The 55,251-nt window shown below is 70.2% G+C and carries 57 protein-coding genes, 2 tRNA genes and 2 pseudogenes (2 of these 61 cut by a window edge); 30 read left to right on the top strand and 31 right to left on the bottom strand.

Annotated features, from left to right (window positions below):
* On the bottom strand, positions 1-399 hold the beginning of the coding sequence (locus tag BM288_RS07180) for a metal ABC transporter substrate-binding protein (RefSeq protein WP_177220291.1). It extends 717 nt beyond the left edge of the window; only the first 399 of its 1,116 coding nucleotides appear in the window; the start codon lies at positions 397-399; the stop codon falls past the left edge of the window.
* A gap of 118 nt (positions 400-517) precedes the next feature.
* On the opposite strand from BM288_RS07180, the gene nadE reads away from it, so the two are divergent.
* Positions 518-1,375: an ammonia-dependent NAD(+) synthetase gene (gene nadE, locus BM288_RS07175; RefSeq protein WP_092917280.1), complete on the top strand. Its 858-nt coding sequence runs from the start codon at positions 518-520 to the stop codon at positions 1,373-1,375.
* Positions 1,376-1,449: 74 nt separating this feature from the next.
* Here nadE and BM288_RS07170 read toward each other — a convergent pair whose 3' ends face one another.
* Genes BM288_RS07170 through BM288_RS07155 form a run of 4 tightly spaced genes read right to left on the bottom strand, consistent with a single transcriptional unit; the run spans position 1,450 to position 6,051 of the window.
* Positions 1,450-2,808, bottom strand: coding sequence for a dihydrolipoamide acetyltransferase family protein (locus tag BM288_RS07170; RefSeq protein WP_092917278.1), 1,359 nt, complete (start codon positions 2,806-2,808; stop codon positions 1,450-1,452).
* Positions 2,809-2,822: 14 nt separating this feature from the next.
* Positions 2,823-3,863 (bottom strand): alpha-ketoacid dehydrogenase subunit beta, encoded by a 1,041-nt coding sequence (locus BM288_RS07165; protein ID WP_318255391.1) that lies wholly within the window; start codon positions 3,861-3,863, stop codon positions 2,823-2,825.
* A complete protein-coding gene (locus tag BM288_RS07160; RefSeq protein WP_318255390.1) occupies positions 3,860-4,996 on the bottom strand; it encodes a thiamine pyrophosphate-dependent enzyme in 1,137 nt (378 codons plus the stop codon). Before BM288_RS07160 ends, BM288_RS07165 begins: the two co-directional genes overlap by 4 nt.
* Positions 4,993-6,051 (bottom strand): histidinol-phosphate transaminase, encoded by a 1,059-nt coding sequence (locus tag BM288_RS07155; protein ID WP_092917276.1) that lies wholly within the window; start codon positions 6,049-6,051, stop codon positions 4,993-4,995. The genes BM288_RS07160 and BM288_RS07155 overlap by 4 nt, the downstream gene beginning before the upstream one ends.
* Positions 6,052-6,110: 59 nt before the next feature.
* Here BM288_RS07155 and BM288_RS07150 point away from each other — a divergent pair, with 59 nt between their 5' ends.
* Positions 6,111-6,515 (top strand): phage holin family protein, encoded by a 405-nt coding sequence (locus BM288_RS07150; RefSeq protein WP_092917274.1) that lies wholly within the window; start codon positions 6,111-6,113, stop codon positions 6,513-6,515.
* A 42-nt stretch (positions 6,516-6,557) separates the two neighbouring features.
* Here the strand turns inward: BM288_RS07150 and BM288_RS07145 are convergent, their stop codons facing one another.
* From BM288_RS07145 to BM288_RS07130, 4 genes are read right to left on the bottom strand one after another with little or no spacing between them, the layout of a single operon-like run.
* Positions 6,558-6,965 (bottom strand): hypothetical protein, encoded by a 408-nt coding sequence (locus BM288_RS07145; protein WP_092917272.1) that lies wholly within the window; start codon positions 6,963-6,965, stop codon positions 6,558-6,560.
* Positions 6,966-6,977: 12 nt separating this feature from the next.
* Entirely contained in the window at positions 6,978-7,187 is a 210-nt protein-coding gene (locus BM288_RS07140) for a type II toxin-antitoxin system HicA family toxin (protein WP_092917270.1), read from the bottom strand.
* 57 nt (positions 7,188-7,244) lie between these two features.
* Positions 7,245-8,699: a hypothetical protein gene (locus BM288_RS07135; RefSeq protein ID WP_092917268.1), complete on the bottom strand. Its 1,455-nt coding sequence runs from the start codon at positions 8,697-8,699 to the stop codon at positions 7,245-7,247.
* Complete coding sequence (locus tag BM288_RS07130; RefSeq protein ID WP_092917266.1) at positions 8,696-9,004, bottom strand: hypothetical protein; 309 nt, start codon at positions 9,002-9,004, stop codon at positions 8,696-8,698. The genes BM288_RS07135 and BM288_RS07130 overlap by 4 nt, the downstream gene beginning before the upstream one ends.
* Positions 9,005-9,145: 141 nt before the next feature.
* Between BM288_RS07130 and BM288_RS07125 the strand changes: the two genes are divergently transcribed.
* The 4 genes from BM288_RS07125 to BM288_RS07110 all read left to right on the top strand — a co-directional run bounded on the left by BM288_RS07125 (position 9,146) and on the right by BM288_RS07110 (position 12,770).
* Positions 9,146-9,658, top strand: coding sequence for a low molecular weight protein-tyrosine-phosphatase (locus tag BM288_RS07125; RefSeq protein WP_318255389.1), 513 nt, complete (start codon positions 9,146-9,148; stop codon positions 9,656-9,658).
* A 9-nt stretch (positions 9,659-9,667) separates the two neighbouring features.
* Positions 9,668-11,047: an adenylosuccinate lyase gene (gene purB / locus BM288_RS07120; protein WP_092917262.1), complete on the top strand. Its 1,380-nt coding sequence runs from the start codon at positions 9,668-9,670 to the stop codon at positions 11,045-11,047.
* Between the two features lie 66 nt (positions 11,048-11,113).
* Complete coding sequence (locus tag BM288_RS07115) at positions 11,114-11,674, top strand: GAD-like domain-containing protein (protein ID WP_177220290.1); 561 nt, start codon at positions 11,114-11,116, stop codon at positions 11,672-11,674.
* A gap of 73 nt (positions 11,675-11,747) precedes the next feature.
* On the top strand, positions 11,748-12,770 hold the full coding sequence (locus tag BM288_RS07110) for a zinc-binding dehydrogenase (RefSeq protein ID WP_092917258.1): 1,023 nt from the start codon (positions 11,748-11,750) through the stop codon (positions 12,768-12,770).
* Between the two features lie 148 nt (positions 12,771-12,918).
* Here BM288_RS07110 and BM288_RS07105 read toward each other — a convergent pair whose 3' ends face one another.
* The 6 genes from BM288_RS07105 to BM288_RS07080 all read right to left on the bottom strand — a co-directional run bounded on the left by BM288_RS07105 (position 12,919) and on the right by BM288_RS07080 (position 17,496).
* A complete protein-coding gene (locus BM288_RS07105; RefSeq protein WP_092917256.1) occupies positions 12,919-14,424 on the bottom strand; it encodes a catalase in 1,506 nt (501 codons plus the stop codon).
* 161 nt (positions 14,425-14,585) lie between these two features.
* Positions 14,586-15,041 (bottom strand): Fur family transcriptional regulator, encoded by a 456-nt coding sequence (locus tag BM288_RS07100; protein ID WP_092917254.1) that lies wholly within the window; start codon positions 15,039-15,041, stop codon positions 14,586-14,588.
* A gap of 60 nt (positions 15,042-15,101) precedes the next feature.
* Positions 15,102-15,941, bottom strand: a complete 840-nt coding sequence (locus BM288_RS07095) for a sulfurtransferase (protein WP_092917252.1) — start codon at positions 15,939-15,941, stop codon at positions 15,102-15,104.
* Between the two features lie 120 nt (positions 15,942-16,061).
* A complete protein-coding gene (locus BM288_RS07090) occupies positions 16,062-16,658 on the bottom strand; it encodes a hypothetical protein (RefSeq protein ID WP_092917250.1) in 597 nt (198 codons plus the stop codon).
* Entirely contained in the window at positions 16,655-16,915 is a 261-nt protein-coding gene (locus BM288_RS07085; RefSeq protein WP_092917248.1) for a hypothetical protein, read from the bottom strand. Before BM288_RS07085 ends, BM288_RS07090 begins: the two co-directional genes overlap by 4 nt.
* Positions 16,912-17,496: a hypothetical protein gene (locus BM288_RS07080; RefSeq protein WP_092917247.1), complete on the bottom strand. Its 585-nt coding sequence runs from the start codon at positions 17,494-17,496 to the stop codon at positions 16,912-16,914. The genes BM288_RS07085 and BM288_RS07080 overlap by 4 nt, the downstream gene beginning before the upstream one ends.
* Before the next feature lie 56 nt (positions 17,497-17,552).
* On the opposite strand from BM288_RS07080, the gene BM288_RS07075 reads away from it, so the two are divergent.
* The 3 genes from BM288_RS07075 (at position 17,553) to BM288_RS07065 (ending at position 19,852) form a co-directional block, all read left to right on the top strand.
* The gene (locus BM288_RS07075) at positions 17,553-18,773 is read left to right on the top strand and encodes an amidohydrolase (RefSeq protein ID WP_092917246.1); all 1,221 of its coding nucleotides are present in this window, start codon (positions 17,553-17,555) and stop codon (positions 18,771-18,773) included.
* Between the two features lie 125 nt (positions 18,774-18,898).
* Positions 18,899-19,474, top strand: coding sequence for an NADPH-dependent FMN reductase (locus tag BM288_RS07070; RefSeq protein WP_177220289.1), 576 nt, complete (start codon positions 18,899-18,901; stop codon positions 19,472-19,474).
* A 99-nt stretch (positions 19,475-19,573) separates the two neighbouring features.
* Positions 19,574-19,852, top strand: a complete 279-nt coding sequence (locus tag BM288_RS07065; protein WP_092917244.1) for a YciI family protein — start codon at positions 19,574-19,576, stop codon at positions 19,850-19,852.
* A gap of 70 nt (positions 19,853-19,922) precedes the next feature.
* On the opposite strand, the gene BM288_RS07060 is transcribed toward BM288_RS07065, so the two are convergent.
* Entirely contained in the window at positions 19,923-20,828 is a 906-nt protein-coding gene (locus BM288_RS07060; protein ID WP_092917818.1) for an Fpg/Nei family DNA glycosylase, read from the bottom strand.
* A gap of 134 nt (positions 20,829-20,962) precedes the next feature.
* Between BM288_RS07060 and BM288_RS14470 the strand changes: the two genes are divergently transcribed.
* Positions 20,963-21,337, top strand: coding sequence for a hypothetical protein (locus tag BM288_RS14470; RefSeq protein ID WP_092917243.1), 375 nt, complete (start codon positions 20,963-20,965; stop codon positions 21,335-21,337).
* Positions 21,338-21,444: 107 nt separating this feature from the next.
* Here the strand turns inward: BM288_RS14470 and BM288_RS07050 are convergent, their stop codons facing one another.
* Positions 21,445-22,521, bottom strand: coding sequence for an NYN domain-containing protein (locus BM288_RS07050; RefSeq protein WP_092917242.1), 1,077 nt, complete (start codon positions 22,519-22,521; stop codon positions 21,445-21,447).
* Positions 22,522-22,662: 141 nt separating this feature from the next.
* Here BM288_RS07050 and BM288_RS07045 point away from each other — a divergent pair, with 141 nt between their 5' ends.
* Positions 22,663-22,944 (top strand): Fe-S cluster assembly protein HesB, encoded by a 282-nt coding sequence (locus tag BM288_RS07045; protein WP_092917241.1) that lies wholly within the window; start codon positions 22,663-22,665, stop codon positions 22,942-22,944.
* 118 nt (positions 22,945-23,062) lie between these two features.
* Entirely contained in the window at positions 23,063-23,476 is a 414-nt protein-coding gene (locus BM288_RS07040; protein WP_092917240.1) for a DUF2255 family protein, read from the top strand.
* Positions 23,477-23,594: 118 nt separating this feature from the next.
* Here the strand turns inward: BM288_RS07040 and dnaB are convergent.
* From dnaB to BM288_RS07010, 6 genes and pseudogenes are all read right to left on the bottom strand, one after another.
* Positions 23,595-24,944: pseudogene (gene dnaB, locus BM288_RS07035) on the bottom strand (replicative DNA helicase); the annotation flags it as partial.
* Positions 24,945-25,344: 400 nt separating this feature from the next.
* Positions 25,345-25,797, bottom strand: a complete 453-nt coding sequence (gene rplI / locus BM288_RS07030) for a 50S ribosomal protein L9 (RefSeq protein WP_092917238.1) — start codon at positions 25,795-25,797, stop codon at positions 25,345-25,347.
* 13 nt (positions 25,798-25,810) lie between these two features.
* Positions 25,811-26,065, bottom strand: a complete 255-nt coding sequence (rpsR, locus tag BM288_RS07025; RefSeq protein WP_092917237.1) for a 30S ribosomal protein S18 — start codon at positions 26,063-26,065, stop codon at positions 25,811-25,813.
* 60 nt (positions 26,066-26,125) lie between these two features.
* Positions 26,126-26,668 (bottom strand): single-stranded DNA-binding protein, encoded by a 543-nt coding sequence (locus BM288_RS07020; protein WP_092917236.1) that lies wholly within the window; start codon positions 26,666-26,668, stop codon positions 26,126-26,128.
* Between the two features lie 125 nt (positions 26,669-26,793).
* Positions 26,794-27,153 (bottom strand): annotated as a pseudogene (rpsF, locus tag BM288_RS07015) (30S ribosomal protein S6); the annotation flags it as partial.
* Positions 27,154-27,288: 135 nt separating this feature from the next.
* Positions 27,289-28,758 (bottom strand): CCA tRNA nucleotidyltransferase, encoded by a 1,470-nt coding sequence (locus tag BM288_RS07010; protein ID WP_404799686.1) that lies wholly within the window; start codon positions 28,756-28,758, stop codon positions 27,289-27,291.
* Positions 28,759-28,901: 143 nt separating this feature from the next.
* Here BM288_RS07010 and BM288_RS07005 point away from each other — a divergent pair, with 143 nt between their 5' ends.
* From BM288_RS07005 to trxA, 5 genes are all read left to right on the top strand, one after another.
* Entirely contained in the window at positions 28,902-30,929 is a 2,028-nt protein-coding gene (locus BM288_RS07005; RefSeq protein WP_092917234.1) for a DUF6049 family protein, read from the top strand.
* Positions 30,926-32,632 carry a murein biosynthesis integral membrane protein MurJ gene (gene murJ, locus BM288_RS07000; protein WP_092917233.1) on the top strand — a complete coding sequence of 569 codons (1,707 nt, stop codon included), beginning with the start codon at positions 30,926-30,928 and terminating at the stop codon, positions 32,630-32,632. The genes BM288_RS07005 and murJ overlap by 4 nt, the downstream gene beginning before the upstream one ends.
* Before the next feature lie 110 nt (positions 32,633-32,742).
* On the top strand, positions 32,743-33,204 hold the full coding sequence (locus BM288_RS06995; protein ID WP_092917232.1) for a hypothetical protein: 462 nt from the start codon (positions 32,743-32,745) through the stop codon (positions 33,202-33,204).
* A 42-nt stretch (positions 33,205-33,246) separates the two neighbouring features.
* Entirely contained in the window at positions 33,247-34,221 is a 975-nt protein-coding gene (gene trxB, locus BM288_RS06990) for a thioredoxin-disulfide reductase (protein ID WP_092917231.1), read from the top strand.
* Positions 34,218-34,529, top strand: a complete 312-nt coding sequence (gene trxA / locus BM288_RS06985) for a thioredoxin (RefSeq protein ID WP_092917230.1) — start codon at positions 34,218-34,220, stop codon at positions 34,527-34,529. Before trxB ends, trxA begins: the two co-directional genes overlap by 4 nt.
* 120 nt (positions 34,530-34,649) lie before the next feature.
* Here trxA and BM288_RS06980 read toward each other — a convergent pair whose 3' ends face one another.
* The 8 genes from BM288_RS06980 to rpmH form a co-directional block, all read right to left on the bottom strand.
* On the bottom strand, positions 34,650-35,693 hold the full coding sequence (locus BM288_RS06980) for a ParB/RepB/Spo0J family partition protein (protein WP_092917229.1): 1,044 nt from the start codon (positions 35,691-35,693) through the stop codon (positions 34,650-34,652).
* Positions 35,690-36,523, bottom strand: a complete 834-nt coding sequence (locus BM288_RS06975; protein ID WP_092917814.1) for a ParA family protein — start codon at positions 36,521-36,523, stop codon at positions 35,690-35,692. Before BM288_RS06975 ends, BM288_RS06980 begins: the two co-directional genes overlap by 4 nt.
* Positions 36,524-37,949: 1,426 nt before the next feature.
* Complete coding sequence (gene rsmG / locus BM288_RS06970; protein ID WP_092917227.1) at positions 37,950-38,600, bottom strand: 16S rRNA (guanine(527)-N(7))-methyltransferase RsmG; 651 nt, start codon at positions 38,598-38,600, stop codon at positions 37,950-37,952.
* Positions 38,601-38,604: 4 nt separating this feature from the next.
* Positions 38,605-39,090 carry a Jag family protein gene (locus BM288_RS06965; protein WP_092917225.1) on the bottom strand — a complete coding sequence of 162 codons (486 nt, stop codon included), beginning with the start codon at positions 39,088-39,090 and terminating at the stop codon, positions 38,605-38,607.
* Between the two features lie 5 nt (positions 39,091-39,095).
* Positions 39,096-40,058 (bottom strand): membrane protein insertase YidC, encoded by a 963-nt coding sequence (gene yidC / locus BM288_RS06960; RefSeq protein ID WP_092917223.1) that lies wholly within the window; start codon positions 40,056-40,058, stop codon positions 39,096-39,098.
* 4 nt (positions 40,059-40,062) lie between these two features.
* Complete coding sequence (yidD, locus tag BM288_RS06955) at positions 40,063-40,350, bottom strand: membrane protein insertion efficiency factor YidD (protein WP_092917221.1); 288 nt, start codon at positions 40,348-40,350, stop codon at positions 40,063-40,065.
* Positions 40,347-40,673, bottom strand: a complete 327-nt coding sequence (rnpA, locus tag BM288_RS06950) for a ribonuclease P protein component (protein ID WP_092917219.1) — start codon at positions 40,671-40,673, stop codon at positions 40,347-40,349. The genes yidD and rnpA overlap by 4 nt, the downstream gene beginning before the upstream one ends.
* Positions 40,674-40,693: 20 nt before the next feature.
* Positions 40,694-40,831: a 50S ribosomal protein L34 gene (gene rpmH / locus BM288_RS06945; protein WP_092917217.1), complete on the bottom strand. Its 138-nt coding sequence runs from the start codon at positions 40,829-40,831 to the stop codon at positions 40,694-40,696.
* 336 nt (positions 40,832-41,167) lie between these two features.
* Here rpmH and dnaA point away from each other — a divergent pair, with 336 nt between their 5' ends.
* The 13 genes from dnaA to BM288_RS06880 all read left to right on the top strand — a co-directional run.
* Entirely contained in the window at positions 41,168-42,577 is a 1,410-nt protein-coding gene (gene dnaA, locus BM288_RS06940) for a chromosomal replication initiator protein DnaA (protein WP_092917215.1), read from the top strand.
* Between the two features lie 605 nt (positions 42,578-43,182).
* Entirely contained in the window at positions 43,183-44,325 is a 1,143-nt protein-coding gene (gene dnaN / locus BM288_RS06935; protein WP_092917213.1) for a DNA polymerase III subunit beta, read from the top strand.
* Between the two features lie 29 nt (positions 44,326-44,354).
* Positions 44,355-45,242, top strand: coding sequence for a phosphogluconate dehydrogenase (NAD(+)-dependent, decarboxylating) (gene gnd / locus BM288_RS06930; protein ID WP_092917211.1), 888 nt, complete (start codon positions 44,355-44,357; stop codon positions 45,240-45,242).
* Entirely contained in the window at positions 45,243-46,355 is a 1,113-nt protein-coding gene (gene recF, locus BM288_RS06925) for a DNA replication/repair protein RecF (protein ID WP_092917209.1), read from the top strand. It begins immediately after the preceding gene.
* Complete coding sequence (locus BM288_RS06920; protein ID WP_177220288.1) at positions 46,348-46,842, top strand: DciA family protein; 495 nt, start codon at positions 46,348-46,350, stop codon at positions 46,840-46,842. Before recF ends, BM288_RS06920 begins: the two co-directional genes overlap by 8 nt.
* Positions 46,843-46,933: 91 nt before the next feature.
* Complete coding sequence (locus BM288_RS06915) at positions 46,934-47,632, top strand: FadR/GntR family transcriptional regulator (RefSeq protein ID WP_092917205.1); 699 nt, start codon at positions 46,934-46,936, stop codon at positions 47,630-47,632.
* 260 nt (positions 47,633-47,892) lie between these two features.
* Complete coding sequence (gene gyrB / locus BM288_RS06910; RefSeq protein ID WP_092917203.1) at positions 47,893-49,953, top strand: DNA topoisomerase (ATP-hydrolyzing) subunit B; 2,061 nt, start codon at positions 47,893-47,895, stop codon at positions 49,951-49,953.
* 12 nt (positions 49,954-49,965) lie between these two features.
* Entirely contained in the window at positions 49,966-52,602 is a 2,637-nt protein-coding gene (gene gyrA, locus BM288_RS06905) for a DNA gyrase subunit A (RefSeq protein WP_092917201.1), read from the top strand.
* Positions 52,599-53,006 (top strand): DUF3566 domain-containing protein, encoded by a 408-nt coding sequence (locus BM288_RS06900; RefSeq protein ID WP_092917199.1) that lies wholly within the window; start codon positions 52,599-52,601, stop codon positions 53,004-53,006. Before gyrA ends, BM288_RS06900 begins: the two co-directional genes overlap by 4 nt.
* Positions 53,007-53,066: 60 nt before the next feature.
* Positions 53,067-53,143: transfer RNA gene (locus BM288_RS06895), tRNA-Ile, on the top strand.
* 29 nt (positions 53,144-53,172) lie between these two features.
* Positions 53,173-53,245 (top strand) — tRNA-Ala (locus BM288_RS06890).
* A 77-nt stretch (positions 53,246-53,322) separates the two neighbouring features.
* A complete protein-coding gene (locus BM288_RS06885; protein ID WP_177220287.1) occupies positions 53,323-54,711 on the top strand; it encodes a threonine/serine exporter family protein in 1,389 nt (462 codons plus the stop codon).
* Between the two features lie 100 nt (positions 54,712-54,811).
* A protein-coding gene (locus BM288_RS06880; protein WP_092917194.1) for a BCCT family transporter crosses the window boundary here: on the top strand, positions 54,812-55,251 show its beginning. 1,483 nt of this gene lie beyond the right edge of the window; 440 of the gene's 1,923 nt are visible here — the first part of the coding sequence; the start codon lies at positions 54,812-54,814; its stop codon lies off the right edge, out of view.

Below are 55,251 nucleotides of genomic sequence, written 5' to 3'. Positions count from 1 at the left end.
GCCGTGGTCGTGTCCCGCGTGCGGGTCGTCGCCGGCGGCGATCAGCTCGAGTCCCTCGGAGGTGTCGACGAGTGTGCCGTCGAAGCCGGATGCCTCGACCGTGCCGTCGAGCCAGGTCTCGAGCCCCGCGCCGCTGATGACGAGCAGGTCGGCGTCCGCGAGCGCCGTGAGCGCGGTGGGCCCGGGGTCGAAGGCGTGCGCCGAGGCGCCCGGCCGCAGGAGGCTCGTGACCTCCGCCGCGTCGCCGACCAGCTCGCGCGTGACGTCGGCGAGCTGCGTCGTGGTGACGACGATCTGCAGCCGATCGTCGGCCGGGTCGGCCCCCCCGGCCGTGCCGGCGCATCCGGTCAGCGCGAGGGAGATGGCGCCGAGAGCGCCGAGAGCGGGCATGATCCGCATGGAGAGTCCTTGTCCAGCGCGACGACCTGCCGCGCAGAAGAACGCTACGGCTTGTTGAGAACGATTGTCAATCTCGGCCTGCGCTCCGGGCACCAGGTAGCGCGCGTAGGCTCCAGCCATGGCGACCATCCCCAACGGCACCCGGCAGTCGGCGATCATCGCGGCGCTCGACGCACGACCGCACATCGACCCGCCCGCGGAGCTCGAGCGACGCATCCGCTTCCTGGTCGACTACCTCGGGGCCGCCGGCTCGAAGGGCTTCGTGCTGGGCATCTCGGGCGGGCAGGACTCGACGCTCGCCGGGCGCCTCGCGCAGCTCGCGGTCGAGCGGGTGCGCGAGGAGGGGCGAGAGGCGAGCTTCGTCGCGGTGCGACTGCCGTACGGCGTGCAGGCGGACGAGGCGGATGCGCAGCTCGCCCTCGACTTCATCGGTGCCGACCGAGAGGTGACCGTCGACGTCAAGCCCGGCGTCGACGCGCTCGAGGCCGCGGTCGAGGCTGCGATCGGCGAGGTGAGCGACTACCACAAGGGCAACGTGAAGGCCCGGGCGCGGATGGTGGCGCAGTACGCCATCGGCGGCCAGCTGGGGCTGCTCGTCATCGGCACCGATCACGCCGCCGAGGGCATCACCGGCTTCTACACGAAGTACGGCGACGGCGGGGCCGATGTGCTGCCGCTGGCGGGGCTGACGAAGGGGCAGGGCAAGGAGCTGCTGCGCGAGCTCGGCGCCGCCGAGCGGCTGTGGCAGAAGCCGCCGACCGCCGACCTGCTGGACGGCAAGCCAGGCCAGACCGACGAGGCCGAGCTGGGGCTCGAGTACGAGCAGATCGACGCGTTCCTGCGCGGCGAGCCGGTCGCCGACGAGGTCGCGACGCAGATCATCGCCCGCTACGACCGCACCGACCACAAGCGGCGGATGCCCGCCACGCCCGCTGACGACTGGTGGCGGCCGGTGGCGGGGCCGCTGTTCGAGTAGGCCCCGCACGCTCAACGTGCGAGGTGCTGCTTCGGCGCGATTATCTCGCCGGACGAGCACCTGACACGTTGAGATCAGTCCAGCAGCAGCGCCGGCTCCTCCAGGATCGAGGCGACGTCGGCAAGGAAGCGGCTGATCACGTCGCCGTCGACCGCCCGGTGGTCGAACGAGCCGCCCACCGTCGTCACCCAGCGCGGCCGCACCTCGCCATCGACCACCCACGGCTTCTGCCGGATCGAGCCGAACGCGAGGATGCCCGCCTCGCCCGAGTTCAGAATGGGCGTGCCGGTGTCCATCCCGAACACGCCGATGTTCGTGATTGTGAAGGTGCCGTGCTGCATGTCCGCCGGCGCCGTGCGACCCTCCCGCGCCGTCGCGGTCAGCGCCTCGATCGCTCGCGCGAGCTCGCGCAGCGAGAGCTCCTGCGCGTCCTTGATGTTGGGCACCATGAGCCCGCGCGGCGTCGCGGCCGCGATGCCGAGGTTCACGTAGCGGGGCACGATCAGCTCGTCGTCGGTGAAGCGCGAGTTGATGTGCGGCGACCGCGCGATCGCCCACAGCACCGCCTTCGCGACGATCAGCAGCGGCGAAACCTTGACGCCCTCGAAGTCGCTCGACGCCTTCAGGCGCTTGACGAACTCCATCGTGCGAGTCGCGTCGACGTCGACGAAGACGGATGCGTGCGGTGCGGTGAAGGCCGACGCGGCCATGCCCTGCGCGATCGCCTTCCGCACCCCCTTGACCGGGATCCGCTCCTCGCGGCCGCCGGTCCACGGCTCGGCCTTCGCCGCGTGCGCGGACCGCTGCGTCAGGGCCGGCGCCTGCGAGCCCCGCGTCCTGCCGTGCCCCTGCGGCGGGCCCTGCGCCGCACGTGTGACGTCCTCGCGCGTCACCTCGCCGGCGCCGCCGGTGCCGGTGAGCGCCTGCAGATCGACGCCGAGATCCTTCGCGAGCTTGCGGGTCGGCGGCTTGGCGAGCGCTCGGCCGGCGGAGGCGGTGGCCGCTGCGGGTGCCGGGTCGGCAGCGGGCGCCGGGGCTGGCTCTGCTGCCGGCGCGTCCCGCACCGTCGTCGGCTTCCGCCGCCGCGTCTCGGCTCCTCCGCGCACGCCGTAGCCGACGAGCACGGCGCCGCCGCCCTCCTCCTGCTCGAGGGACTGCTCGGTCTCCTCCTTCGGGCTGCTCTCCACGGCATCCGCCTCACCGCCTGTGACGCGGATGATCGGCGAGCCGACCTCGACGGTCTGCCCCTCCTCGACCAGCAGCGCCTCGACGGTGCCCTCGAAGGGGCTGGGCAGCTCGACGAGCGACTTGGCCGTCTCGACCTCGAGCAGCACGTCGTTGACGTGCACGGTGTCGCCGGGCTGCACGCGCCAGGCGACGATCTCGGCCTCGGTCAGGCCCTCGCCCGGATCGGGCAGTCGGAACTCCTGCATCGCGCGTCCTTCCGTCAGTAGGCCATGGCGCGATCGACCGCGTCGAGCACGCGGTCGGCGTCAGGCAGGTAGATGTCCTCGAGCTGGGCGGCGGGGAACGGCGCGTCGAAGCCCGACACCCGCAGCACCGGCGCCTCGAGCGAGTAGAAGGCGCGCTCGGCGATCGTCGCGGCCACCTCGCTGCCGACCGAGACGTGCCCCGGCGCCTCCTGGGCGACGACCACGCGGCCGGTGCGGCGGGCCGACTCGACCAGCGGCTCCCAGTCGATGGGCGAGAGCGAGCGCAGGTCGATCACCTCGCACGAGGTGCCCTCGCGCTCGGCGATCTGCGCGGCCTGCAGCAGCACGTGCACCATGGCGCCGTGCCCGATGAGCGTGACGTCGGTGCCCGGATGCGCGACGACGGCGCGGTGCATCCCGCCCACGCCCTCGAGGCCGGCGGCCGGCGCAGCCAGCACCTCGCCCTTCGACCAGTACTTGGCCTTGGGCTCGAGGAAGATCACCGGGTCGTCGGAGGCGATCGCCTGCCGCAGCATCCAGTGCGCGTCGTTCGCGGTGGAGGGGCTGACCACCCGCAGACCGGCGGTGTGGGCGAAGTAGGCCTCCGGGCTCTCCTGGTGGTGCTCGACGGCGCCGATGTGGCCGCCGTAGGGGATGCGGATCACGACCGGCATGCGCACGGCGCCGCCGTGCCGGGCGGTCATCTTCGCCAGCTGCGAGACGATCTGGTCGAAGCCGGGGTAGACGAAACCGTCGAACTGGATCTCGATCACGGGCCGGTACCCGCGCATCGCCAGCCCGATGGCGGTGCCGATGATGCCCGACTCGGCCAGCGGGGTGTCGAGCACGCGGTCGCCGCCGAACTCGGCGTGCAGGCCCTCGGTGATGCGGAAGACGCCGCCCAGCGGGCCGATGTCCTCGCCCATCAGCAGCACCTTCTCGTCGGCGCGCATCGCCTCGCGCAGCGCCGAGCCCAGCGCCTTCGCGATGGGCATGGTGACGGATGCGGCGGGCTGCGCCGGCGCCGCGGGCACCTCGGGTGCGGCGTCGGTCATGCCTCGCCTCCGAAGCTCGCCTCGAACTCGGCCAGCTGCCGCTTCTGCTCGGTCACGAGCGGGTGCGGGTCGCTGTAGACGTGGTCGAAGATGTCGTCGCTGATGGCGGTGGCCGCCTCGAGGGTGCGGCGGCGCAGGTCGCTCGCGAGCTCGGTCGCTTCGACGTCCTGCTCGGCGAGCACGGCCTCGGCGACGCCCTGCTCGCGCAGGTGCGCGGCGAGCCGTGCGATGGGATCGCGGCGCCGCCACGACTCCTCCTCCTCGCTCGTGCGGTAGCGGGTGGGGTCGTCGCTCGTGGTGTGCGCCCCCATGCGGTACGTGTCTGCCTCGATGTAGCCGGGGGCTCCCTGCCTGGCCGCGTCGAGCATCCGCCTCGTCACCGCGAAGGATGCGAGTGGGTCGTTGCCGTCGACGAGCGCGGCGTCGAGGCCGAAGCCGCGGGCGCGCTCGTGCAGCGGGAAGCGGCTCTGGCGCGTGGAGGGCACCGAGATCGCCCACTTGTTGTTCTGCACGAAGAAGACGATCGGCGCCTCGTAGCTGGCCGCGAAGACGAGGCCCTCGCTCGCGTCACCCTGGCTGGCGGCGCCGTCGCCGTAGAAGGCCATCACGGCCTCGTCGGTGCTCGCGTCGCCCGTGCCGCTCTTGCCGTCGAGCCGGATGCCCATGGCGTAGCCGGTCGAGTGCAGCGCGTGGGTGGCGATCACGAGCGAGTAGATGCGCATGCCGCGGGTCTCGAGCGGGTTCCAGCCGGCGTGGCGGGCGCCGCGGAAGATGTCGATGATCTGGTCCATGGTCGCGCCGCGATGCAGCGCGATCAGATGCTCGCGGTAGGAGGGGAAGAGCGTGTCCTGCTCGCGGGCGGCCCAGACGGCGCCGACCTGCGCGCCCTCCTGGCCGATCGACGGCACCCACAGGCCCAGCTTCCCCTGCCGCTGCAGGTGGCCGGCCTCGATGTCGAAGCGGCGGGTGCGGAGCATCTCGCCGTGCATCGCGAGCCGGTCCTCGGTCGACAGCTGTGCGGCGAGCTCGTGCCAGGGCGCGTTCGCCTCGGACTCGACCAGCCGCCCCTCTGCGTCGAGGAGGCGGATGGGCTGGGTCGCCGCTGCTGTGCCCGTCACTGCGGGCGGCGTCACTGGATCGCCTGGATCGCGATCGCCGCAGCCAGGATGTGCTCGTCGGCCTCCGGCTCGCCCACCGAGACGCGGGTGCCGTCGGCGAACACCTTGGCGACGATGCGGTTGGCCTCCAGGATGTCGTGCACCTGCTCCTCCTGGCCGGGCTGCGAGGGGATCCAGAAGAAGTTGCCGTGGGGCTTCGGCACCGGCACGCCGGCGTCGACGAGGCGCTGCCAGAGGGCGTCCCGCTGATCGGCGAGCACGTCGATGCGCGCGAAGGTCTCGCCGACGTTCTCGAGCGCCGCGATGGCGGCGGAGGAGGCCAGTGCCGTCTGCGACAGCGGCACCCCGCACAGGTCGGCGGCGCGGAGGATCGCCGGGTGGCCGATCGCGTAGCCGACGCGGAGGCCCGCGAGTCCATGCGCCTTGGAGAATGTGCGCAGCACGACGAGGTTGTCGTGCTGCCGCTGCAGCGCGATGCCATCGACCGTCGGCTCCCGCACGAACTCGATGTATGCCTCATCGAGCATGATCAGGACGTCCGCGGGAACACGGGCGATGAAGGCGTCCAGCTCCTCCTTGCCGACGATCGTGCCGGTGGGGTTGTTGGGGCTGCAGACGATGACCGCGCGGGTGCGCTCGGTGATGGCGGCAGCCATCGCGTCGAGGTCGTGCTCGTGCGCGGCGTCGACGGGCACCTCGATCGGCGTCGCGCCGCCGGTGCGGACGAACAGCGGGTAGGCGTCGAAGGAGCGCCAGGCGTAGATCACCTCGTCCCCGGGGCCGGCGACGGCGTGGATGAGCTGCTGGATGAGCGTGGCCGAGCCGTCGCCGATCAGCACGCGGTCGGTGTCGACCCCGAACTCGTCGGCGAGGGCCGCCTTGAGCTGCGGCGCACCCGGCCGCGGGTAGCGGTTGACCCGCTCGGCCTCCGCCTGCACGGCCTCGACCACCGCGGGCAGCGGCGGGAAGGGGTTCTCGTTGCTGGAGAGCTTGAAGCCACCCTGCGGCGCCGGTCGTCCCTGCTGGTACGGCGGCACGGCAGCGATCTCGGGTCGAAGTCGCACAGTCACGGCCTCAGGCTATTGCGAGTCTCGCCTCTGTTGGGGGATATGGGTGCCAGAATCGGCGCATGCGCTTCCTGCTCCGGGTGATCTTCACTGCGATCGCGATCTGGCTCGTCACGCTCTTCGTCGGCGGCATCCACATCGTCTCCTACGGCGAGCAGTGGTGGCAGATCGCCGTGACGACGCTGGGCGTGGCGCTGGTGTTCGCGCTCGTCAACGCGACGGTCGGCAACGTCATCCGGGTCGTGGCGTTCCCGCTCTACATCCTCACGCTCGGCATCGTCGCGCTGTTCGTGAACGCCTTCCTGCTCATGATCGTGCACTGGATCTCGGATGCGGTCGGATACGGCATCCGGGTCGACGGCTTCTGGTGGGGCATGCTCGCCGCCGTCTGCATCGCATTCCTCACCTGGCTGATCACGATCCTCACGCGCCCGATCTTCGGCAAGGAGCGCCCGCGCGAGCGGTGAGCGCAAGCGGCGTCCGCGCGAGCGGTGAGCGCAAGCGCGTCGTCAACGACGCTCCCGGTTGCCCTTCGCGCCGATGAGTTGGTAGACCCGCTGCTTGCTGATGCCGACGACCCTGCCGGCGTCGATCGCGCTGAGCCCGTAGCGCTGGGTGAGCGTGACGATCGCGTCGCGCTTCTGGGCTGCAGCTGCGGCTTGCGCCGCGCGGGCGCGAGCCTCGGCTGCCTCGCCGTCCGCCCATGTCCGGAGCGCGTCGTCGAGGCCCTGCACGTGCACATCGACGTCGATGGAGTCGGGGGTGACGTCGAGGTAGGCCGCAGCCGCGCCCTGGGCCTCCCGTGCGAGTTCAGCGAACGAGGCGGCCTGGCCGCCGGCCTCGATCTCGGGCATCTCGAACACCCACCACCGGCCTTCGCGGTGCGCGTCCACCCGCAGCGTTCGTTTGGCAATCATGGCCTCTCCCTCCTACTGCCAGGCCCTCGGGATCGGGACGCCCTTGCGCTTCAGCTGACTGAGCACCCCACCGGATACTTCCTTGTGGCCGGCGGGAATCGGATGCTTGACCGACTCATCAGGCAGGCCCCAGATCTCGTGGCTGCCCTTTGCGTCCCGCAGGAGCACCCAGCCGAGCGACCGCAGGTGCTTGGTCACATCCTTCGTCTTCTGCGGCTTCATCAGCGTAGTCACTCCCCCCTTGCCTCGCAAGGCAAGTCCCGTCTTGCCCTGCGTGACCTAGCGGCGCCGCAGGTGCACGCCGACGCCGGATATCGGCTCCCCGCCGGCGGTGGCCGCCTCGATGCGCGCCAGCCAGGCGTCGCCCGCGAAGTCGTCGAGCCGATCGAGGGTGTCGACGTACTCCTCTCCGGAATGCCGTGCGAGCGGGCCGCTCCCGTGGCCGCCGGCGCTCTCGATCACGGTCGTCTGCACGCCCTCGCCGTCGGCCCAGCCGTCGAGCGCCGGCACGATGTCGCCCTCGTGGGCGATGCTGAGCACCGCGGTCTGCGGCGGGATCTCCGCGCCGCCGACCGGTCCTCCGACCAGCAGCGCGTTCTCGACGCGGAACTGGCCCGATGCCGCCACGTTCGCGACCGCGCCGGCGCCCTGCGAGAAGCCGAACAGGTCGACCGCGTCGCCCGGCCCGATGCCCGCCTCCCGCATCGCCTCGGCGACCGCGGCGTCGGAGCCGTGCAGCTGACTGCCCGCCGCCCCGGTGTTCTCGAGGTTCGCGCGCATGTCGAGGCCGGAGGAGCCGGAGGGCGCGACCGTCTCAGTGCCGCGCACGAACACCTGGTAGCGGGTGGAGCCGTCGGGCATCGCGTACTCGGCGATCGTCACCTGCTCGTCCTGCTCGAGGATGATGCGCATCGCCTGCGCAGGCTCCGTCACCGGCTCGCTCGGAGGCGCCACCGGCCGCGAGAAGACCGCCTGCACGCGGCCGCCGCCGCTCAGCAGCCCCGCGCCGCCCGCCGCCGAGAGCGCCAGCAGGCCCAGCACCTCGTCGTCCCCGATCCGAGACTCGACGCTGTTCGCCAGCGGGAGCGGGATGCCGAGCAGCCCCGCGAGCGCCTCGTCACTCGACTCGATCGCGAGCGCGAGCGCGGCCGTGAACGCCGGGTTCGCCATCAGCACCTCGCCCGTGCGCTCCCAGAAGGCAGAGGTGTCCTCCAGGAAGCGGCCGAGGTTCGTGCCCGCGGCCGCCGCGCGCTGGGTGAGGCTCGCGAGCAGCTCCGGGTGCATCAGCAGCAGCTTCGCCGCCAGCGGCACCACGACCAGTCCGATCGCCACCGCCCACGGGGCCGCCGCGAGCGCCGCGGTGCGGACCGCGGCGCCCAGCGCGTAGGCGACGCTGCCCGCCACCTGCTCGATCAGGCCGCGCACCGCATCCGACGCCCACTCATACGACCGGCCCGCGAGCCACGTGTCGCGCTGCAGGTCCTCGAGCTCGAGCTGCAGCGCCTGCGCGGCGGCCGCACGCGCGTCGAGCTCGGCGCCGCAGGCCCGGAGCCCCGTCAGGCTCACGCCGGGCGCCGGTGCCACCGCCAGATCGGGTGCCGAGCGCAGGGCGAGCACCGCACGGTTCGCCCCCTCGCGAGCCTCGCCCAGCCGCGCGACCGCGGCACCGGTAGCCGTCGGATCCCACGCCTGCGCAGCGCCGAATGCGCCCCCAGCGCCGCTGAACCCGCTCACAGCGCCCCCTCGATGGCGAGGGCCAGCAGCCGCAGCTGGTCGACCTCGGCGAGCACCCTCGACCGCGCTCGCTCGCCGCGAGCGTCGAACGCGTCGCGCGCCGGACCGAGCCAGCCCTCCTGCCCGCGCAGCACCACCAGCTCTGCCGCGTCCTCGAGCGCCCGCACCGCCCGCTGCACCGCACGGATCGCATCGTGCGCCTCCGCCACCGCGCTCGCCCGCCGAGCCGCCGCCTGCGCCGCCTCGAGCTGCGCGGCAGCCGCGGCGGCCTGCGCGGCTGCGGCAGCCGCATCCGTCATCGTCATGGTCCACCTCCTGCGGGGACGATGGCACCGGAGCGCGCATCGCCGCGCTGCTGCACGCGCGGGCTGTGGAGAGCGGGACTCGATGCGGCACTCCAGGCGGCTCGACCGGCGTGCGCGGCGGCGGTGCGCCAGAATGGTGTCGTGACCATCGACCGGGAGTTCGCCGATGCGACGCGCTTCCGCGTCTGCTTCGTCTGCACCGGCAACATCTGCCGCTCCCCGATGGCCCAGGCGGTCTTCGAGCACCTCGCGAAGAAGCACGGCGTCGCCGACCGGCTGCTGGTCGCCAGCGCCGGCATCAGCGAGTACCACGTGGGCGAGACCGCCGACCCGCGCACCCTCATCGCGCTCACCGACGCCGGCTACGAGGCGAGCGCCCACCGCGCCAAGCAGTTCAGCGCGCAGTGGCTCGACTCGTTCGACCTCGTGATCGCGTTCGACCGCGGCCAGGAGCGGGCGCTGCGCTCGCTCGCCCGCACCGACGAGCAGCACTCGAAGATCCGGCTGCTGCTCTCGTTCGACCCCGACGCCACCGGTCAGGACGTGCCGGACCCCTACTACTCGGAGGACGCGTTCTTCGGCACCGTCCTGCACCAGATCGAGACCGCCGTCGGCAGGCTGTTCCGCCAGATCCAGCCCGCCATGCGCCCCTGAAGGAGCCCCATGCCTCTGCCCATCCAGCCCCTCTCGCCGCTCGACGGCCGCTACCAGCGGCAGACCTCCGGCCTCGCCGAGCACCTCTCGGAGGCCGGCCTCAACCGCGCGCGCGTGCACGTCGAGGTGGAGTGGCTGCTGTGGGTCGCCGAGCACCGGCTGTTCGGCGCGACACCGGTCGAAGACGGTGAGGCGGATGCGCTGCGGCAGTGGGCGGCAGGGTTCGGCCAGGAGCAGATCGACTGGCTCGCCGAGAAGGAGGCCGTCACCCGGCACGACGTGAAGGCGGTCGAGTACCTCGTGCGCGACCGGCTCGAGCAGCAGGGGCTCTCGCGCCTGGCCGAGGCGGTGCACATCGCCTGCACGAGCGAGGACATCAACAACCTCTCCTACGCGCTCACGATCAAGTCGGCGGTCGACGAGGTGTGGATGCCTGCCTTCCGCGGCGTCATCGACCGGCTGCGCGCGCTGGCGCTCGAGCAGCGCGACCGCCCGATGCTCTCGCTCACGCACGGCCAGCCCGCCACCCCCACGACGCTCGGCAAGGAGCTCGCGGTGGTCGCCTGGCGGCTCGAGCGGCAGGCGAAGCGCATCGGCGATGTCGAGGTGCTCGGCAAGTTCGCCGGCGCCACCGGCACCTTCTCGGCCCACGTCGTGGCCGAGCCGGGCGCCGACTGGCCGGCCACCGCATCCGCCTTCGTGGAGCACTTGGGTCTCACCTGGAACCCGCTCACGACGCAGATCGAGTCGCACGACTGGCAGGCCGAGCTGTTCGGCGCCATCTCGCACGCCGGGCGCATCCTGCACAACCTTGCGACCGACGTGTGGACGTACATCATGCTCGGCACGTTCACGCAGATCCCGGTCGCCGGCGCCACCGGCTCGTCGACCATGCCGCACAAGATCAACCCGATCCGCTTCGAGAACGCCGAGGCCAACCTCGAGATCGCCTCTGCGCTGCTCGAGTCGCTCTCGGCGACGCTCGTCACCAGCCGCCTGCAGCGCGACCTCACCGACTCGTCGACGCAGCGCAACATCGGCGTCGCCCTCGGTCACTCGCTGCTCGCGCTCGACAACCTGACGCGCGGGCTCTCGGAGATCGCGGTGTCGGATGCCGCGCTCGACGCCGCGCTGGAGGGCAACTGGGAGGTGCTGGCCGAGGCGATCCAGACGGTCATCCGCGCCGAGGTGCTCGTCGGCAGCTCGTCGATCGCCGACCCCTACGCGCAGCTCAAGGAGCTCACCCGCGGGCAGAAGGTCGGCCAGGCGGAGCTCGTCGCCTTCGTCGACGGGCTCGACATCTCGGATGCGGCCAAGGAGCGCCTGCGCCGGCTCACGCCCGGCACGTACACGGGCGTGGCATCGCAGCTGGTCGACCGCCTGCCGTAGCTCGGCTCCCGCGGCCGGTGCGGCCGCACCTGGCACGCGGCGTCCATCGGTCGCTACGGTCGATGGGTGCTCGAGATTCCCGACTTCGTGCCGCACGCCCCGGTGGAGGCGGCGACGATCGACGCCTACGAGGGGCTCGTGCCCGAGGAGATCGTCGAGCTCTGGCAGCGCTACGGCTACGGCTCGTTCGGCGAGGGCTTCGTGCGGCTGATCGACCCGCACGCCTACGAGGCGCGCGTCGGCAACCTGCTCGGCAAGATGATCGGCGAGGGCGCGGCGGTGCCGATCATGGTCACGGCGCTCGCCGACGTGGTGCTGTGGGAGCCCGACCGCGGGGTCGCCGGGCTGCTGCTGCGCCAGCGCCGCGCCGTCGGCCTCGGCTCGCGGCCGCGCACGCTGGTGCAGCTGACGGCCAAGCACGGGGCGGCGCACCTGGCGCGCGCCTTCGACTGGGCGCCGTACCCGGATGCGGTGACCCGCTTCGGCGTGCCGGCGTACGACGAGGTGCTCGCGCATCTGCCGGGGCACGCGGACGAGGCTGCGCCGACACTCGAGGCGCTGGAGCTGCACTCGGCACTGGCTGCGATCGAGGCGCTGCTCGACCGGCAGGGACCGATCCTGCACTGACGAAACTGCACTGACGAACCCCCGCTGACGAACCTGCACTGACGGGGCTGCCGAGCCGTGCCACGCTGGAGCCATGCGAGCGACCATCCTGCACGCGCCCGGCGACGTCCGCGTCGAGACCTGGGCCGACCCATCCATCGAACGGCCCACCGACGCGATCGTGCGCGTCGTCGCGGGCTGCGTCTGCGGCTCCGATCTGTGGCCCTACCGCGGCGCGAACCCCGCGAGCCCGCCCCGCACCATCGGCCACGAGGCGATCGGCGTCGTGGAGGCGGTGGGCGCCAGTGTCGAACGCGTGCGCGAGGGCGACTTCGTCATCGTGCCCTTCAACCACTGCTGCGGCCACTGTGTGCACTGCCTCGCCGGGCAGACGCAGGGCTGCGTCGAGCTGGCGATGACCGCGAGCGGGCAGGCCGAGCTGACGCGCGTCACGAACGCCGACGCCACCTGCTTCGTGCTCGACGAGGTACCGGACGCCGCGCGGCACGCGGCGGTGCTGGCGCTCAGCGACGTGCTGCCCACCGGCTACCACGCGGCCGTCTCGGCCGGCGTCGCGCCCGGCTCGACCGCCGTGGTCGTCGGCGACGGCGCCGTGGGCCTGTGCGGGGTGCTGTCGGCGCAGCGGCTGGGCGCTGAGCGCATCATCGCTCTCAGCCGCAACCCCGAGCGGCAGCGCATCGCGACGGTCTTCGGCGCCACCGACCTCGTGCCCGAGCGCGGCGACGACGCCGTCGAGGCTGTGCTCGCGCTGACCGACGGCGTGGGGGCGGATGCGGTGCTCGAGTGCGTGGGCACCGAGGAGTCGATGCTGACCGCGTTCCGCGTCGCCCGCCCGGGAGCGACGGTCGGCTTCGTGGGGGTGCCGCACGGCACCGAGGTGCCGTGGAGCACCGCGTTCCGGAACAACATCGGGCTGCGCGGCGGGATGGCGCCGGTGGTGCGCTACCTGCCGGAGCTGGTGCCGGCCGTGCTCGCGGGCGAGCTCGACGCATCCGCCGTCTTCGACCTCGAGCTGCCGCTCGAGCAGGCCGCGGAGGCCTACGCGGCGATGGACGAGCGGCGAGCCGTCAAGGTGCTGCTGCGCCCTGGAGCTTGAGAGGGGAGGCCCCTGTCGGGCCTCCCCTGCGACGCCAGTGCCGCGGCCCGGCGGGCCGTGCTCCTTCGCCGACCCGTTCCGGCTGCCGCGACCCGGTGCACCGGGTCGGCGAGGCCGGAACGGGTCGCTCTGGCGAAGCCGGCGAGCGCTACTTCGCGCCGACGGGCTCGGGCACCGGCTCGCCCGCGAGCACGGTGCGCGGCTCGTCGATCGGCGCGAGGCCGGCCTCGACGCGCGCGCCGAGCTCGGCGTCGACGTTCTTCCAGTACTGGATGGCGCGGGCGCGGATCTCGGGGATGCGCGTGGCGCCGACGTGGCCGGTCACGTTCGCGATCATGCGCTCGCGCTCGGCGTCGGTGAACACCTCGCGGTAGAGCGTGCCGGGCTGGCCGAAGTCGTCGTCCTCGGGGTGCAGGGTGTGAGCGACGCGCACGAGCTCGCCGTCGTTCTGCCACCCTGCCTCGTCACCGGCCGCAGCCGCATCCGCCGCCGGTCCGCCGAACGAGTTCGGCGCGTAGACAGGTGCCGACGCCGGGCGGAAGCCGTACCGCATGGAGCCGTCCTTGTGGTAGCTGTTGACCTCGGCCTGCGCGCGGTTGACGGGCAGCTCGGTGTGGTTGACGCCGATGCGGTAGCGGTGCGCGTCGGCGTAGCTGAAGATGCGCGCCTGCAGCATCTTGTCGGGGCTGGCCGCGATGCCGGGCACGAAGTTGGCCGGCGAGAACGCCGCCTGCTCGATCTCGGCGAAGTAGTTCTCGGGGTTGCGGTTGAGCGTCATCGTGCCGACCGGGATGAGCGGGTAGTCGGCGTGCGGCCACACCTTCGTCAGGTCGAACGGGTTGAAGCGGTAGGTCTTCGCATCCTCGTAGGGCATGACCTGCACGTGCAGCGACCAGCTCGGGTGCTCCTCGCGCTCGATCGCCTCGTAGAGGTCGCGGATGTGGTGGTCGGCGTCCGAGCCCGCGAGCTGGTCGGCCTCGGCCTGCGGCAGGTAGTCGTTGCCCTGGTTGCTCTTGAAGTGGTACTTCACCCAGAAGCGCTCGCCTTCGGCGTTGATCCACTGGTAGGTGTGGGAGCCGAAGCCGTCCATGAAGCGCCAGCTCTTCGGCAGGCCGCGGTCGCCCATCAGCCACGTCACCTGGTGCGCCGACTCGGGCGAGTTGGTCCAGAAGTCCCACTGCATGTCGTTGTCGCGCAGGTTCGAGCCCGGCAGGCGCTTCTGCGAGTGGATGAAGTCGGGGAACTTGATGCCGTCGCGGATGAAGAAGACGGGCGTGTTGTTGCCGACCAGGTCGTAGTTGCCCTCGCTGGTGTAGAACTTCAGCGCGAAGCCGCGCGGGTCGCGCCACGTGTCGGGGCTGCCCTGCTCGCCGGCGACGGTCGAGAAGCGCGCGAGCATGTCGGTCTCGACGCCCTGCTGGAAGAGCGCCGCCCTCGTGTACTGCGACACGTCGTGCGTGGCCACGAAGGTGCCGAAGGCGCCGCCGCCCTTGGCGTGCACCACGCGCTCCGGAACGCGCTCGCGGTTGAAGTGGGCGAGCTTCTCGACCAGGTAGTGGTCGGTCAGCGCGATGGCGCCGTCCGGTCCGACGGTCTGCGAGTGGGCGTCGCTGGCGATCGGTGCGCCGACGGCGTTGGTGGTGGGTGTCGTCATGAACCTCGTCCTCTTCGTCTCGTGTGTGTGCTCGTGTGGTCAGTGGCGTGCGGGCGCGGCGGTGCCGCGCGGGCCCTCGGGTGCGGGTTCGGGGGCGGATGGGCTTCGTCGCCCTGGTCGTGCAAGATGCGGTCGTGCGCGGTGCGCGCACGTGCCGCGGGTCAGGCGGTGGCGCCTGCGGTGGCGGTGGCTGCCTCCGCTGCGGCTGCGGCGCACTCGGCGCAGAGCCCGACGAACGTGACGTTCGCCGCCTGGATGGTGAAGCCGGCCGGCGCCTGCGCGTGCAGGCAGGGCGCCTCGCCCACGACGCAGTCGACGTCCTCGACGCGCCCGCAGCTGCTGCAGACCGCGTGGTGGTGGTTGTCGTCGATGCGGCGCTCGTAGCGGGCGGCGGAGCGCTCGGGCTCGAAGCGGCGCAGGATGCCCGCGCCGGTCAGGTCGCCGAGCACGTTGTGCACCGACTGCACGCTGGTGTCGTGGCCGCGCTCGATCAGCGCTGCGTGCACGTGCTCGGCGTCGGCGTGCGGCAGCTGCTCGAGCACCTCGAGCACCGCGATGCGGCCCTGCGTCACGCGCAGGCCGCGCTCGCGCAGCAGCTCGACATCGGTCTCGGTCATGCCTCCACCATAGCAGTTATCGTGAATAATTCAAAAGAACGACGCGTGCGGAAGCCACCGTCAGTCACCCTCGGCGACCGGGCGGCCGGAGCCTTCCTGACCCCACTCCGACCACGAGCCGTCGTAGACGGCCGCCTCCCGGCCGGCGAGCGTCGCCGCGAGGGCGATCACCGCGGCGGTGACGCCCGAGCCGCAGCTGGCGATGATCGGTCGCTCCCCCGCCGCCTCCTGCAGCCGCTGCGCCAGCGCCTCGGTCGGCAGCATCCGGCCCTCGGGCGCCAGCGTGCCGTAGTGGAGCGACACGGCGCCGGGCATGTGGCCCGCGCGCACGCCCTCCCGGGGATCAGGCTCCGCACCCGAGTAGCGGCTCGGCGAGCGAGCGTCGAGCACCGCGGCCTGGCCCGAGGCGAGCGCCGCGGCCGTGACGTCCGCATCGACGATGGCCGACGCATCCCACACCACCGTCACGTCCCCCGTGCGGCCGGTGGACTCGGCAACCGGGGCGAGCGGGTGCCCCGCCTCGGTCCAGGCGGGCAGGCCGCCGTCGAGCACCGCGGCGTCGATGCCGGCGGCGCGCAGCATCCACCAGGCGCGGGCGCTCGAGTAGATGCCGGCCGCATCGGTGGCGACCACCCGGTCGCCCGCGCGGAGGCCGATCGCGCGCAGCTCGCGCTCGAAGTCCGCCGGCGCGAGCATGTCGTGCACGCCCACCTGGCCCAGCCCATCCGCCGCATCCTGCCGCGAGAATCGGCCGTCGATGTCGAAGCGCACGGCGCCGGGGATGCCCTCGGTCGGCAGCGGATCGTCCGTGCCGGGCGGCGCCATCGAGGCATCGACGACCACCAAGGCGTCCTCGCGCAGGTGCTCGGCCAGCCAGTCGACACTCACGAGATCGCGCATGCGCCCATGGTGGCAGAGCGCGGTCGAGACCTCGCGCCCGGCCTGCGCGCCGCCACCTCGAGCGTCGCGCGAGCAGCGCGCCGTCAGTGCTGCACTCGAGATCGCGCGAACAGCGCGCCGTCAGTGCTGCTCGTCGGGGAACGAGGTGATGACCTGGCCGCTGCCGAGCCCGACGCCGACGGTCACCATCCACGAGCGCTCGGCCTGGCCGCCGTCGACGTACTCGACCAGCACGTCGTAGTTGACGATGTCGTCGCGGTACGACTCCACCCGCGTGGGCTGCTCGAGCGCGCGGTCGATGGCGAAGACCGCCACGTCCTCCCACTCGGCGTCCACCAGCTCGGCGAGCTCGCCGAAGTCGCCGGTGTGGCCATCGGCGATGTGGCGCCACCCGGCGCCGGATGCGTTGCCGCACGTCAGGGTGGCGTCGCCTGCGGTGACGTCGAGGGCCGGCCACGCGGCCCGGTCGAAGACCTCGTAGGCGGTGCGACCGGCCTCGCCCTCGCAGTCGCCGTCGGGATCGACGTCGTCGGCGGCCGGATCGAACACGCGGCCCTCGGCGACCAGGTGCGGGCCGACCGGTGCCTGCTGCCCCGGTGCCTGCTGCTCAGCGCCGGACTCCCCCTGCGGCGTCGCGGCCGGCGTCAGCGAGCCGCAGCCGGTCAGCAGCGCGACCGGCAGCAGCGCCGCAGCAGTCAGCAGCGGCGCGCGCCTCACGGCTCGAAGCCGTCGAGCTTGTCGAGGTCGGCCGACGAGCGGCCCTTGGGCTTGATGGTGAGCATGAGGGTGGCGACCAGCAGCAGCGCCGCGATGAAGCCGATGCCTCCGAAGATGAGCGCGAGCACCACCTCGCGCACGGTCATCAGCACGATGAGGCCGATGAAGATGCCGACGCCCGCCGCGAAGACGAGGTACTCGAAGGGCTTCAGCTTCTGGCGCCGGGTCGGCTTGCCGGATGGGTTCTGGTTGCTCATGCGTCGCTCCGCTCGATCGTGGTGGTGCGTGCCGGGCGAGCAGAGAGGGCCGCGACCGCATGGAAGACGCCGAGGATGACGGCGTAGGCGCCGAGGAATCCGACGAGGCTGACAGGATCGCGCAGGAAGGCGAACACGACGCCGAGGAGGATAGTGAACCCGCCGACCGCGAGCCAGTCGCGCGCCAGCTGGTGCGTGCGCGGCTCGGTGACCGACCGCATCCGCACCCAGCCCTGCAGCTCGACGATGCCGGTGGGGATTGCCCAGAGCGCGACGGTGAGGCCGAGCACGGCAGCGGTCGGGGCGGCGATCGCGAGCGCGGCGGCGACCACAGCGACCACGCCGCTCCAGATCGCGACCACCAGCGGCCAGCGGCCTGCACCCTCCGGCACGCGGTCGCGGCCGATCCACAGCGCGGCGGCGGTGCCGGCCAGCAGCACGGCGAGCGCGACCAGGCCCACGACCGGCGCGTGCAGCTGGATGAACGGCAGCGGCAGGCCGACCGCGAGCGCGGGGACGGCTCGCATCGCAGGGAGGTGCCAGTGCTGCTGCCCCTGCGAGGTGCTCGACGTGGCGGTCACGGCTCTCCTCACGGTTCCCCTCCATCGTACCGGCGCGCGCGGCGTAGCCTGGCTGCATGACGCTCGAGACCCACCGCCCGTTCATCGAAGACCTCTACCGCGACCTGCACGCGAACCCTGAGCTCTCGAATCGCGAGCACCGCACGGCGGCACGCATGGCCGAGCTGCTGCGCGAGCGCGGCTTCGAGACCCACGAGCAGGTCGGGGATGCCACGGGCGTCGTCGGCATCCTGCGCCGGGGCGAGGGGCCGACGGTGCTGCTGCGCGCCGACATGGATGCGCTGCCGGTCACCGAGGCCGAGCGCGTCCCCTACCGCTCGACCGCGACCGACGACTTCGAGGGCCGGGCGAGCGGCGTCATGCACGCGTGCGGCCACGACACCCACATGGCCGGACTGCAGGGCGCGCTGGCGATGCTCGCCGAGCAGGACGACTGGTCGGGCACGATCGTCGCCGTCTTCCAGCCCGCCGAGGAGGTCATGCAGGGCGCCGTCGGGATGCAGGATGCGCTGCGCGAGCTGCTGCCGGGCGGCATCGACGTCGCGCTCGGCCAGCACGTCATGCCCGGCGCCGCCGGCGAGGTGCAGACCACCGCGGGCCCGATCATGGCCGCGAGCGACCACTTCATCGTCACGGTGCACGGCCGCGGCGGGCACGGCTCGCAGCCTGAGAAGACCATCGACCCGATCGTGCTGGCCGCCAGCATGGTGCTGCGGCTGCAGACCATCGTCTCGCGCGAAGTGGCGCCCTCCGACCGCGCGGTGCTGACGATCGGCACCTTCCACGCGGGCATGAAGCAGAACATCATCCCCGACTCGGCGCGCTTCGAGATCAACATCCGCACCTTCGAGCCGCGCGTGCGCGAGCGCATGATCGCGGCCATCGAGCGCATCGTGCAGGGCGAGTGCCAGGTGGCGGGCGCGCCGCCGGCGACGATCGAGACGGGCGACGTGGCGCCGCTGACGGTCAACGACGCGGATGCGGCTGCGACCGTGGGCGCAGCGTTCGACGCCGCGTTCGGCGCGGCCCACGTGCCCTCGCCGCAGTACCTGGGCTCGGAGGACTTCAGCTACCTGCCGGCCGTCTGGGGCGCCCCGTACGTCTTCTGGATGTACGGCGGCTTCGACCCCGAGCTGGTCGCGCAGGCCCGCGAGCGCGGCACCTTCGACGCCGACGTGCCCTCGAACCACGCCCCCGACTTCATCCCGGTCATGCAGCCGACGCTCGACACCGCGACCACCGCGATGGTCGCGGCCGCACGCGCCTTCCTCGCGTAGGCAGGCGGCGGCATCCGCCCCGTTCCTTCGAAACCGGAATGCCCGGGCGTTCGATCTGGTTGTCTGATCTCTGGTGCCCGACGACGCGTGCCGCGACCCAGCCACAGACACGCCAGGAGACCGTCATGTCCGCACGCCCCCAAATCGGCATCATCGTCGGCAGCACCCGCCCCGTGCGCGTCGGCCGCACCGTCGCCGACGAGATCGCAACCCTCGTCGAGGCCGCCGGCGCCGACGCCGACATGCTCGACCTGCGGGAGATCGGCCTGCCGCTGCTCGACGAGGCGATGACGCCGGCCACCGGCGTGCGCACCAACCCGCACTCGATCGCCTGGGCCGAGCGCATCGTCGCCCTCGACGGCGTCGTGTTCGTCACCCCCGACTACAACGCCGGCTACCCGGCGGCGCTGAAGAACGCCATCGACTACCTCAAGGGCGAATGGGTCGGCAAGCCGGCCGTCGTCGTCTCCTACGGCTGGGCCGGGGGCCGCTCCGCCGCCGCGCAGCTGCACGCGGTGCTCGACCACATCGGTCTCGTGCGCACGGGCGACGGCGTGCGCATGCCGTTCGAAGGCGCCGACTTCGACGAGTCGCAGCGCCTCCTCGACGGCCAGGCGTTCGTCGGCCGCTCGATCGACGAGCTGCGCGAGAGCGTCACCGGGCTGGTCGCGGCAGCGGCGAAGGAGCTCGTCGCGGCCTGAGGCGGCCGCACGCCCCGCATCGTCGCATCGGGCGGATGCGCTGCCACCCGTGGTCGCGCATCCGCCCGTCGCGCTCCCGGGAGTGCCTAGGCTGAGGGCATGATCGCTGTCATCCTCGCCTTCTCCGACGACCCGGCCCGCCTCGAGCTGCGCCCCGCGCACCGAGACCGGGCCGCCGCGCTGCACGAGCAGGGCGTGCTGCTGGCCGGCGGGCCGTTCGAGGATCAGACCGGCGCGCTGCTGCTGTTCTCCACCGAGGACATGACGGTGGTCGAGGCTGCGCTCGAGGACGACCCCTACTACTCGGCCCCGGGCGTCGAGGTGCTCACCGTGCAGCCGTGGACGATCGCCACCGGCGGGATCCCGGGACGGGACTGACGACCGAGCGCCGCACGACCGCAGCTGGACGCATCCGTCGTCGCCCGCGGCGCTGGGCGAGCCGGCGCGATCAGCGCCGCACCCCCAGGCGCGACAGCACCCGGTCGGCGAGCGGCTTGCCGCCGGTCTGGCAGGTGGCGCAGTACTCGAAGGTGGAGTCGGCGTAGATCACCTGCCGCACGGTGTCGCCGCACACCGGGCAGGCCTCGCCCTTGCGGCCGTGCACGCGCATGCCCTGCCGCTTCTCGGCCTTCAGCGACGCGGCCGGCACGCCCATCGCACGCTCCACCGCCTCGGTCAGCACCTGTCGCAGCGCCGCGTAGAGCCGGGCCACGTCGTCCGGTGGCATCGAGGCCGGGTGGAACGGCGACATCCTCGCCGCGTGCAGGATCTCGTCGGAGTAGGCGTTGCCGATGCCGGCGATGCGCCGCTGGTCGCGCAGCACGCCCTTGATCTGCGCGCGCCCGGCGTGGGCGAGCACGGCAGCGAAGCGCTCCTCGGTGAAGCCCGTCTCGAGCGGCTCCGGTCCGAGCGTCGCGATCGACATGACCCGGTCGGGGTGCTGCACCACATGGATCGCGAGCCGCTTGTGCGTCGCCTGCTCGGTGACGTCGAAGCCGTCGCCGCCCAGCTCGGCCCCGGTCTGCTCGGCTGCCTCGGGAGGCTCGAGCATCACTCTGGCTGCCAGCGGTCCCCTGCCGCGACCGGCCGTCGGCCGCGGCGACGCCTCGCGCCAGCGGATCCAGCCGGAGCGCGCGAGGTGGATGACGAGGTGCAGGCCGCTGTCGACCGACAGCACCAGGTGCTTGCCGCGCCGGCCGGTGCCGGTGAAGGTCGTGCCGTGCAGGGCGTCAACGGATGGGTCGTAGGTCTTGAGCGCGGCGATCTCCGTCACGTCGACCCGTCGGATCGCGCGGCCCATGAGCCGCTCGCCCAGATCGGCGGCGAGCGCCTCCACCTCCGGCAGCTCTGGCATGCAGACAGTGTGCACCCGGCCGCCCATGAGAGGGCTCTCACACTCTCCTCCTCCTCGCCTCACCGTCGCTCGGCAGAGTGAGTGTCAACGCAGCCAGCCCGGCAGCACCGGGCCACAGCATCAGGAGGAACCCCGTGAAGAACAAGTGGATCGCAGTCGGCAGTCTCAGCGTCCTCGGCCTCGGCGCCATCGCCACCAGCGCGGCGGGCATCGCGAACGCCGTCGAGCTGCGCGACGCCGATGGCACGGTCGTCGAGTCGAGCCAGGTCCGCGGCGATCTGCTCGAGCGCGGCACCGTGGCCATCACCGCGACCGACGACCACGCGTCGGTCGTCTCGGCGAACACGGCCCCGTCGGCCCAGTCCGCGCAGTCGGCGCAGTCGGCGCAGTCCGCGCAGTCCGCACAGTCGGCCCAGTCGACTCCCAGCGCGCCGTCGGCGCAGTCGCCGGTCTCGGCACCGACCGCCGACTCGCCGGTCTCAGCGCAGTCCGCGGCATCCAACGCCTGACCCACCACCACGCGGCACACGTCGAAGCCCCCGCTCATATCGGCGGGGGCTTCGACGTCGGTGTGCGCAGCCGCGCGGGCCGTGGTGGTCGGCGGGCTGCGCTCCGGTCAGGCGTCCTTGAGCTGCAGCAGGCGCGCCTGACCCTCTTCACGCATGTCGACCAGGCTGTCGCGGGCCGTGATGAAGTCGGTGAACGACTTGTGACCCAGCGACTTCTCGTTGAAGACCGGGTCCATGCGCTTCATCTGCTCCTTCACGACGTTGGCGTGCAGCCACTCGTCGTCGGTCTTCTGATGGAGAATGCGCAGCGCGCGCTCGAGCAGGCCGGTGGCTGCCTCCCCGCGCTGATCGGGCGTCATCGCCACTTCATCCTGACCCGCGGCGACCGATGCGCTCGTGGCGCGGCGGCTGCGACGTGCCGGAGCCTGCGCGGGCGACTCGTCGGTGGAGGTCTCTGCCACTGGTGCGGCCGGCTCGGCCGCAGGCTCGGTGGGCGACGCGGCCGCTGCGGCGTCCGCCTGCTTCGCGCCCTTGCCACGGCCCCGTCGGCTGCCCTTCGCAGCGGTGGGCTCTGCTGCCGGCTGGGGCTCGAGTTCGGGCTCCTCGATCTGCACCGGCTCGATGCCGGGCAGCGCGTCGTAGTCGGCGAACTCGTCGCAGGCCGCGGCCAGCGACTTCGAGGTGCTGCCGGCAACGCCGATGCCGACGACGTAGCTGCCGAGGCGCTTCGCGCGCTGGGCGAGCGCGATGTAGTCGCTGTCGCCGGCGACGATCACGACGTGCGTGATGTCCTCGAGGCGGAAGAGGTCCTCGACGACATCGATCGCGAGGCGGATGTCTGCGCCGTTCTTCAGCGACCGGGTGGTCGGGAACATCTGCACCAGGTCGACGGCGCGGGCGAGCAGCTGGTCGCGGTAGGCGGCGTGCGCCGGCACCGACCAGTCGGCGTAGGCGCGGCTGAGCACGATCGAGCCGAAGCTGGAGGCGTAGTCGATGATGGCGCCGAGGTCGACGGTCGCCTGCTGGAAGCGGGTGCGCACCTTGGAGTCGCGGCCGTCGGCGGGCAGCGTGCGCACCTTGTCGGAGTGGAAGGCGCCGCGACCGTGGATCTGGTCATAGCGGGAGATGAGGATGTTGTCGAAGTCGATGTAGACGGCGACACGCGCCTCTTGGTCAATGGGCATGCGGCCAGTCTGACAGGGTGCCGCGCCGATTCCCTGCAGGATGACACGCGCGGCCGCCGTGGCAACGCCGACGGCGAACGCGGGTTGCGCGGCCCGGGCATGCACGGCATCGTGGCGGGCTCACCGATCGGAAGGAGCGCCATGCTCACCTTGACCGAGAACGCCCAGACCGTGATCACCGGCATCGTCGATGGCGCGCAGGCGCCGCAGACCGGCGGCATCCGGATCTCCCAGGACCTCGAGGGCTCCGGCCTCAACGTCGCCGTGGCCGACCAGCCCGAGGGCGACGACCAGGTCGTCGAGTCGGCCGGAGCGAAGGTCTTCCTCGACCCGCAGGCAGCGATCGCCCTCGACGACAAGGTGCTCGACGCATCTGCACAGCCTGACGGGCGAGTCGACTTCGCGATCGGCCAGCAGGAGTAGTCACGAGCACGATCAGCAGCAAGCGCGGCGCCCCCGTTCCCTTTCGGATCGGGGGCGCCGTCGTGTCGTACCGTGCTCGCCCCTGGATGGCTCGCCTGCATCGGGATAGCGTCGAGGTGTGAGCTTCCCGGAGATCGTGCAGGTGCTGGATGAGACGCAGGTCGTCGCCGTGGTGACCACGAGAGCCGACGGTCGCCCGACAGCGACGCCGATCTGGTCGATGGTCGTCGACGGCGTGCCCTACGTGCGATCGGTCAACGGCCGGGATGCCTGGTGGTATCGCCACGTGCGAGCAGGCAGGCCGGTCGCGTTCGCCCTCGCCGACGGATCGATCGCGGAGCGCGACCGCGACGCCGCGCTGGGGCTGCCGCGGGAGTCGGTCGCGACCGAGTACGTGCCCGTCGACGACGAGATCCAGCAGCGCATCGATGACGAGCTGCGACGCAAGTACTCCTACAGCCCGGAATCTGTCGACGCGATGCTGAGCGAGGCGGCGCGGTCCTGCACGCTGCGCGTGGTCGCCGTCGACTGACGGCTCGTCAGCCCTCGACCGGCGGCGGCGGGCCGTAGGGCGCGCCGCCGAAGGGTGTGCCGCCGGGCGGCATCGCGGGTGCGCCGGGCATGCCGCCGCCATCGCTCGGGCCCATGCCGGGCGCGATGTCGGCGAAGCGTGCCAGGTGCCCGTGGAAGGCGACCGGGATGGTCTTCGTGGGACCGCCGCGGTGCTTGGCGACGATGATGTCGGCCTCGCCGGGGCGGATGTCACGGTCGTACGCATCCTCGCGGTGCAGCAGCATCACGATGTCGGCGTCCTGCTCGATCGATCCCGACTCGCGCAGGTCGCTGATGGCGGGCTTCTTGTCGCCACGCTGCTCGGGTCCACGGTTCAGCTGCGAGAGGGCGATCACCGGCACCTGCAGCTCCTTGGCGAGCAGCTTGAGCGAGCGGGAGAACTCCGAGACCTCCTGCTGACGCGACTCGACCTTCTTGCCGCTCGTCATCAGCTGCAGGTAGTCGACGACCACCATCTTGAGGCCATTCTGCTGCTTGAGCCTGCGGCACTTCGCGCGGATCTCGACCAGCGTCAGGTTCGGGCTGTCGTCGATGTAGAGCGGCGCGTCGTTGATGCGGCCGCGCACCTGCGCGAGCGTCGTCCAGTCGCGGCCCTCGATGGCGCCCTTGCGCAGCTTCTGCAGCAGGATGTTCGACTCGGCCGAGAGCAGCTTCATGGCGATCTCGGTGCGGCCCATCTCGAGCGAGAAGAAGGCCGACGGCATGTCGTGCTTGATCGACGCCGAGCGCACGAGGTCCATCGCGAGCGTCGACTTGCCGAGGCCCGGTCGGGCGGCGACGACGACCAGCTGCCCCGGGTGCAAGCCGTTGGTCAGCTCGTCGAGCTCGCGGAAGCCGGTCGGCACACCGGTCATGACGCCGTCGAGGCCCTTGGCCGCCTCGATCTCCTCGATGGCCATCTCGACTGCGATGCTCAGCGGCACGTAGTCCTCGGACTGGTCCTCGCCCATGACCGAATAGATCTCGGCCTGGGCGTTGTTGACGAGGTCGGTGACCTCGCCCTCCGAGGCGTAGCCCATCTGCACGATGCGGGTGCCGGCCTCGACGAGGCGGCGCAGCACGGCCTTCTCGGCGACGATCTCGGCGTAGAAGCCGGCGTTGGCCGCGGTCGGCACCATCGAGGTGAGCGAGTGCAGGTACTCGACACCGCCGGCGCGCGAGAGCATCGCCGTCTTCGTCAGCTCGTCCGAGACGGTGATGACGTCGGTGGGCTCGCCGCGCGAGTAGAGCGAGAGGATCGCCTCGTAGATGATCTCGTGCTTGGGCTGGTAGAAGTCCGGGCCGCGCACGGTCTCGAGGCAGTCGGCCACCGCGTCCTTCGACAGCAGCATGCCGCCGATCGCCGACTGCTCGGCGAGCATGTCGAACGGGGGCGTGCGCTCGCTGTAGCGGCCCTGGTCGAGGCCGATCTCCGCAAGGTCTGTCATAGCGCTGCTCCCTCCGACTCGACGATGCCGCACTCCACCCACAGCGATCACGCATCGCGATCGAGAAGGGAGCCTCGCACAGGCTAGGAGGCGCCGAGGCGCGCGTCGAATCGCCCTGTGGAGAAGGCTGTGGAGGACTGTGGACAACGCCGTGGCATTCGGACATCGACGCGCCGATGGCCTGTGCATAGACCTGTGGGATCAGAATCGTCATACGACCGTAAACCCGCCCTGACCGGGGGTTTTCAATTCCACAGACGGTGGGGAAACAGAAGAGTGAACTGCACGTTGAAGGTTGGCGTCCCCCGTGACGGCTTGACGCGCATCCGCCCCTCGTTGCCGAACGAGCAGAGGGCCCGCATCCATGACGGATGCGGGCCCTCGACTCGTGCGTCGCGAACTACTTCGCGGCGACCACCTTGAGGGTGATCGTGGCGACGATCTCGTCGCGCAGGCGCGCGACAGCCTTGTGGTCGCCCACCGAGCGGATCGGCGTCGGGATCTCGATGACGCGCTTGTCGAGGCTGCCGTGACCGGCGGACTCGACGGCCTCAGCGATGTCCTTCGTCTGGATCGAGCCGAAGAGACGGCCCTCGGCGCCGGCCTTGGCCGACAGCGTCACGGGGTTCGCCTCGAGACGGGCGCGCAGATCCTGCGCCTCCTCGATCGTGGCGTGCTCGCGAGCCGCACGGCCGGCCTTGATGGCGTCGACCTGCTTCTCGCCGCCGCGCGTCCAGCCGACCGCGAGGCCCTGGGGCACGAGGTAGTTGCGCGCGAAGCCGTTCTTGACCTCGACGACGTCACCAGCGGAGCCGAGGCCGGAGACCTCGTTCGTCAGAATGACCTTTGCCATTGCGTCAGCCCCCTCAGCGTCCGGCGCCCGAGTAGGGCAGGAGCGCCATCTCGCGTGCGTTCTTGATCGCCTTGGCGATCAGACGCTGCTCCTGCACCGACACGCCGGTGATGCGACGGGCGCGGATCTTGCCGCGCTCCGAGATGAACTTCTTGAGCGTCGCGACGTCCTTCCAGTCGATGACGCCGACCCTGATCGCCTTCGCCGGAGCGACGGGCTTTCCGCCCTTCGGTCCCCGCGGCTTGCGGTTCTGCGGCTTGCCAGCCATGTGTCCTTCTTTCTTGCTCGGGACTGCCGTCCCGGGAAACTGTGATGTGAGCGAGCAGCCTTAGAAGGGCGTCTCGTCGTTGTACGAGGTGCCGGGAGCGCCCCACACGTCGCCGCCCTGCTGCGGCTGCGACTGCGGCTGGCCCCACGGCTCGTTGGCAACCTGCTGCGGCTGGCCGAAGCCGCCGCCGCCCTGGTTGCCGCCCTGGCCGCCACCGGAGCTGCGGCCTGCGCCGCCGCCCGTCGTGCGGGTGACCTGTGCGGTTGCGTAGCGGAGCGAGGGGCCGATCTCGTCGACCTCGAGCTCGATGACCGTGCGCTTCTCGCCCTGCTGCGTCTCGAAGGAGCGCTGCTTGAGGCGGCCCTGCGCGATGACGCGGCTGCCCTTCTGCAGGCTCTGCGAGACGTGCTCGGCGAACTCGCGCCACACCGACGCGCGGAGGAACAGCGCTTCGCCGTCCTTCCACTCGTTGGCCTGGCGGTCGAACGTGCGCGGCGTCGAGGCGATCGTGAAGTTCGCGACCGCGAGCCCGTTCTGCGTGTAGCGCAGCTCGGGGTCGGCAGTCAGGTTGCCGACCACCGTGATGATCGTCTCGCCAGCCATTGCTACTTGGCCTCTGCCTCGGTCGACGTCGCCTCTGCCTCGGGGGTAGCGGTCTCGGTCTCGGTCGCAGCGGCCTTCGCCTCGGCCGGAGCCGGCTTCGCGTCGGTGACGGGCTTCGCGGTCTCGGCGGCGGGAGCCTCAGCAGCCTTGGCTGCCTTCGCCTCGGCGATACGACGCGAGTCGCTCGTCTGCGAGACGGCCACGTCGGCGCGCAGCACCTTCGTGCGCATGACGGCCTCGGAGAGACCCAGCTGGCGGTCGAGCTCGTCGGTGGTCTTCGAGTCGGCCGTGAAGTTCACGACGGCGTAGATGCCCTCGGTCTTCTTGTCGATCTCGTATGCCAGGCGACGGCGGCCCCAGATGTCGGTCTTCTCGATCGTGCCACCATCGTTGCGGATCACGTTGAGGAACTTGTCGAGCGACGGAGCGACAGTGCGCTCGTCGATCTCTGGGTCGAGAATCACCATCAGTTCGTATTCCTGCATGCTTCACCCACCTCCTTCGGACTAGAACGGCTGCAGACGGTCTGCAGCAGGAGGGTATGCATGGTGCGCGGGCATGGCCCAGCGCAACCTGTCAACTGTAGCGCACGCGCGTCGCCGCGCCCAAGCACTGGCGCATCAGCCGCGCGCGGCCCACCACTCGCGCAGCACGCGCTCCGCCTCCGCGGGCTCGGCCGGCCCGTGCTCGAGGCGGTGCTCGAGCAGCATCCGGTAGGCCTCGCCCACCGCGCGGCCGGGCGCGATGCCGAGGATCGCCATGATCTGCTCGCCGTCGAGGTCGGGACGCACCGCATCCATCTCCTCCTGCTCGCGCAGCTCGGCGATGCGCTGCTCGAGGTCGTCGTAGGCGAAGTCGAGCCGCTCGGCCTTGCGCCGGTTGCGGGTCGTGACGTCCGAGCGGGTCAGGATGTGCAGGCGCTCGAGCAGCGGGCCGGCGTCGCGCACGTAGCGCCGCACGGCAGAGTCGGTCCATGCCTGCTCGCCGTAGCCGTAGAAGCGCAGGTGCAGCTCGACCAGCCGGGCGACCGACTTCACCGTGTCGTTGTCGAAGCGCAGCTCCTTCAGCCGCTTCTTCGCCAGCCGCGCCCCCACCAGGTCGTGCTGGTGGAAGGTGACGGTGCGCCCCTCGATGCGTCGCGTGGCGGGCTTGCCGATGTCGTGCAGCAGGCCCGCGAGCCGCGAGACCAGGTCGGGCGCCGCGTCCGGGTTGCGCGAGCGCTCGAGGTCGATGCCCTGCTGCAGCACCGTCAGCGAGTGCTCGTAGACGTCCTTGTGGTGGGCGTGCTCGTCGGCCTCCAGGCGCAGCGCGGGCACCTCCGGCAGCACCCGGTCGAGGATGCCGGTGTCGGTCAGCAGACGGATGCCCGCCACGGGCCCGCTGGTGAGCAGCAGCTTCGTCAGCTCGTCGCGCACCCGCTCGGCGGAGATGTCACGGATGCGCTCGGCCAGCTCGGTCATCGCGGTCACCACCCGCGGGGCCACCTCGAAGCCCAGCTGGGCCGAGAAGCGCGCCGCGCGCATCATGCGCAGCGGGTCGTCGTCGAAGGACTGCTCGGCCGCCTGGGGCGTGTCGAGGACGCCCGACAGCAGGTGCTCGATGCCGCCGCCGACGTCGACGAGCTGCGGCGACGCATCCGTCACCGTCTGCGCACTCTCATGCTCGGCGCGCAGCGGCGTGAGCCGCAGCGCCATCGCATTGACGGTGAAGTCGCGGCGCACGAGGTCGCCCTCGAGGGTGTCGCCGAAGGCCACCTGCGGCTTGCGGGAGACGCCGTCGTAGGTGTCGGCCCGGTACGTCGTGATCTCGACCTGCTCGTCGCCGATTCGCGCGGCGATGGTGCCGAACTCGCGCCCGACGTCCCAGGTGGCGTCGGCGAGCGGCTCGACGATGGCGAGGATCTCCTCGGGCGTGGCGCTGGAGGCGAAGTCGAGATCGGTCACCGGGCGGTCGAGCAGCGCGTCGCGCACGGGGCCGCCGACCAGTGCGAGCTCGTGGCCCGCGGCTGCGAACGCCTCGGCGAGCTGCCGGGTGGGCGCAGCGGCGACGAGCGCGTGCAATCGCGCGGTCGCTGCAGCCATGTCGGTCACGACCGATCATTCTGGCAGGTCTTGGGCCGCACGCGGGGTCGGCCCGACCGAGGCCCGAGACGGGCCTCGGCGCTGGGGGCGCGGCGGCGGCCAGAAATGGCCGCCGCTCTTGAGCGCCACCGCGCGCGCCTACACTTGCCACCATGCTGTCGGCAGGTCGCCTCGCGCGACGGCGCGCGACCGCGTGCGCCGTCGTCGCGCTCGCGACCGCCCTCGTGGCGACGCCGCTGCTCGGCACCCCGGCCGCCGATGCGACCGCCGCGCCGGAGGATCCGGCCGCCGAGCCGGCACAGCTGATCATCGCGCCGGTCGATCCGCTGCTGCAGGACGGCGAGAGCCTCGAGCTCGAGCTCACCATCGACAACCAGACGAACGAGCCGACCGCCTCCACCACCGTCGACGTGCTGCTGACCTCGCTGCCGATCAGCACCCGATACAGCCTCAGCCGCTGGCTCGATGGCGAGGCGTTCATGGCCAGCTCGAGGATCGCGGAGGTCGAGCTGCCCGCGGTCGCCGCGGTCGATCGGGTCACCGTGCGCACGACCATCGACGCCGCGACGCTCGGCCTGGACGAGCGCTCGTGGGGACCGTACGGGGTGGCCGCATCCGGTGGCGAGTTCGAAGGCGTGACCACCATGATCGTGCGCGACGAGCCGGGCGAGGCCAGCCCCACGACGCTCGCGCTCGCGGCGCCGATCGATTCCCGCATCGATGAGAGCGGCCTGCTCGACGCCGAGCAGCTCGAGGGCGCCACTGCGCTCGGCGGCGCTGCGCGCACGGCGCTCGACGCTGCGATGGGCGCGAACGCCACCATCGGCGTCGACCCGGCCTTCGGCGCCAGTGCCGAGGCGCTCGGCGACGAGGCGCCCGAGCTCGCGACCGCCTGGATCGATCGCGCCGACCTCCCGGGCACCTACCCGCTGCTCTACGGCAACGCCGATCCGATCGCCCAGGTGCGAGCCGGTGTCTACCCGATCGAGCCGCTCGGCATCCCGCGCGCCGACGACGACCCGTTGCCCCCAGGCGTCGGCGAGATCGGCAGGCGCGAGCCCGTGATCGACGCGACCGAGGCGATCCTGCAGCAGGGCGAGCTCGAGTCGCTCGCGGACGCCGGCACCGTGGTGCTCTCGACCGCGATCCTCGACGAGCAGCTCGGCGGCACGACGCCCAGCGCGCACGTGCGCATCGACGGCGTCGAGGTGCTGGCCGCGGATGCCCAGCTGCAGCAGCTCATCCATGCTGCTGCAGGGGCCGACCCCGAGACCGCCGCCGATCTGCGGGCAGAAGCGGTGGCGCTGCTGGCGGCCATCACGCGCGAGCGCCCGAGCGACCCCCGCACGCTCGCAGCCGTGCTGCCGGCATCCAGCCGCGGCGACTCCGCCGCGCTGCTCGCCGACCTCGCCGAGGCGCAGTTCGTCGAGACCGCCGGCATCGACGCTGCGCTCGAGAGGCCCGCGCGCGAGGCGTCGCTCAGGCAGATCGACGACGTGCAGCGCAATGCGGGCGCAGACCTCGTCACCGCCGCGCTCGAGCAGGAGGCCGAGGTCGCGCGCATCGCCTCGATCGTCGACGAACCGGCCACCCTGCTGGCGGAGCTGCGGCTGGCCGTGCTCGCCGCCCTGCCGGACGCCGGCAGCGACGTCACCGAGCTCGACCGACTGGCGATCGAAGCGCTCGGGAGCACGATGAGCGAGGTGCGCAACGCCGTGCAGCTCGTCGCCGGCAGCGACATCCATGCGGTCGGCGAGAGCGTGCCGCTGCCGATCACGATCACGAACGAGCTGGATGTGCCGGCCAACGTCGTGCTGTCGGTGCGGGCCACGAACGCCCTCGTGAGCATCCCGGAGTCGCGCATCGAGGTGGCAGTCGCGCCCACGAGCCAGCAGCGGGTGCAGGTGCCCATCGACGTGGTCGGCACCGGTTCGCTGCTGATCGTCGCCCAGCTGCATACCCCCGACGGCGTGCCGCTCGGTCAGATCCAGTACCTGAACGTCACCGCACAGCCCACCATCGAGGTCGCCGTCGCCTGGACGCTCGGCATCGCCGTCGTCCTGCTGCTGGGCTTCGGCATCCTTCGTTCGGTGCTCAAGCGCCGCCGCGGGCAGGCGCGCGGCGACATCGACGACCTTGCCAGGGATCAGCCCGGCACACCCGACGAGGAGACCGCGTGAACGCTGGCAGAGCGAGCGCGATCATCGCGTCCGGGACGATGGTCTCGCGCATCCTCGGCTTCGTGAAGATGGCGATGCTGGCCATGGCCATCGGCCAGGGCGGCTCGCACGCCGCCGAGGCCTTCGGCCTCGCGAACCAGCTGCCGAACAACGTCTACGCGCTGGTCGCCGGCGGCGTCATGAGCGCGGTGCTCGTGCCGCAGATCGTCAAGGCGTCGAAGGCCGCCGACGGCGGCGAGTCCTACGTCTCCAAGATCCTGACGCTCGGCGGCACGGTCTTCCTGCTGCTCGCGATCGTCGCGACCATCGCGGCACCCATCCTGGTCGATGTCTACGCCGTCAGCGCCGGTGAGAGCGGTGTCGGCTTCACCGACGCGCAGATGGCTCTCGCGGTCGCGCTCGCCTACTGGTGCATGCCGCAGATCCTCTTCTACGCGATCTACACGCTGCTCGGCGAGATCTACAACGCCCGCGGGCAGTTCGGCCCCTACACCTGGGCTCCGGTCGTCAACAACATCGTCTCGATCGCGGGCCTCGGCGCCTTCATGCTGCTGTTCGGCGGCGAGGCGATCAACAACGACATCGCCGTCTGGAACGCCGATCGCATCACGCTGCTCGGCGCAGTCACGACCGCGGGCGTCGCCGTGCAGGCGCTCGTTCTCGTGCTGTTCTTCCGCAAGACGGGTCTCAGGTTCAGGCTCGACTTCGGGTGGCGAGGCGTCGGCCTCAGGGCGACGGGCACCGCCGCGATGTGGCTGTTCGGCATCGTCATCATCGGCCAGATCAAGGGCGTCGTGCAGTCGCGCGTCGCATCGATGGGCGAGGTCGCGAACATCGCCACGATGCAGAACTCCTGGTACGTGTTCTCGCTCCCCCACTCGATCATCGCCGTGTCGATCGCGATCGCGTACTTCACGAGCATGTCGCGCCACGCGAGCGTGCAGAACATCGCCGGCATCCGGCAGGACCTCTCGGCTGCGCTGCGCGGCGTCGGCATGCTCACCACGATCTCCGCATTCGTGCTCGCCGTCATCGCGGTGCCGTTCGCTCGCATCCTCGAGCCCAGGTTCGACCTGATGCTGTCGATGGCCTGGGTCATCTGGGCGTTCCTGATCTGCTTGGTCGCCTTCAGCGCCGAGTACGTCATCCAGCGGGTGTTCTTCTCGCTCGGCGACACCCGCACACCGTTCATCTATGCCTGCTTCGGCATGTTCGTCACGTTCGCGCTGCTCTGGGGCGCGTCGACGCTGCCTCCCGTGTGGATCATCGCGGGCACGGCTGCCGCGGTCTCGGCCGCCAACCTCATCTCCTGCGCCGTGTGGCTCATCCTCGTGCGCCGCAAGATCGGTCCCTTCGGGTTCAAGCTCATCGGCCTGCGGCACGTGCAGTACCTGGCATATGCCCTCCCGGCGGCTGCGGCGGGAGGTGTGACCGTCTGGGTGCTGGGCGGCTACCGGGCGAGCGGGTTCGGCACCACGAACGTGCTCGGCGCCGTCACCACCTGCCTCGCCGCCGGCGTCGTGATGGCCGTCATCTACTTCGGCCTGCTCTACCTCACCCGCAATCCCGACTTCCGCGCCACGGTCGACATCGTGGTCGGCAAGTTCAGGGGCGGCCGCGGCAACGGCGGGCAGGATGCCGATCCCGACGGCGACCCGAACCTCCCGGGCCCGAACGCGCCCACCGGCACCGATCCCGTCTGAGCCGCGGCGCGCATCCGCTGCATGACCGCCGCACAACTGCGGCGTCTACGATGGCGGCCGACGGGGGCGGATGCGTCCCCGCACCACGCTGGCACCGTCAGGAGGCAGAGATGGCGAGTCCGCTCATCCGCATCGCCGCACCGCTGCTCGTCGGCGCGCTCGCCGGCGTCGGCGCGATCATCGCCGGCAGCCTCACGCGCGAGCGCAAGCAGCACGCGCTCACCCCGGCTCCGCGGCCGCTCGCGGTGCAGGGCTGGTGGTCGTCGGAGACCTCCTCGTCGCTCGCGCACGCGCACCCGGAGGTGCTGATCGTCGACGCCGACACGGCGCGACTGGTCGACTCCTGGGATCGGCGCGCCCGCGACCGCGTGCAGCGCCCCGTCGTGCGGCGCACCCCCGAGTGGCCGGCGGCCGGTCTGATCGTCGTCGACGCCGCGACCGGCGACCTCCTGACGATCGTCGACGACCTCGCGGCCGAGCGACGCGCGCCCGGTGCACCCGCGACAGGCGCTGCCGAGCCAGGCGCACCGACGGCCAGCGCGCCCACGGCCCGGGGAATGCCCACGACCTAGAATCGGTTGTTCCAGAAGCATCCCCACGACCCAGGAGGCCTCGTGCACGACGTCATCATCATCGGCTCCGGCCCGGCCGGCTACACGGCCGCGATTTACGCCGCGCGGGCCAACCTGCAGCCGATCGTGCTGGCCTCCAGCGTCGAGATGGGCGGCGACCTGATGACCACCACCGACGTCGAGAACTTCCCCGGCTTCCCCGACGGCGTGCAGGGCCCCGACCTCATGTTCGCCATGCAGCAGCAGGCCGAGAAGTTCGGTGCTGACGTGCGCATGCAGGATGCCACCGAGCTCGAGCTCGACGGTGAGATCAAGCGCGTGCACGTCGGCGACGAGGTGCTCGAGGCCCGCACCGTCATCTTCGCGACCGGCTCGGCCTACCGGAAGCTCGGCATCGCCGGCGAGGAGCCGCTGTCGGGTCACGGCGTGTCGTGGTGCGCGACGTGCGACGGCTTCTTCTTCAAGCAGAAGCAGCTGATCGTCGTCGGCGGCGGCGACTCGGCCATGGAGGAGGCGACCTTCCTGACGAAGTTCGCCGACAAGGTCACCATCGTGCACCGCTCCGAGAACTTCCGCGCGAGCGAGGTCATGCTCGAGCGCGCCCGTCAGGACGAGAAGATCGAGTTCCTGCCGAACACGGTGATCGAGGAGATCAACGGCACCGAGGTGAACGGCACCGACCAGGTCTCCGGCGTCACCCTCCGCGACACGGTCTCCGGCAGCACGTGGGAGATGCCGATCGACGGTGTCTTCGTCGCCATCGGCTCCGACCCGCGCACGCATCTCGTGCACGGCAAGCTCGAGCTCACCAGCGAGGGCACGATCGCCGTCGAGGGCCGCTCATCGCGCACCTCGGTGTCGGGGGTCTTCGCCGCCGGCGATGTCATCGACCCCACCTATCGTCAGGCCATCACGGCCGCCGGGTCCGGCACGGTCGCCGCACTCGACGCGCAGCACCACCTGGCCGCGCATCCCGCGCCGGCTCTCGTCGCCACACCTACGGAGGCAGCACTGTGAAGGAAGTCACCACCGCATCGTTCGAGCAGGACGTCCTGAAGGCCGACAAGCCGGTCGTCGTCGACTTCTGGGCGGCCTGGTGCGGCCCGTGCCGCGCCGTCAGCCCCATCCTCGAGCAGATCGACAGCGAGACCGACAAGCTCGACGTGGTCAAGGTGAACGTCGACCAGGAGCCCGACCTGGCGATGCGCTACAACATCACCTCGATCCCCGCCATGAAGGTCTTCCAGAACGGCGAGGTCGTGCACGAGCTCATCGGCGCTCGTCCCAAGCCGGCGATCGAGCAGGAGCTCGCCGCCTACCTCTGAGCCCCCACGCTCGTCGAGCAGACCGCGAAGCGGTCGCATCGAGACCGCGTTGAAGAAGAAGGCCCGACCGGATGCGTCCAGTCGGGCCTTCTTCGTGTGGTGCGTCGGTCGGCGCTCGGCTCAGTCGGTGCCTGATCCCGACTCGCCGCTGAAGCCCTGCTCCCCCAGCTCACCAAGGATGCGGTTGAGGTCGGCAACGGTGGCGAAGTCGATCGTGAGCTGGCCCTTGGAGCGTCCGAGCGAGACGCGCACGCGGGTGTCGAGGCGGTCCTCCAGGCGCGTGGCGATCTCGTCGAGCCCGTGCTGCACCGCGCCCTTCGTCGGGGCCTTGCGGGGCGTGCGCGTCTGGATCAGGCCGGCAGCGGCCTCCGCCGCACGTACTGAGAGATCCTCATTGACAATCTTCGTGGCGAGCTGCTCCTGCGCGTCAGTACCGGTGAGCGAGAGGATGGCGCGCGCGTGGCCGGCCGAGAGGACACCGCTCGCCACGCGGCTCTGCACCGACTCGGGCAGCTTCAGCAGCCGGATCGTGTTCGAGATCTGCGGGCGACTGCGGCCGATGCGCTTCGACAGCTCGTCCTGCGTGATGGCGAAGTCCTCCATGAGCTGCTGGTAGGCGGAGGCCTCTTCGAGCGGGTTCAACTGCGCCCGATGCAGGTTCTCGAGCAGCGCATCGCGCAGCATCGCGTCGTCAGGGGTGTCCTTGACGATCGCGGGAATGGTCTCGAGCCCGGCGCGCTGGCTCGCGCGCCAGCGCCGCTCCCCCATGATCAGCTCATACTGGGTGCCGTCGTCGCCGAGCGAGACCGGGCGCACGACGATGGGCTGCAGCACGCCGAACTCGCGGATGGAATGCTCGAGCTCGCTCAGGTCGTCCTCGTCGAAGACCGTGCGGGGCTGGCTGGCGTTGGGCCGGATCGCACCGGGCGCGACCGCGACGAGCGTCGCTCCGGGGACCTCGAGCAGCTCGTGGCTGTCGTCCTCGCCCGAGAAGAACACGTCGACCGGCCGAGCGCCGGGCTTGGCCGGGCGACGCCGTCGCGACGGCGACGCCGTCTCCGCGATCGCCTCGCCGGGTGCATCGGGAGCGGCCTCCGCCGTCGGTGCCGGTCCTGTGGGGATCAGTGCGCCGATACCGCGCCCGAGTCCTGCCTTCTTGCTCATGCCGTTCCTCTGCGTGCGATCTCCGCGGCGGCCTCTCGGTAGGAGAGCGCTCCCGGGGAATTGGGGTCGTAGGCGATCACCGTCTGGCCGTAGCCGGGTGCTTCGGAGACGCGCACGGAGCGCGGGATGACCGCTTCCAGCGTCTGCTCCGGGAAGTGCGCTCGCACCTCGTCGACGACCTGGCGCGAGAGCAGCGTGCGGCCGTCGAACATCGTGAGCAGCACGGTGCTGACCGTGAGCTTCGGATTGAGGTGCGCCTGGATGCGGCTGATCGTGTCGAGCAGCTGCGACACGCCCTCGAGTGCGTAGTACTCGCACTGGATCGGCAGCAGCACCTCGGTCGCGGCGGTGAACGCGTTGATGGTGAGCAGACCGAGCGACGGCGGGCAGTCGATGAAGACGTAGTGCGGAGGCTCGTCCAGTGATGAGAGGTGCGCATCGAGTGCCTCCCGCAGACGATGTTCGCGTCGCTCCATGCCAGCCAGCTCGAGATCGGCGCCGGCCAGATGGATCGTCGACGGCACGACCTGGAGCAATCTGTTCTGGGGGCTGATCGCAATCGCGCTGGAAAGCGGTTCCCCATCGATGAGCACGTCGTACGTGCTCATGACGTCAGCGTGATGATCGATGCCCAGCGCGGTCGATGCGTTGCCCTGGGGATCGAGATCGAGCACCAGCACACGTGCGCCGCCCTGCGCGAGCGCAGCGGCGAGGTTCACCGCACTGGTGGTCTTCCCGACCCCGCCCTTCTGGTTCACCACCGTCAGGATGCGCGTGCGTGCCGGCAGAGGAAGTTCCTGGGCAGATAGCGCCTGGCGCCGACGGGCCATCGCCGCGAGTTCCCGGGCGATCGGAGTCGTGTCGAACTTTCCCGTGGTCACGCGTGCCTTTCTCGTCGATGTTTCACGTGGAACATCGATGCGAGCGCAATGATGACGTCCAGTGATGGTGCTGGTCACCTAGTCTGGCCCCCCGTGGCGCAATCGCAAAGTCCACGCGGCAACCTATTTCTTGAACACGAGCAATACACAATCCTCGGGGTTGTCCACAGCCCTGTGGAGAACGGTGTTACAGCGCCCGAGAGTTCAACTGGAGCCTGAACCTCACGCGATGGGCGGAAACGCCCAGTGTTTCCGCGGATCTTGGGCTTGTCGGTGCAGCGCAGGCACCTGGCGCAGCCCGCCTGCGCGCGCTAGTTATCCACAGTTGTCCACAGGTCGAGCAGTCCACGCCGCGGCGCGCGAACACCGCCGCTGGGCTTTCGGATGCCAGCCATCGCGAGCAGGAAGCGGGGATCTCGAGCAAACTCCGACATAGCCAGGCGGCCCCGTGCCCGACTTCGGGCCTGCTGGAGCCAGGCCCCTTCACTCTCCAACGAGCCCCACCACCTCCACGCGGCGCGCATTGCGGCCGACGCCCCCGGCGTCGCGACATGTTTCACGTGAAACACCTGCGACCACAAGGCCGCAGTTTCCTCCTTCGTTTCACGGAGTCAGCAACACAGCCGCAACCAGCATCGGTTGCAGCAGGGGTAAGGATCTACTTGGACGGACTGTCGCGCGTTCCGCGTCCGACCAGCACCGACAGTTGTCCGTCGCGCCTCACAACGACCTCACAACGCTATGGCCTGCACCATGGACTCAGTCAGAGCGCTGCGCACGGGCACGAGCACGCGCACCAGCGCGAGCGCCTTGTTTCACGTGAAACGTGCCAGAGCCGAAGTTGAGCACAGCGCCTGTCGACTCCTCCCGCGACACCCGCCATTCGAATTGGGCAGAGATCTTCGCTCTTGCGCGCTCTCACCGGGCAAAGGCGTCCAGCCTCGCTGCAGCAGCCCTTCAATCAGGGCTAGATCCTCGTCGTGTCAGCGACAGCAACGCGCGGCGATCGGCGGCTCCCGTTGTGCGGGAAAGGCGGACAGGCGACAACGGAGCTTCCAACGCGCGTTCCTGCTGGCTCTCGCACAGAGAGGTGGGTCCCCGCTTGAAGCTGAGTTGCCCAGCGCGGAGAGCAGGGCGGTGCGCATGTTTCACGTGAAACCATCTGCTCAAGCGCCCTCCGACAAAAAGCCCGCGCATGGGCCATCTAGCGCTTCAGTGCGACGCTGCCCGACGATGCCGTCCTGCGCGGGCGGGATCAACGGCAAGCGTGCCTCGGTCCGTGACGTCCGATGTTCCACGTGAAACGGCCGCGCAGGCATTTCCAGACGCGAGCGTGGGTGAGCACCGCGGATGCTCGCGGATGGGCCGAACGGACCTACGGGTCGACGACTGCCCTCACGATACGTGTCGTCTCGACGCCGTGCTCCGCACCCAGCTCCAGGACCTCGACATCGTGCAGGCGGTGCTTGCGGATGACCTTCTGCGCAGCCGCCAGCTCATCCTCAGCGCGCGCACCCTTCATGAGCACCAACTGGCCGCCGCTGCGCACCAGGGGAGCGGTCAGCGGGATGAGCGTGCGCAGCGCCGAGACAGCGCGCGCCGTGACTTGATCCAGTGGGCGCAGGAGTCCGGTGCCGGGGAGCTCCTCGGCTCGAGCGCGCAGCACCGATACGTTCGCCAGTCCCATCCGAGCGACCTCGGACTGCAACCACTGCGTGCGTCGTTCCATAGGCTCGATCAGCGTGAACTCGACGTCGGGGCGAGCGATGCCGAGCACGAGACCAGGCAGGCCGGCCCCGCTGCCCACATCACCGACACGACCGCCGAGCAGCGGCGCCAGCAACGCAGAATTGAGAATGTGTCGACTCCAGAGCTGCGGCAGTTCGCGGGGGCCGATGAGCCCGAGCGTCTCTCCATGCTCGGCCAGCGAGGCGACGAACGAGCGTGCGAGCTCGATCCGCTCACCGAACAGCTCGCCGGCCGCCAGCGGCTCGGTCTCGAGCGCCGGGGGAGTGGACTGGGTCATGAAGTCAGGCCGGCAGCACGACGATGTGGCGGTCCTTCGCCTCACCCTCGGATTCGCTGTTCAGACCACGCTCGCGAATCAGGTCGTGCACCAGCTTGCGCTCGTACGACGACATCGGCTCGAGCGGCACGCTTGCAGCACCCCCCGCGATCGACGCGGCTGCACGGTCCACAGTCGCCTGGAGCTCTTCGGCGCGCGCGTCGCGCGAACCCGCGACATCCAGCACCAAGCGCGAGAACTCACCGGTCTGCTGCTGCACGGCGAGACGCGCGAGCTCCTGAAGCGCCGAGACCACGTCGGGCTTGGAGAGCCCGCCGAGGTCGTCGCCGGCCTCACCGACGACGATCGTGGTGCGCGCATCCGTCTGCTCGATCTCGATGTCGCCATCGAGGTCGGCGATGTCGAGGAGCCCCTCGATGTAATCGGCAGCGATGTCGCCGTCGTCGGCGCCCGGCTGCTCATCCTGCATGGACGTGGTCTGCTCGGTCATGCTGCTCACTCTCGCTCAGACTTGGGCTTCTTCGAGCGCGGCTGCTGCCGCTGGGTCTTCGTCTCGATCTCCGCTTGCGCGGCGGCCTCGTCGTCAGCGCCCTCGACCGCGGGCAGCCCCATGCGCTGCCGCTTGCGGGCCATCCGGGCCTCGCGGGCCAGCGCCGCCTCGGAGCCCGGCGTGGGGAGGTTGTTGATGATGATGAGCTGCTGCACTGCGGTGTACACGTTCGACACGAGCCAGTAGAACATCGTGCCGAGCGGGAAGAGCCACGCCGAGACGAGCAGGAACACCGGGATGATGTAGAGCAGGATGCGCTGCTGCTTGTACATCGGCGACTCCTTCATCGCCGGCGTCTGGTTCTTCGACATGATCTGCAGCTGCGTGTAGAACTGCGTGGCGCACATGATCAGCGTCATCGTGATCGCCGTGATGATGACGGGCAGGCTGCCGATCTCGAAGCCGCCCTGCATCGTCTCGTGCAGCGGCACGACGCCGAACAGCGTCGACTCGCTGAACTTCACCGCCAGTTCGAGCGTCAGCAGCCCGACACCGGGCTTCTGCTGGTTCGCGTCGGTCAGCACCTGCACGAGACCGAGGAAGATCGGCATCTGCACCAGCAGCGGGAGGCACGAGGCGAAGGGGTTGGTGCCGGCCTTCTTGTACGCCTCCATCGTCTCGCGCTGCATCGCCTCGCGCGAGAACTGATCCTTCTTGCCCTTGTACTTCTTCTGGATCCGCTGGATCTCGGGCTGGACCTCGAGGGACTTGCGCGACGACAGGATCTGACGCACCGTCAGCGGGATCATCGCGCTGCGGATCACCAGCACCAGCCCGACGATCGACAGCACCCAGGTCAGGCCCGAGCCGGGGTCGCCGCCGAGCGACGTGATGAGGAAGTGGAATCCGACCAGGATCGCCTCGATGACCCACTTGATGGGCCACATCAGCAGGGCGAAGATGTCCAAGCTGTCACTGCTCCTTGCGGGCGAGCACGAACCCCGCCCGAGTTGTTTCGAACCGCCGTCGCGGTTCTGGGATGTCGTCCACTCCGCCAGCTGCCCACGGGTGGCAGCGGAGTATGCGCCTGGTTCCGAACCAGATGCCGCGCACCACCCCGTGCTGCTGGATCGCCTCCATGGCGTACCGGGAGCAGCTGGGGTAGTAGCGGCAGACGTCGCCATAGAGCGGTGAGATCACCGCTCGGTAGGCGACGAGGATCGCGACGCAGACGTTGCGCGGAATCAGCATGAGCTTCATGACCGACGCACCAGCAGCGGCGCGATGCCAGCCTTGAGTGTAGCGAAATCAGCAGTGGCTGCGGCGGGCAGCGCCCGGATGACGATGTCAGCGGTATCGATCGTGCCGAGCTCGGCTCGGACGATCTCGCTGAGCCGCCGACGGACCCGGTTCCGGACCACCGCGTTGCCGACCTGCTTGGACACGATGAACCCGAAGCGGGCTACTGCCGCTTCGGGTTTCGCGCGATGCACGACCGCGAGCTCGCCGCCTGCGCGACGACCGGTGCGCACGATGCGACGGAAGTCAGCGCCGCGCACGATCCGGTTCGCCTTCGCGAGCACTCGTGGCTGAGCCGGTCAGCTCAAGCCGAGAGCTCGCTGCGACCCTTGCGGCGGCGTGCCGCGAGGATCGAACGACCGGCACGCGTACGCATGCGGAGGCGGAAGCCGTGCTTCTTGCTGCGACGGCGGTTGTTCGGCTGGAACGTGCGCTTGCTCATGGTGTTTCTCCCGTGGTCCGGCGCTGGTCCGCGCCGCAAGTCATGGTGGCGAGCCGACGGGCTCGACGACGTGCCGCACTGCGGGCGCGGCAACCTGACAACCATACGCGACCCAGCCGTGGCGGTCAACGGGAGCGGGCTGTGATTCGCGCCACGCCGAGCCGGTGCCGACGGGACTTGCACCGGATGCACTATGCGTGCAGACTCGATGAATCCGCGCCGCGGCTGGTGCCAGGGGAGCACCGTCGAGGGCGGACCTCTCATCCACAGATCCTGTGGATAATGGTGTGGACATCACCCCCGTCAAACGACTGTCGCGGAGAGGAACCGCATCCGATGGCCCCGGACGAACGCACCGGACAGCTCTGGTCCAACGTCCTGGCGACCCTCGAGCAGGACAGCCGAATTCCCCCGTCATTGCGCGGTTTTCTCGACCTCGTCGAGCCGCAGGGCGTGATGGGATCGGTGCTCTACCTCGACGTTCCCAATGATCTGACCCGCGACATGCTCGAGCAGCGCCTGCGACTCCCGGTCACGGAAGCGCTTGTGGAGAACGCTGTGGAGATCGGGCAGTTCAAGATCGTCGTGAACCTCGATCTCGAGCGCGAGGAGCCGCTGCCGGACCTCATCGACGATCCTGCTGCGGAGCCGGTGGTGGCCCCCGTCGCCAGCTACGAGCGAGATGCAGGCGAGGCGAGCCAGCGGCGCGTCGACTCGCGGCTCAATCCCAAGTACACGTTCGACAACTTCGTCATCGGCGGCTCGAACCGCTTCGCGCATGCCGCTGCACTCGCGGTCGCCGAGACTCCGGCCAAGGCATACAACCCGCTGTTCATCTACGGCGACTCGGGCCTCGGCAAGACGCACCTGCTGCACGCGATCGGTCACTACGCCGAGGGCATGTACCCGGGCATCCGCGTGCGCTACGTCTCGAGCGAAGAGTTCACGAACGACTTCATCAACTCGATCGCCAACAATCTGAACCAGTCTTTCCAGCAGCGCTACCGCGAGGTGGACGTGCTCCTCATCGACGACATCCAGTTCCTGCGCGGCAAGGAGTCGACGCAGGAGGCGTTCTTCCACACCTTCAACACGCTCCACGACCACAACAAGCAGGTGGTGATCACCTCCGACGTGGCACCGAAGCACCTGCAGGGCTTCGAGGAGCGGATGGTGAGCCGCTTCGAGTGGGGACTGATCACTGACGTCACGGTGCCCGACGTCGAGACGCGCATCGCGATCCTCCGCAAGAAGGCGGAGGCGGAGCGCATCCAGATCCCGGCCGAGGTGCTCTCGGTCATCGCCGACAAGGTGCAGTCGAACATCCGCGAGCTCGAGGGCACGCTGATCCGCGTCACCGCGTTCGCCAGCCTCAACCGGCTGCCGGTCACGATGGAGCTGGCGCAGACGGTGCTCAAGGACCTCTTCTCCTTCGACGAGGAGGCACCGGTCTCGCCGAGCGACATCATCAGCCACACCGCGAACTACTTCAAGCTCACGGTCGACGACCTGCACGGCTCCTCGCGGTCGCAGACGATCGCGCTCGCACGCCAGATCGCCATGTATCTGTGCCGCGAGATGACGAGCATGTCGCTGCCGAAGATCGGCCAGCTGTTCGGCAACCGCGACCACACCACCGTGATGTACGCGAACAAGAAGATCGAGAAGCTCATGCAGGAGCGCCGCTCGGTCTACACCCAGGTCACCGAGCTCACCGCTCGCATCCGACAGCGCGCTGGAGCTTGAAGAAGAGGCCATTTCCGGCCTCTTCCGCGACGCCAGCGCCGACGCCCGTCTCGGGCGTCGGCGCTGATCCTCCCCGCCGTCACCTCTTCTCGATACGCACACGCGCTGCCCGCAACTCGACGAGTGTGCGGCCCTGCTCGACGACCGCGCGCCCGTCCTCGACACACCCGATTCCTCGCTCGACGCGGGTCCGCAGGACGCAGCAGTCTCAACGTGCAGTTCATGTGATTCGACCTGTGGAGAATCGAGCAGACCTGTGGAGAACGCGCCGTGACCTGTGAGCGGCGCCGAATGACACATCCGTCGTCGTCCACGGAGCCGGCGAGATCGTCAACAGCAGCTCAACATCTTCCACCGTTGTAGTTCCCATGACCCGAACCGCGACCGGCTGCATCCTCCACAGGTTGCACAGCGGTTATGAATGACAGGTTTCGTGAGAAGAGGATTCGGCGAGTCACCAACCATGTGGCTCAGCCGGCGGACGGGGCCCCGGGCGGCGAACCGCGAGGCTGTGCCAGAATCGACACCGCCGTGCACGCTGTTCGGCGCGGCACCGTCCTGCGACGCCACGAGCGGCGAAGGATCTGCTTGAACGAGGGAGCCCCGTGAAGTTCGTCATCAACCGCGATGTCTTCAGCGATGCTGTGTCGTTCGCCGTCAAGCTGCTGCCGCAGCGGCCCACGATGCCCATCCTCAGCGGTGTGCGCATAGAGGCCACGCCCGACGGCGTCGTGTTCTCGTCCTTCGACTTCGAGTCGTCGGCGCGCACCTCGGTGCAGGCCGATGTCGACACCGAGGGCGTGGTGCTCGTCTCGGGCAAGATGATGAGCGACATCGCGGCGAAGCTGCCGCAGCGCGAGGTGCGCGTCGAGGACGACGGCACGAAGGTCTCGATCCGCTGCGGGAACGCGAACTTCTCGCTCGCCAAGATGCCGCTCGAGGAGTACCCGACGGTGCCGACGGTCGAGGGCCGCACCGGGGTGGTCGAGGGCAAGGCCTTCGCCGAGGCGATCGGGCAGGTCGCGATCTCGGCATCGCGCGAGGACGTCACGCCGGTCATCACCGGCGTGCAGCTCGAGGCCTCCGACACCACGCTCACCCTCATCGCCACCGACCGCTACCGGGTCTCGGTGCGCAGCGTGCAGTGGGACGCGGGCGACCAGACCGACGCGGTCACCTCGCTGGTGCCGGCGCGCACGCTGATGGAGGTCGGCCGCACCTTCGGCGGCGCCGAGCGCATCGAGATCACCATGAGCGAGGCGGGCGAGCGGCAGCAGATCGCCTTCTCGACCGCCGACCGCACGGTCACGAGCCTGCTCATCAAGGGCAACTACCCGCCGGTGCGCCGGCTCTTCCCCGAGTCGACCGAGCACCACGCGGTCGTGAACACGGCCGAGCTCGTCGACGCCACCCGCCGCGTGCAGCTGGTGCTCGATGCCGAGGCCGCCATCCGCTACACGTTCAGCGAGGGCCAGGCGCAGCTCGAGGCGATCGGCTCGGAGCAGGCGCAGGCGAGCGAGATCATCGACGCCGTGCTCGAGGGCGACGACATCGTGCTGTCGATCAAGCCGCAGCTGCTCATCGACGGCATCCAGGCGACGCATTCGGAGTTCGTGCGGGTCTCCTTCACCCATTCGGAGAACACGAACAAGCCGGGCCCCATGCTCATCCGCGGGCAGACCTCCCGCGACGACGCGGAGGCGACGGACTTCAAGTACCTGCTGCAGCCCAACCTGCTGCTGCGCTGATCCACTCAGCTGCGAGACGAGGGAGCACCATGACGACGCACATCGGATTGATCGGGCTCGGCCGGATGGGCGGCAACATGCGCACCCGGCTCGAGAACGCAGGGCTCACCGTCACCGGCTACGACACAAATCCTGAGGTCTCCGACGTCGCGTCGGTCGACGAGCTGCTCGCGGCGCTGCCGACCCCGCGCGTGGTGTGGGTGATGGTGCCGGCTGGCGAGATCACGGATGCGGTGGTCACCGAGCTCGGCGACAAGCTCTCCGAGGGCGACCTGGTCATCGACGGCGGCAACTCGCGCTTCACCGAGGATGAGCGGCACGCCGCCGACCTCGCCGAGCGCGGCATCCGCTTCGTCGACGCCGGCGTCTCCGGCGGGATCTGGGGCCTCGACAACGGCTACGGCCTGATGGTCGGCGGCGACAAGGCCGACGTCGCCGAGCTGATGCCGGTCTTCGACGCGCTTCGGCCCGAGGGCCCGCGCGAGGAGGGCTTCGTGCACGCGGGCCCCGTCGGCGCCGGGCACTACGTGAAGATGGTGCACAACGGCATCGAGTACGGCCTGATGCAGGCCTACGCCGAGGGCTTCGAGCTGCTCGAGAAGAAGGATCTGGTGCACGACGTCGCCGGCAGCTTCAAGGCCTGGCAGCGCGGCACCGTCGTGCGGTCCTGGCTGCTCGACCTGATGGTGCGCGCGCTCGACGAGGACGACGACCTGTCAGAGATCGAGGGCTACGTCGACGACTCGGGCGAGGGCCGCTGGACGGTGGAGGAGGCGATCGCGAATGCGGTGCCGATGCCCGCCATCTCGGCATCGCTCTTCGCTCGCTTCGAGTCGCGCCAGGAAGACAGCAACGCCATGAAGGCGGTCGCCGCGCTGCGCAACCAGTTCGGCGGTCACGCGGTCAAGAAGGCTTAGGTGCGCGTCAGTCGGCTGACGCTGACCGACTTCCGCAACTATCGGAGCGCGGATGTCGAGTTCGCGCCCGGCGCCAACCTGCTCGTCGGCCGCAACGGCCAGGGCAAGACCAACATGGTCGAGTCGCTCGTGTGGATCGCCACCGGGTCGAGCCATCGCGTGCCGACGGATGTCGCACTCATCCGAGCGGGCGAGGCACGTGCGATCGTGCGCACCACCGTCACGAACGACGAGCGCTCGTTCCAGCTCGACGTGGAGCTCAACCTCCGCGGCGCCAACCGCGCGCAGGCGAACGGCCAGAACGTGCGGATCCGCGATCTGCCCCGCTATCTGCAGGCGGTGCTCTTCAGCCCCGAGGACCTGCAGCTCGTGCGCGCCGACCCAGGCGGCCGGCGCCGCTTCCTGGATGAGCTCGCGGTGATGCGCGCGCCCAGGCTGGCCGGGGTGCACAGCGATCTCGACCGCGTGCTGAAGCAGCGCAACTCGCTGCTGAAGAGCGCCCGCGCCGCCCGCATGCGCCCCGACGAGATGACGACGCTCGAGGTGTGGGACGGCCGGCTCATCGAGCTCGGGCTCGAGGTGATGCGCACGCGCCGGGCACTGGTCGCCGAGCTCCAGCCGCACGTCGACGCCGCCTACCGACTGGTCGCCGGCGACGAGCACGAGGCGCGCATCGAGCTGGTCACGAACGTGCCAGGCACTGCCGAGGAGTTCGGCGCGCTGCTCGCCGCGCGCCGGCGCGACGAGCTCGATCGCGGCGTCAGCCTGGTCGGCCCGCACCGCGACGATCTCGAGCTGCACCTCAACGACCTGCTCGCACGCCACTACGCGAGCCACGGCGAATCGTGGTCGTTCGCCCTCGCGCTGCGCCTCGCCTCGGCAGAGCTGCTGCGCGACGGTTCAGGCGGCGACCCGGTGATGATCCTCGACGACGTCTTCGCCGAGCTCGACGCCGGGCGTCGGCAGCGGCTGGCCGAGGCGGCCGGCGGCTTCGAGCAGGTGCTCATCACCGCCGCGGTGGAGGGCGATGTGCCGGGGGTGCTCCGCGACCACCGCATCCGCATCGACCAGGGCCGGGTCGTCGAGCACGAGGAGGCGGCTGACGATGCGTGAGCTGGCGCCGACCGAGCCCGAGCGCGTCTGGCTGCGGCTGAAGGCCAAGCTGGGCAATCCCGAGATGGTCACGCGCGACGGCCGACGGCGATCGCGCCGCGACCCGGACGCATCCGTGCCCTTCGGGAAGGGCCGCGACCCGCACTCGCTCGGCGACGTGCTCGGCACCTTCGCCGAGGATCGCGGCTGGGTGACCACGCTCGCTCGCGCCGACGTGATGGGCCACTGGCCCGAGCTGGTGGGGGAGGAGAACGCTGACCGCACCGAGCCGATCTCGTTCGAGGACGGCGTGCTGACCGTGCGCTGCGCCTCGACCGCCTGGACGCAGCAGATGCGCATCCTGCGCGCGGAGACCACCACGCGCATCCTCGCGCGCTTCCCGGACTGCGGCCTCACCTCGGTGCGCTTCATCGGGCCCGACCTGCCGAGCTTCAGCCGCGGGCGCCGCTCGGTGCCGGGCCGCGGGCCGCGCGACACCTGGGGCTGAGCGCTGGCAGTGCAGGAATCCTCAGCGCCTGCTGCGCGGGATGCCCCCGCCACTTGGATACGCTGTCTGACAAGTGCCTCGAGGAGGAGACATGCCAAGGCCATCGCGCACCCAGGACGCCGTCGACCAGCTGCTCGACGCGATCATCGACGGCACGCTGACCGCGGGCGAGCAGCTGCCGCCGGAGGGCCAGCTCGCGGTCGAGTTCAGCGTCTCCCGCCTCACGATGCGCGAGGCGGTGCGCCTGCTGCAGGCGCAGGGCGTCATCGTGCAGGTGCCCGGCAGCCGCCACCGCATCGCGCCGGTCGCGGCGTGGACCGGCATGGATGCGGTGGTGCGGCACGCGCGCAGCGCCGGCCAGCGCGAGCGGTCCTCGATCGAGCTGCTGGAAGTGCGCATGATGATCGAGACGGGCGCGGCGCGGCTGGCCGCCGAGCGCCGCACCGATGAGGACCTCGAGGTGCTGGAGGATGCGCTGCGGCGCATGATCGTGCATCACGAGGCAGCCGATGTGGAGGCGTTCGTGAGCGCCGACCTGGAGTTCCACGACGCGATCATCCGGGCTGCCGAGAACCGCATCCTGATCGCGGCGATCCTGCCGCTGACCACAATGATGGAGGAGACGCGCGGCGAGACGAGCGCGGTCCCGGAGATCCGCATGCACGCTCTCACCGAGCACCGCCGCGTGCTCGACGCCATCCGCGCCGGCGTCGGTGCCGATGCGCGGGACGCGATGGCGCACCACATGCAGCAGACGCACGACGACCTCGTCTCGCTCGTGCACGACTGAGGCGCGAGGAGGGGTCATCGCAACCGCTTCCACCCCGGTGCGGTTTCCACCGGGGTGTCCTCACCGAATCTGAAGCGCCTCGCACAGGCCTGTGGAGGCATCCTGCGCCCGTGAACGTCGCTGTGGCAGGGTTTCCTGCCATCGGAAGGCCGGATCGGCGCTCAGAGGCGCGTTGGAGGCCGACTTTCCGAGCGAAACAAGGTAGAATCGGGGGGTTGCGCCGTCCCCGCGGACGGCGCGGAAGGCGGATGCGAAGAACCATGGTGAACGAGCACGACGCACAGCCCGGAGACCCGGCGGCAGAGCCTGTCGAGGCAGCGCGGCCGAAGCAGGCCGCGACGCCCGACCAGGGCGACTACGGGGCCGACCAGATCCAGATCCTCGAGGGCCTCGAGGCGGTGCGCAAGCGCCCGGGCATGTACATCGGCTCCACCGGTCCCCGCGGCCTCCACCACCTCGTCTACGAGATCGTCGACAACGCGGTCGACGAGTCGCTGGCCGGCTACTGCGACAACATCGAGGTCACGGTCCTGGCCGACGGCGGCATCCGCGTGGAGGACAACGGCCGCGGCATCCCCGTCAGCCCGCACTCCTCAGACCCGAGCAAGTCGACCCTCGAGGTCGTGCTGACGGTGCTGCACGCCGGTGGCAAGTTCGGCGGCGGCGGCTACGCAGTCTCCGGCGGCCTGCACGGTGTCGGCAGCTCGGTCGTGAACGCACTCTCGTCGCGCATGGATGTGGAGATCCGCCGCGACGGCCACGTGCACCGGCAGTCGTTCGTGGTGGGTGAGCCCGAGGGGCCGCTGGTGACGGGCGATGCGACCGACGAGACCGGCACCATCATCACCTTCTGGCCCAGCACCGACATCTTCGAGACCGTCGAGTTCGACTACGAGACGCTCGCGAAGCGCTTCCAGCAGATGGCCTTCCTCAACAAGGGGCTGCGGATCGCCATCCAGGACCTGCGCCCGGAGGCGCTCATCGAGCCGGAGGGCGACGACACCTCCGAGCCGCAGCAGCGCTCCGACGAGTACCTCTACGAGAACGGCCTGAAGGACTACGTCGCGTACCTCAACGAGTCGAAGAAGTCGGAGCCGGTGCATCCGGAGATCATCGACTTCGAGTCGGAGGACACCGAGCGCCGCATCTCGGTCGAGATCGCCATGCAGTGGACGAGCTCGTACCAGGAGGCGGTCTACACCTACGCGAACACGATCAACACGCACGAGGGCGGCACGCACGAGGAGGGGTTCCGCGCGGCGCTGACCACGCTCGTCAACCGCTACGCGCGCACGACGAACCTGCTGAAGGACAAGGACGAGAACCTCTCCGGCGACGACGTGCGCGAGGGCCTCACCGCGATCGTCTCGGTGAAGCTCGGCGAGCCGCAGTTCGAGGGCCAGACGAAGACGAAGCTCGGCAACACCGAGGCGAAGTCGTTCGTGCAGAAGGTGACCGGCGAGGAGCTCGGCCACTGGTTCGAGTCGAACCCGGTGATGGCGAAGGAGATCGTGCGCAAGGCGATCGGCGCCGCGACCGCCCGCATCGCCGCCCGCAAGGCGCGCGAGCAGACGCGCCGCAAGGGACTGCTCGAGTCGGCCGGCATGCCCGGCAAGCTCAAGGACAACCAGTCGAAGGATCCGACCATCTCGGAGATCTTCATCGTGGAGGGCAACTCGGCAGGCGGCTCGGCCGTGCAGGGCCGCAACCCGTACACGCAGGCGATCCTGCCGCTGCGCGGCAAGGTGCTCAACGTCGAGAAGGCGCGCCTCGACCGCGCGCTCGGCAACGCCGAGATCCAGTCGATGATCACTGCCTTCGGCGCCGGCCTGGGGGAGGAGTTCGACCCCGAGAAGGCCAGGTACCACAAGATCGTGCTGATGGCCGATGCCGATGTCGACGGCCAGCACATCACGACTCTGCTGCTGACCCTGCTGTTCCGCTACATGCGGCCGCTGATCGACATGGGCTACGTCTATCTCGCGGCGCCGCCGCTCTACAAGATCAAGTGGACGAACGCCGACCACGAGTACGCCTACAGCGACCGGCAGCGCGACGAGATGATCGCCGCGGGCCAGGCCGCCGGCCGCCGCATCCCCAAGGACAACGGCGTGCAGCGCTACAAGGGGCTCGGCGAGATGAACTACTCGGAGCTGTGGGAGACGACGATGGATCCCGCGACCCGCACGCTCAAGCAGGTCACGCTCGACGACGCCGCCGTGGCCGACTCGATCTTCTCGACCCTCATGGGCGAGGACGTCGAGGCCCGCCGCTCCTTCATCCAGAAGAACGCCCGCGACGTCCGCTTCCTCGATATCTAAGGCAACGCATCCATGACTGACGAGACGACTCCCGCCGCCGAGCCCTTCGACCGCGACGCCCCCAACCACGGCGCGATCGAGCAGGTTGACCTGCAGCTCGAGATGCAGCGCTCCTACCTCGACTACGCGATGAGCGTGATCGTCGGGCGAGCGCTGCCCGAGGTGCGCGACGGCCTCAAGCCGGTGCACCGCCGCGTGCTCTACGCGATGTACGACGGCGGCTACCGCCCCGACAAGGCCTACTCGAAGTGCTCGCGCGTGGTCGGCGACGTGATGGGCCAGTTCCACCCGCACGGCGACTCGGCGATCTACGACGCCCTCGTGCGCCTCGTGCAGCCGTGGAGCCTGCGCTACCCGCTCGCGCTCGGGCAGGGCAACTTCGGCTCCGCCGGCGACGACGAGGCAGCCGCCCCGCGATACACCGAGACGAAGATGGCGCCCCTCTCGATGGAGATGGTGCGCGACATCGACGAGGACACCGTCGACTTCCAGGACAACTACGACGGCCGCACGCAGGAGCCCTCGGTGCTCCCTGCCCGGTTCCCCAACCTGCTCGTCAACGGCTCGGTCGGCATCGCGGTCGGCATGGCCACGAACATCCCGCCCCACAACCTGCGCGAGGTGGCAGACGGTGCGATCTGGCACCTCGAGCACCCGGATGCGTCGAGGGAGGATCTGCAGGAGGCGCTGCTCGAGCGCATCAAGGGCCCCGACTTCCCCACCGGGGCGCAGATCCTGGGCACCAAGGGCATCCAGGAGGCCTACCGCACGGGCCGCGGCTCCATCACGATGCGGGCGGTCGTCACGGTCGAAGAGGTGAACAACCGCACGGCGCTGGTGATCACCGAGCTGCCGTACCAGGTGAACCCCGACAACCTGGCGCGCAAGATCGCCGACCTTGTGAAGGACGGCCGGCTCGCCGGCATCGCCGACATCGAGGACCAGACCTCCGGCCGCACCGGACAGCGCCTGGTCATCACGCTCAAGCGTGATGCGGTGCCGAAGGTGGTGCTGAACAACCTGTACAAGCACACGCAGCTGCAGGAGAACTTCGGCGCCAACATGCTCGCGATCGTCGACGGCGTGCCGCGCACGCTGCCGATCGACGGCTTCATCACGCACTGGGCTGAGCACCAGGTCGACGTGATCGTGCGCCGCACGCAGTTCCGCCTCGCCAAGGCGCAGGAGCGGATGCACATCCTCACCGGCTACCTCAAGGCGCTCGACGCGCTCGACGAGGTGATCGCGCTCATCCGCCGCTCGTCGACCACCGAGGCCGCCCGCGAGGGCCTGATGGAGCTGCTCGAGATCGACAAGGTGCAGTCCGAGGCCATCCTCGAGATGCAGCTGCGGCGCCTGGCGGCGCTCGAGCGGCAGAAGATCCAGGACGAGGCGACCGAGCTCGAGCTGAAGATCGCCGACTACCAGAGCATCATCGCCAGCCCGGAGCGCCAGCGCACGATCATCATCGACGAGCTCACCGAGCTGGTCGCGAAGTTCGGCGACGACCGTCGCACCGAGATCATGTACGGCTACGGCGGCGACGTCTCGATCGAGGACCTCATCCCCGAGGAGCAGGTGGTCGTCAGCCTCACCACCGGCGGCTACATCAAGCGCACCCGCATCGACCAGTACCGCGCGCAGCACCGCGGCGGCAAGGGCGTGAAGGGCGCCCAGCTGCGCAGCGACGACGTGGTGGAGCACTTCAGCGTCAACTCCACGCACGACTGGATGCTGTTCTTCACGAACTTCGGCCGCGTCTACCGCATGAAGGGCTACGAGATCGTCGAGGCCGGCCGCGACGCCAAGGGCCAGCACGTCGCGAACCTGCTGGCGTTCCAGCCTGACGAGCAGGTGCAGACCGTGCTCACCCTGCGCAGCTACGACCAGGCCGACTACCTGGTGCTCGCCACCCAGCACGGCCAGGTGAAGAAGTCCAGGCTCGAGCTGTTCGACACCAACCGCACCGGCGGCATCATCGCCATCAACCTGGCGGAGGGCGACCGCGTCATCTCGGCCATGCTGGCGAACTCCGACGACGAGATCCTGGTGATCTCGAAGCAGGGCAGGGCCGCGCGCTTCCAGGCGACCGACGAGGCGCTGCGCCCGATGGGCCGTGCCACCGGCGGCGTGCGCGGCATCCGCCTGAAGGACGACGACGAGATGCTCGGCGCGATGGTGATCGGCGACGAAGGGTACGTGTTCGTCGTCACCGAGCAGGGCTTCGGCAAGAAGACCGCCGTGGCCGACTACCCGACGAAGGGCCGCGGCACGCAGGGCGTGCTGACCTTCTCCTCCGGCGGGCACGACCGCGGCTCGCTCGTGGGCGCGACGATCGTGCAGGACGGCGACGAGCTGCTGCTGATCCGCACCTCCGGCAAGGTCATCCGCTCGAACGTCGACGAGGTGCGCGCCACCGGTCGCACCACGATGGGCGTGCAGTTCGCGGAGCGCAGCGACAAGGATCTGGTGATCCAGATCGCACGCAACGTGGAGGAGGAGGTCGTGGAGGCCGCGGCCGAGGCCGACGCACCCGCGGCACCCGACGCATCCGCCGCCACTGCCGATGCTGAGGCCGATGGCGCTATCGTGGACGCCACGGACGAGACGGATGCCTCGACCGACACCACCGAGGAGAACGACGAATGAGCATTGCCGAGAAGCTGCAGAGCAAGTCGCCTCGGCGCAGCGGATCGAGCAAGCAGGTGCGCCTGCGGCTGGTGCACATCGACTTCTGGTCGGCGATGAAGGTCTCGGCGATCCTGGGGCTGGTGCTCGGCATCATCCAGATCGTCGTCGTCTTCGTGATGTGGACGCTGCTGCAGGTCGTCGGGCTGTTCGACAAGATCGACGAGGTGCTGCGCGACATCCTGGCCGATCCCGAGTTCGCGATCGCCTCGATCCTCTCGCTGCCGCAGGTGATGATGTTCACGCTGCTGGTCGCGGTGCTGAACTTCGTGGTGATCACCGTGATGGGTGCGGTCATCGCCGTGCTCTACAACCTCTCCGTGCGGGTCACGGGCGGCCTGCAGGTGGGCTTCGCCAACCAGTGATGCCGCTCGGACCGTGTTCGGATCCCGGTGCATGGCGTGGTAGAGTCGATGCTTGTGCTCGGGGCTATAGCTCAGGCGGTTAGAGCGCTTCGCTGATAACGAAGAGGTCCCTGGTTCGAGTCCAGGTAGCCCCACCAAGTACACTTCCCAACGACAGCGATGTCACGGGGCCTTAGCTCAGTTGGTAGAGCGCCTGCTTTGCAAGCAGGATGTCGGGAGTTCGATTCTCCCAGGCTCCACAGCACGACCCCCCGTCCTCGGACCGGGGGTCGTTCTCGTTGCTCGCACGCAGAGCCGAGATGCGAGGATGGACGCGATGGACGGGCGCAAGGACTGGCGGAAGCGGATCGTGGGCGCGATCCGCAATGACGTGTCCTCGCCGATGACCGAGGCGCTCCTCACGATCGACGAGGTCTACGCCCGCAAGGTCATCGACCTGGCGATGCGCATCGCGGAGGCGCTCACCGCCGTCGGCGCATCCGCCAACGATGTCGCGCTCGCCACCATCCGCGTCACCGGTGCGCTCGGCATCCGTCCGGTGCACGTCGACGTCACCTACAACTCGATCGGCGTCTCGTATCACCGCACCGATTCGGACTGGCCGATCACCATGCTGCGGGTGGTGCGCGCGCCGGTGCCCGACCACACGAAGCTGCAGCGGCTGCAGGCGCTCGTGGTCGAGATCGAGGCCGGCCTCGAGCTCGAGCAGGCGCGCACCCAGTTCCACGTCATCCGCCGCATGCCGTTCATGTACCGGCCGGCGATCATCGTGCTCGCCCAGGGCTTCCTGAGCGTCGGCGTCGCCATGCTCTTCGGCGCGTCGTGGGTGATCGCCGCGATCGCCTTCCTCGCCGCCTGCAGCGCGGCGATGGTGCAGCGACTGATGTCGCGGCTGCGCGTGCCGTTCTTCTTCTCGCAGATCGCCGGCGCCTTCGTGGTGACCGCGATCGCCGCGGTCACCAGCTGGCTCGCGCACTTCGGCGTGCCGATGCTCGATGGCGCGCGCCCATCCATCATCGTCGCCGCCGGCATCGTGCTGATGCTCGCGGGCATGTCGGTCGTCGGTGCCGCGCAGGATGCGATCGACGGCTTCGCGCTCACAGCCGGCGGCCGCATCCTCGACCTCGCGCTGCTCACCCTTGGCGTGGTGATCGGCATCATCGCGGGCCTCTCGGCAGCGCGCGGACTGGAGATGGGCTTCGTGGTCTCGAGCGAGGCGCCGCTGCTCGGCCCGCTGCCCCTGCAGCTCGCCGGCGTCGCCGTCATCGCGGTCGCCGTCGCGGTGTGGAACGGTGCCGGCCTGCGCACCATCGTCGTCAGCGCCGTGCTCGGCGGCATCGCCTGGCTCGGGTTCACCGCCGCGGTGGCCGGCGGCCTCGGCACGGCGATCTCGAGCGGTCTGGGCGCGCTCGCGGCGAGCTTCGTCGGCATCCTCGTCGCCCATCGGCTGCACGTGCCGTCGATCGCCGTCACGACCGCGGCGATCGTGCCGATGGTGCCCGGCTCCGCCGTCTTCCGCGGCCTGCTCGAGATCGTGGAATCCGACGGCACCGCCGAGAGCCTCGTGCTCGGCGTCGTGACGCTCATCGGCGCCGGTGCGATCGGCATCGCGCTCGCCTCCGGCGCCTCGCTGGGGCTGGTGCTCGGCGCCCCGGTGCGCGACAGCGTGCAGAGCGTCGTGCGCCGACGAGGCCGCATCCGCTGACGCGCGCGCTCGCGCCACCACTGCATCCGCACTACCGTGGTCGCGTTGCCGCAGCACCGCACGACGGGTGCGCTGCCGCAGCAGCGAGCACAGGAGGATCATGAGCGAGCCGACCCACGAGCCGCCGCAGCCCGACCCGGTGGACCCCGGACCGGACGACAGCGCCCGCCTGCGACCGATGCACCCGGCGCTCGACACACCTCCGCTGCGCGCCGAGGAGGGCGGCCGCCGACCGCTCGACCGCGTCGTGTTCGGCGTCGCCGCCGCGGTCGCGCTCGGCTTCGTGCTCTGGGGCGCGCTCGGCACGCAGTCGCTCAGCACCGCCTCGGGCATCGGCCTCGAGTGGGTGGTGCACAACACCGGCTGGCTGTTCGCGCTCGCGGCGTCGGGCTTCGTGATCTTCATCGTCTGGATCGCCGCCAGCCGCTACGGCCGCATCCCGCTGGGCGACGACGGCGCGACGCCGGAGTTCAGCACCGTCTCGTGGATCGCGATGATGTTCTCGGCCGGCATGGGCATCGGCCTGGTCTTCTACGGCGT

The sequence above is a fragment of the Agrococcus baldri genome, assembly GCA_900114805.1.
Taxonomy (GTDB): domain Bacteria; phylum Actinomycetota; class Actinomycetes; order Actinomycetales; family Microbacteriaceae; genus Agrococcus; species Agrococcus baldri.
Note: the sequence above shows the minus strand (reverse complement) of the source record. Positions and strands in the feature narration are given on the sequence as shown.

What these genes read in the sequence shown, in the direction of transcription:
- gyrA (WP_092917201.1), top strand. Translation starts at nt 49,966, where the DNA reads ATGACTGACGAGACGACTCCCGCCGCCGAGCCCTTCGACCGCGACGCC.
- BM288_RS07020 (WP_092917236.1), bottom strand. Translation starts at nt 26,668, where the DNA reads ATGGCTGGCGAGACGATCATCACGGTGGTCGGCAACCTGACTGCCGAC.
- nadE (WP_092917280.1), top strand. Translation starts at nt 518, where the DNA reads ATGGCGACCATCCCCAACGGCACCCGGCAGTCGGCGATCATCGCGGCG.
- gyrB (WP_092917203.1), top strand. Translation starts at nt 47,893, where the DNA reads ATGGTGAACGAGCACGACGCACAGCCCGGAGACCCGGCGGCAGAGCCT.
- BM288_RS07095 (WP_092917252.1), bottom strand. Translation starts at nt 15,941, where the DNA reads ATGCGCGATCTCGTGAGTGTCGACTGGCTGGCCGAGCACCTGCGCGAG.
- BM288_RS06980 (WP_092917229.1), bottom strand. Translation starts at nt 35,693, where the DNA reads ATGAGCAAGAAGGCAGGACTCGGGCGCGGTATCGGCGCACTGATCCCC.
- BM288_RS07005 (WP_092917234.1), top strand. Translation starts at nt 28,902, where the DNA reads ATGCTGTCGGCAGGTCGCCTCGCGCGACGGCGCGCGACCGCGTGCGCC.
- BM288_RS07065 (WP_092917244.1), top strand. Translation starts at nt 19,574, where the DNA reads ATGATCGCTGTCATCCTCGCCTTCTCCGACGACCCGGCCCGCCTCGAG.
- dnaA (WP_092917215.1), top strand. Translation starts at nt 41,168, where the DNA reads ATGGCCCCGGACGAACGCACCGGACAGCTCTGGTCCAACGTCCTGGCG.
- BM288_RS07145 (WP_092917272.1), bottom strand. Translation starts at nt 6,965, where the DNA reads ATGATTGCCAAACGAACGCTGCGGGTGGACGCGCACCGCGAAGGCCGG.
- BM288_RS07050 (WP_092917242.1), bottom strand. Translation starts at nt 22,521, where the DNA reads ATGCCCATTGACCAAGAGGCGCGTGTCGCCGTCTACATCGACTTCGAC.
- BM288_RS06995 (WP_092917232.1), top strand. Translation starts at nt 32,743, where the DNA reads ATGGCGAGTCCGCTCATCCGCATCGCCGCACCGCTGCTCGTCGGCGCG.
- BM288_RS06920 (WP_177220288.1), top strand. Translation starts at nt 46,348, where the DNA reads ATGCGTGAGCTGGCGCCGACCGAGCCCGAGCGCGTCTGGCTGCGGCTG.
- BM288_RS07045 (WP_092917241.1), top strand. Translation starts at nt 22,663, where the DNA reads ATGCTCACCTTGACCGAGAACGCCCAGACCGTGATCACCGGCATCGTC.
- rplI (WP_092917238.1), bottom strand. Translation starts at nt 25,797, where the DNA reads ATGGCAAAGGTCATTCTGACGAACGAGGTCTCCGGCCTCGGCTCCGCT.
- BM288_RS07085 (WP_092917248.1), bottom strand. Translation starts at nt 16,915, where the DNA reads ATGAGCAACCAGAACCCATCCGGCAAGCCGACCCGGCGCCAGAAGCTG.
- rsmG (WP_092917227.1), bottom strand. Translation starts at nt 38,600, where the DNA reads ATGACCCAGTCCACTCCCCCGGCGCTCGAGACCGAGCCGCTGGCGGCC.
- BM288_RS07075 (WP_092917246.1), top strand. Translation starts at nt 17,553, where the DNA reads ATGACGCTCGAGACCCACCGCCCGTTCATCGAAGACCTCTACCGCGAC.
- BM288_RS07060 (WP_092917818.1), bottom strand. Translation starts at nt 20,828, where the DNA reads ATGCCAGAGCTGCCGGAGGTGGAGGCGCTCGCCGCCGATCTGGGCGAG.
- BM288_RS06900 (WP_092917199.1), top strand. Translation starts at nt 52,599, where the DNA reads ATGAGCATTGCCGAGAAGCTGCAGAGCAAGTCGCCTCGGCGCAGCGGA.
- BM288_RS06885 (WP_177220287.1), top strand. Translation starts at nt 53,323, where the DNA reads ATGGACGGGCGCAAGGACTGGCGGAAGCGGATCGTGGGCGCGATCCGC.
- BM288_RS07105 (WP_092917256.1), bottom strand. Translation starts at nt 14,424, where the DNA reads ATGACGACACCCACCACCAACGCCGTCGGCGCACCGATCGCCAGCGAC.
- BM288_RS07070 (WP_177220289.1), top strand. Translation starts at nt 18,899, where the DNA reads ATGTCCGCACGCCCCCAAATCGGCATCATCGTCGGCAGCACCCGCCCC.
- BM288_RS07110 (WP_092917258.1), top strand. Translation starts at nt 11,748, where the DNA reads ATGCGAGCGACCATCCTGCACGCGCCCGGCGACGTCCGCGTCGAGACC.
- gnd (WP_092917211.1), top strand. Translation starts at nt 44,355, where the DNA reads ATGACGACGCACATCGGATTGATCGGGCTCGGCCGGATGGGCGGCAAC.
- BM288_RS07100 (WP_092917254.1), bottom strand. Translation starts at nt 15,041, where the DNA reads ATGACCGAGACCGATGTCGAGCTGCTGCGCGAGCGCGGCCTGCGCGTG.
- rpsR (WP_092917237.1), bottom strand. Translation starts at nt 26,065, where the DNA reads ATGGCTGGCAAGCCGCAGAACCGCAAGCCGCGGGGACCGAAGGGCGGA.
- BM288_RS07130 (WP_092917266.1), bottom strand. Translation starts at nt 9,004, where the DNA reads ATGACGATGACGGATGCGGCTGCCGCAGCCGCGCAGGCCGCCGCGGCT.
- BM288_RS06965 (WP_092917225.1), bottom strand. Translation starts at nt 39,090, where the DNA reads ATGACCGAGCAGACCACGTCCATGCAGGATGAGCAGCCGGGCGCCGAC.
- BM288_RS07140 (WP_092917270.1), bottom strand. Translation starts at nt 7,187, where the DNA reads ATGAAGCCGCAGAAGACGAAGGATGTGACCAAGCACCTGCGGTCGCTC.
- purB (WP_092917262.1), top strand. Translation starts at nt 9,668, where the DNA reads ATGCCTCTGCCCATCCAGCCCCTCTCGCCGCTCGACGGCCGCTACCAG.
- BM288_RS07165 (WP_318255391.1), bottom strand. Translation starts at nt 3,863, where the DNA reads ATGACCGACGCCGCACCCGAGGTGCCCGCGGCGCCGGCGCAGCCCGCC.
- BM288_RS06975 (WP_092917814.1), bottom strand. Translation starts at nt 36,523, where the DNA reads ATGGCCCGTCGGCGCCAGGCGCTATCTGCCCAGGAACTTCCTCTGCCG.
- rpmH (WP_092917217.1), bottom strand. Translation starts at nt 40,831, where the DNA reads ATGAGCAAGCGCACGTTCCAGCCGAACAACCGCCGTCGCAGCAAGAAG.
- yidD (WP_092917221.1), bottom strand. Translation starts at nt 40,350, where the DNA reads ATGAAGCTCATGCTGATTCCGCGCAACGTCTGCGTCGCGATCCTCGTC.
- BM288_RS07150 (WP_092917274.1), top strand. Translation starts at nt 6,111, where the DNA reads ATGCGCTTCCTGCTCCGGGTGATCTTCACTGCGATCGCGATCTGGCTC.
- BM288_RS06915 (WP_092917205.1), top strand. Translation starts at nt 46,934, where the DNA reads ATGCCAAGGCCATCGCGCACCCAGGACGCCGTCGACCAGCTGCTCGAC.
- BM288_RS07170 (WP_092917278.1), bottom strand. Translation starts at nt 2,808, where the DNA reads ATGCAGGAGTTCCGACTGCCCGATCCGGGCGAGGGCCTGACCGAGGCC.